This window comes from Proteocatella sp. QWL-06 (genome assembly GCF_058684135.1).
The window spans coordinates 461371-519041 of sequence record NZ_CM178755.1 but is presented as its reverse complement, the minus strand read 5'-3'; the positions used below and the strand labels follow the sequence as shown (position 1 = coordinate 519041).

At 41.6% G+C, this 57671-nt stretch carries 45 protein-coding genes (2 of these 45 only partly in view); 9 read left to right on the top strand and 36 right to left on the bottom strand.

What is annotated here, in order from left to right:
- The 13 genes from AC4PGZ_RS02550 to ltrA form a co-directional block, all read right to left on the bottom strand.
- Nucleotides 1-1656, bottom strand: the 5' portion of a protein-coding gene (locus AC4PGZ_RS02550; RefSeq protein WP_492159478.1) for a hypothetical protein. It extends 288 nt beyond the left edge of the window; the window shows 1656 of its 1944 coding nt (coding positions 1-1656); the start codon lies at nucleotides 1654-1656; its stop codon lies beyond the left edge, outside the window.
- Between the two features lie 203 nt (nucleotides 1657-1859).
- A complete protein-coding gene (locus AC4PGZ_RS02545; protein WP_492159477.1) occupies nucleotides 1860-3110 on the bottom strand; it encodes a hypothetical protein in 1251 nt (416 codons plus the stop codon).
- Between the two features lie 103 nt (nucleotides 3111-3213).
- Nucleotides 3214-5037: an ATP-binding protein gene (locus AC4PGZ_RS02540; protein WP_492159476.1), complete on the bottom strand. Its 1824-nt coding sequence runs from the start codon at nucleotides 5035-5037 to the stop codon at nucleotides 3214-3216.
- Nucleotides 5034-6179 (bottom strand): SIR2 family protein, encoded by a 1146-nt coding sequence (locus AC4PGZ_RS02535; protein WP_492159475.1) that lies wholly within the window; start codon nucleotides 6177-6179, stop codon nucleotides 5034-5036. Before AC4PGZ_RS02535 ends, AC4PGZ_RS02540 begins: the two co-directional genes overlap by 4 nt.
- Nucleotides 6180-6303: 124 nt before the next feature.
- Nucleotides 6304-7311, bottom strand: a complete 1008-nt coding sequence (locus AC4PGZ_RS02530; RefSeq protein WP_492159474.1) for a restriction endonuclease — start codon at nucleotides 7309-7311, stop codon at nucleotides 6304-6306.
- Nucleotides 7311-9449 carry a protease Lon-related BREX system protein BrxL gene (gene brxL, locus AC4PGZ_RS02525; protein ID WP_492159473.1) on the bottom strand — a complete coding sequence of 713 codons (2139 nt, stop codon included), beginning with the start codon at nucleotides 9447-9449 and terminating at the stop codon, nucleotides 7311-7313. The genes AC4PGZ_RS02530 and brxL overlap by 1 nt, the downstream gene beginning before the upstream one ends.
- Nucleotides 9450-9463: 14 nt before the next feature.
- Nucleotides 9464-11986: a BREX-1 system phosphatase PglZ type A gene (gene pglZ / locus AC4PGZ_RS02520; protein WP_492159472.1), complete on the bottom strand. Its 2523-nt coding sequence runs from the start codon at nucleotides 11984-11986 to the stop codon at nucleotides 9464-9466.
- 17 nt (nucleotides 11987-12003) lie between these two features.
- The gene (gene pglX, locus AC4PGZ_RS02515) at nucleotides 12004-15609 is read right to left on the bottom strand and encodes a BREX-1 system adenine-specific DNA-methyltransferase PglX (RefSeq protein WP_492159471.1); all 3606 of its coding nucleotides are present in this window, start codon (nucleotides 15607-15609) and stop codon (nucleotides 12004-12006) included.
- A gap of 11 nt (nucleotides 15610-15620) precedes the next feature.
- Complete coding sequence (gene brxC, locus AC4PGZ_RS02510) at nucleotides 15621-19199, bottom strand: BREX system P-loop protein BrxC (RefSeq protein WP_492159470.1); 3579 nt, start codon at nucleotides 19197-19199, stop codon at nucleotides 15621-15623.
- Nucleotides 19200-19209: 10 nt separating this feature from the next.
- A complete protein-coding gene (locus tag AC4PGZ_RS02505; RefSeq protein ID WP_492159469.1) occupies nucleotides 19210-19791 on the bottom strand; it encodes a DUF1788 domain-containing protein in 582 nt (193 codons plus the stop codon).
- Nucleotides 19788-20390 (bottom strand): DUF1819 family protein, encoded by a 603-nt coding sequence (locus tag AC4PGZ_RS02500; RefSeq protein WP_492159468.1) that lies wholly within the window; start codon nucleotides 20388-20390, stop codon nucleotides 19788-19790. The genes AC4PGZ_RS02505 and AC4PGZ_RS02500 overlap by 4 nt, the downstream gene beginning before the upstream one ends.
- A gap of 41 nt (nucleotides 20391-20431) precedes the next feature.
- On the bottom strand, nucleotides 20432-20641 hold the full coding sequence (locus AC4PGZ_RS02495; protein WP_089609001.1) for a helix-turn-helix domain-containing protein: 210 nt from the start codon (nucleotides 20639-20641) through the stop codon (nucleotides 20432-20434).
- A gap of 249 nt (nucleotides 20642-20890) precedes the next feature.
- Nucleotides 20891-22303, bottom strand: coding sequence for a group II intron reverse transcriptase/maturase (ltrA, locus tag AC4PGZ_RS02490; protein WP_492159467.1), 1413 nt, complete (start codon nucleotides 22301-22303; stop codon nucleotides 20891-20893).
- 395 nt (nucleotides 22304-22698) lie between these two features.
- Between ltrA and AC4PGZ_RS02485 the strand changes: the two genes are divergently transcribed.
- Nucleotides 22699-23997: an IS110 family RNA-guided transposase gene (locus AC4PGZ_RS02485; protein ID WP_492157849.1), complete on the top strand. Its 1299-nt coding sequence runs from the start codon at nucleotides 22699-22701 to the stop codon at nucleotides 23995-23997.
- 594 nt (nucleotides 23998-24591) lie between these two features.
- Here AC4PGZ_RS02485 and AC4PGZ_RS02480 read toward each other — a convergent pair.
- From AC4PGZ_RS02480 to AC4PGZ_RS02465, 4 genes are all read right to left on the bottom strand, one after another.
- The gene (locus AC4PGZ_RS02480) at nucleotides 24592-25665 is read right to left on the bottom strand and encodes a 2,3-butanediol dehydrogenase (protein ID WP_492159466.1); all 1074 of its coding nucleotides are present in this window, start codon (nucleotides 25663-25665) and stop codon (nucleotides 24592-24594) included.
- Between the two features lie 258 nt (nucleotides 25666-25923).
- The gene (locus tag AC4PGZ_RS02475) at nucleotides 25924-27819 is read right to left on the bottom strand and encodes a sigma-54-dependent Fis family transcriptional regulator (protein ID WP_492159465.1); all 1896 of its coding nucleotides are present in this window, start codon (nucleotides 27817-27819) and stop codon (nucleotides 25924-25926) included.
- A 114-nt stretch (nucleotides 27820-27933) separates the two neighbouring features.
- Complete coding sequence (locus AC4PGZ_RS02470; protein WP_492159464.1) at nucleotides 27934-28467, bottom strand: GerMN domain-containing protein; 534 nt, start codon at nucleotides 28465-28467, stop codon at nucleotides 27934-27936.
- Between the two features lie 119 nt (nucleotides 28468-28586).
- Nucleotides 28587-29378, bottom strand: a complete 792-nt coding sequence (locus tag AC4PGZ_RS02465) for a fasciclin domain-containing protein (protein WP_492159463.1) — start codon at nucleotides 29376-29378, stop codon at nucleotides 28587-28589.
- A 197-nt stretch (nucleotides 29379-29575) separates the two neighbouring features.
- Here AC4PGZ_RS02465 and AC4PGZ_RS02460 point away from each other — a divergent pair, with 197 nt between their 5' ends.
- A complete protein-coding gene (locus AC4PGZ_RS02460) occupies nucleotides 29576-30124 on the top strand; it encodes a cob(I)yrinic acid a,c-diamide adenosyltransferase (RefSeq protein WP_492159462.1) in 549 nt (182 codons plus the stop codon).
- Between the two features lie 82 nt (nucleotides 30125-30206).
- Here AC4PGZ_RS02460 and AC4PGZ_RS02455 read toward each other — a convergent pair whose 3' ends face one another.
- From AC4PGZ_RS02455 to AC4PGZ_RS02410, 10 genes are all read right to left on the bottom strand, one after another.
- A complete protein-coding gene (locus AC4PGZ_RS02455; protein WP_492159461.1) occupies nucleotides 30207-30707 on the bottom strand; it encodes a GAF domain-containing protein in 501 nt (166 codons plus the stop codon).
- Nucleotides 30708-30727: 20 nt separating this feature from the next.
- The gene (gene msrA, locus AC4PGZ_RS02450; RefSeq protein ID WP_492159460.1) at nucleotides 30728-31270 is read right to left on the bottom strand and encodes a peptide-methionine (S)-S-oxide reductase MsrA; all 543 of its coding nucleotides are present in this window, start codon (nucleotides 31268-31270) and stop codon (nucleotides 30728-30730) included.
- 86 nt (nucleotides 31271-31356) lie between these two features.
- The gene (locus AC4PGZ_RS02445) at nucleotides 31357-32583 is read right to left on the bottom strand and encodes a sodium ion-translocating decarboxylase subunit beta (RefSeq protein ID WP_492159459.1); all 1227 of its coding nucleotides are present in this window, start codon (nucleotides 32581-32583) and stop codon (nucleotides 31357-31359) included.
- Between the two features lie 20 nt (nucleotides 32584-32603).
- Nucleotides 32604-32993, bottom strand: coding sequence for a biotin/lipoyl-containing protein (locus AC4PGZ_RS02440; RefSeq protein WP_492159458.1), 390 nt, complete (start codon nucleotides 32991-32993; stop codon nucleotides 32604-32606).
- 20 nt (nucleotides 32994-33013) lie between these two features.
- Nucleotides 33014-33421 carry an OadG family transporter subunit gene (locus tag AC4PGZ_RS02435; protein ID WP_492159457.1) on the bottom strand — a complete coding sequence of 136 codons (408 nt, stop codon included), beginning with the start codon at nucleotides 33419-33421 and terminating at the stop codon, nucleotides 33014-33016.
- An 18-nt stretch (nucleotides 33422-33439) separates the two neighbouring features.
- Nucleotides 33440-34984 carry an acyl-CoA carboxylase subunit beta gene (locus AC4PGZ_RS02430; protein WP_492159456.1) on the bottom strand — a complete coding sequence of 515 codons (1545 nt, stop codon included), beginning with the start codon at nucleotides 34982-34984 and terminating at the stop codon, nucleotides 33440-33442.
- 12 nt (nucleotides 34985-34996) lie between these two features.
- Nucleotides 34997-35407, bottom strand: coding sequence for a methylmalonyl-CoA epimerase (gene mce, locus AC4PGZ_RS02425; protein ID WP_492159455.1), 411 nt, complete (start codon nucleotides 35405-35407; stop codon nucleotides 34997-34999).
- A 26-nt stretch (nucleotides 35408-35433) separates the two neighbouring features.
- The gene (gene meaB / locus AC4PGZ_RS02420; protein WP_492159454.1) at nucleotides 35434-36348 is read right to left on the bottom strand and encodes a methylmalonyl Co-A mutase-associated GTPase MeaB; all 915 of its coding nucleotides are present in this window, start codon (nucleotides 36346-36348) and stop codon (nucleotides 35434-35436) included.
- A 10-nt stretch (nucleotides 36349-36358) separates the two neighbouring features.
- A complete protein-coding gene (locus AC4PGZ_RS02415) occupies nucleotides 36359-36763 on the bottom strand; it encodes a cobalamin B12-binding domain-containing protein (RefSeq protein WP_492159453.1) in 405 nt (134 codons plus the stop codon).
- A gap of 25 nt (nucleotides 36764-36788) precedes the next feature.
- The gene (locus AC4PGZ_RS02410; protein WP_492159452.1) at nucleotides 36789-38468 is read right to left on the bottom strand and encodes an acyl-CoA mutase large subunit family protein; all 1680 of its coding nucleotides are present in this window, start codon (nucleotides 38466-38468) and stop codon (nucleotides 36789-36791) included.
- Nucleotides 38469-38791: 323 nt separating this feature from the next.
- On the opposite strand from AC4PGZ_RS02410, the gene AC4PGZ_RS02405 reads away from it, so the two are divergent.
- The 3 genes from AC4PGZ_RS02405 to AC4PGZ_RS02395 are packed head-to-tail and all read left to right on the top strand — an operon-like array spanning nucleotide 38792 to nucleotide 43755.
- Nucleotides 38792-39892 carry a substrate-binding domain-containing protein gene (locus AC4PGZ_RS02405; RefSeq protein WP_492159451.1) on the top strand — a complete coding sequence of 367 codons (1101 nt, stop codon included), beginning with the start codon at nucleotides 38792-38794 and terminating at the stop codon, nucleotides 39890-39892.
- Nucleotides 39893-39906: 14 nt separating this feature from the next.
- The gene (locus AC4PGZ_RS02400) at nucleotides 39907-41511 is read left to right on the top strand and encodes a DUF4127 family protein (protein ID WP_492159450.1); all 1605 of its coding nucleotides are present in this window, start codon (nucleotides 39907-39909) and stop codon (nucleotides 41509-41511) included.
- A 24-nt stretch (nucleotides 41512-41535) separates the two neighbouring features.
- Nucleotides 41536-43755, top strand: a complete 2220-nt coding sequence (locus AC4PGZ_RS02395) for a copper amine oxidase N-terminal domain-containing protein (protein WP_492159449.1) — start codon at nucleotides 41536-41538, stop codon at nucleotides 43753-43755.
- 64 nt (nucleotides 43756-43819) lie between these two features.
- Here AC4PGZ_RS02395 and uraA read toward each other — a convergent pair whose 3' ends face one another.
- A complete protein-coding gene (gene uraA, locus AC4PGZ_RS02390; RefSeq protein ID WP_492159448.1) occupies nucleotides 43820-45082 on the bottom strand; it encodes a uracil permease in 1263 nt (420 codons plus the stop codon).
- Between the two features lie 258 nt (nucleotides 45083-45340).
- Between uraA and AC4PGZ_RS02385 the strand changes: the two genes are divergently transcribed.
- From AC4PGZ_RS02385 to AC4PGZ_RS02375, 3 genes are read left to right on the top strand one after another with little or no spacing between them, the layout of a single operon-like run.
- Complete coding sequence (locus AC4PGZ_RS02385) at nucleotides 45341-45997, top strand: hypothetical protein (protein ID WP_492159447.1); 657 nt, start codon at nucleotides 45341-45343, stop codon at nucleotides 45995-45997.
- A 32-nt stretch (nucleotides 45998-46029) separates the two neighbouring features.
- The gene (gene clpB, locus AC4PGZ_RS02380; protein WP_492160240.1) at nucleotides 46030-48624 is read left to right on the top strand and encodes an ATP-dependent chaperone ClpB; all 2595 of its coding nucleotides are present in this window, start codon (nucleotides 46030-46032) and stop codon (nucleotides 48622-48624) included.
- Nucleotides 48625-48657: 33 nt separating this feature from the next.
- Nucleotides 48658-49167: a GNAT family N-acetyltransferase gene (locus AC4PGZ_RS02375; RefSeq protein ID WP_492159446.1), complete on the top strand. Its 510-nt coding sequence runs from the start codon at nucleotides 48658-48660 to the stop codon at nucleotides 49165-49167.
- Nucleotides 49168-49233: 66 nt separating this feature from the next.
- Here the strand turns inward: AC4PGZ_RS02375 and dsdA are convergent, their stop codons facing one another.
- The 6 genes from dsdA to AC4PGZ_RS02345 all read right to left on the bottom strand — a co-directional run bounded on the left by dsdA (nucleotide 49234) and on the right by AC4PGZ_RS02345 (nucleotide 54866).
- Nucleotides 49234-50574, bottom strand: coding sequence for a D-serine ammonia-lyase (gene dsdA / locus AC4PGZ_RS02370; RefSeq protein WP_492159445.1), 1341 nt, complete (start codon nucleotides 50572-50574; stop codon nucleotides 49234-49236).
- Between the two features lie 121 nt (nucleotides 50575-50695).
- A complete protein-coding gene (locus tag AC4PGZ_RS02365; RefSeq protein ID WP_492159444.1) occupies nucleotides 50696-51343 on the bottom strand; it encodes a 3-oxoacid CoA-transferase subunit B in 648 nt (215 codons plus the stop codon).
- A gap of 12 nt (nucleotides 51344-51355) precedes the next feature.
- On the bottom strand, nucleotides 51356-52006 hold the full coding sequence (atoD, locus tag AC4PGZ_RS02360; RefSeq protein WP_492159443.1) for an acetate CoA-transferase subunit alpha: 651 nt from the start codon (nucleotides 52004-52006) through the stop codon (nucleotides 51356-51358).
- 161 nt (nucleotides 52007-52167) lie between these two features.
- Complete coding sequence (gene wecB, locus AC4PGZ_RS02355; RefSeq protein ID WP_492159442.1) at nucleotides 52168-53289, bottom strand: non-hydrolyzing UDP-N-acetylglucosamine 2-epimerase; 1122 nt, start codon at nucleotides 53287-53289, stop codon at nucleotides 52168-52170.
- Complete coding sequence (locus AC4PGZ_RS02350; protein WP_492159441.1) at nucleotides 53276-54313, bottom strand: glycosyltransferase family 4 protein; 1038 nt, start codon at nucleotides 54311-54313, stop codon at nucleotides 53276-53278. The genes wecB and AC4PGZ_RS02350 overlap by 14 nt, the downstream gene beginning before the upstream one ends.
- Nucleotides 54314-54374: 61 nt before the next feature.
- A complete protein-coding gene (locus AC4PGZ_RS02345; protein ID WP_492159440.1) occupies nucleotides 54375-54866 on the bottom strand; it encodes a deoxycytidylate deaminase in 492 nt (163 codons plus the stop codon).
- 174 nt (nucleotides 54867-55040) lie between these two features.
- On the opposite strand from AC4PGZ_RS02345, the gene AC4PGZ_RS02340 reads away from it, so the two are divergent.
- Entirely contained in the window at nucleotides 55041-56432 is a 1392-nt protein-coding gene (locus tag AC4PGZ_RS02340) for a GTP pyrophosphokinase (RefSeq protein WP_492159439.1), read from the top strand.
- A 74-nt stretch (nucleotides 56433-56506) separates the two neighbouring features.
- Here the strand turns inward: AC4PGZ_RS02340 and AC4PGZ_RS02335 are convergent, their stop codons facing one another.
- Nucleotides 56507-57481 (bottom strand): PhzF family phenazine biosynthesis protein, encoded by a 975-nt coding sequence (locus tag AC4PGZ_RS02335; RefSeq protein WP_492159438.1) that lies wholly within the window; start codon nucleotides 57479-57481, stop codon nucleotides 56507-56509.
- A 73-nt stretch (nucleotides 57482-57554) separates the two neighbouring features.
- Nucleotides 57555-57671 carry the end of a M24 family metallopeptidase gene (locus AC4PGZ_RS02330; protein WP_492159437.1) on the bottom strand. The gene runs 960 nt beyond the window's last position, so only the last 117 of its 1077 coding nucleotides appear in the window; its start codon lies off the right edge, out of view — the gene reads right to left on this strand; the stop codon is at nucleotides 57555-57557.

Sequence of the window (57671 nt, the reverse complement as noted above, 5' to 3'; positions counted from 1 at the left end):
GTATTGAGAATACGAATTTGCAACATAGGTATTCATTGACTCTTTGAACTCGTCAAACATCGCTTCACGTTGTTCACTAAAGCGAGCCTGCAATTCTCTGAGTCTCTCACTATGTTGTGCTCCTAGCCTCCGCAATGCGTCAACCTTTGCGGTTTCCACGCTGGCTATACTGGCGTCAAGTTGCTCGTAAATGCTCCTAATTGCCTTTTTTCGAATATTGTACTCTTTTAGGTCGGAAATCAGGTTGTAGCAAGGTAGCAAGTCTTTAAACGACAAGCGGAATTCAGAAATGCTCGACATTGAGTCTGCAAAATAGTATAGCTTCTCACAGCCACAGAGTTCAATGTGAGTGTTAATTTCTGTGATGCATTCGTTAAAAGCTTTCTGCGCATCTTTATTTGCCGTTCCAATAATCGCACTTGCACCGTAACCGATAACAATTCCTCCGACCAGAGAACCGACAATTGTACCAACAGGACCCAATGCTGACCCTATAGTAGCTCCGGTAGCAGCTGCTGCCTTAACCGATGCAATACCCGCGATTTGAGCACCCACATATGCTCCTCCAAAACCAGCAAATGACGAGAAAGTATTGTTTACGGTGTTGCACAGTAAATCATCGGCATCTATAACTCCAGTTACGAAGCAACTGTAAAGGTCTTTAGCAAAATCCACAGCTGTATTTGCTGCGGCCATTACTGGAACCGCACCAAATGAGTTTGCCGCAATTTCTTTCCCTACGACCTTACCCAACAGTTGAACAGAACCCATTATCGCCCCGCCGCGGACACCGCCTTCCCCAGTCCCACAGAGAATATGCGTTACACTTAATATGAACTGGTCTTCCGATAAGTCATCTCGGTTTTTTATTACATCAACGATTTCCTTGATTGTTGTCAGGACAAAACCGGTAGCGGCACCAGCGGCAATCGCCCTGCCTAAGTTGATCCTATTAAGTTCGCCGTGTTTTTCTGTGGAATTATGATATTCTGGTGTTTCTTGGGCTTTCATTGAGTCGGCGAGATTTGTCGCTTCTTCTGGGGTGATTGCATCAGATGAAACAGGTTTTCCCCCAATATTAACACTGACCTTATCATTGACTCCTTGCCCTGACCCACCTACAAATTCGACATTTTCATATTGAGCATTAGCTATGTCTTTTGCATAATCCGATGGCTTGTTATGTATTTTGGATTGATAGTCAGCTGTCCGACTTGGTTTGCTCCACGGACGCTTTCGAGTCCAAATGGAAATGTCTGTTTCCATATCGATTCCAGAAAGATTTGAACCATCGGGAAGAGTTCCTTTAGTGACTACATCAAGTTTATAGTCTGGTATCCCTTTTGCGAGAGAATTAATTTTAAGAGTATGTTTGAAATACTCCTCGGCAGCGAATCCCTTATATTGAGCGGAAGAAGTTTTTACCGGCAAGCCAGTGGATTTAGCTATTGCTGCCTGGTTCATAGCTTGAGCGTAGCTGTCAATGGCGGATTGCAGACTGGCTGTTTGCAAACCAGCCTGGGTCGCATTCCCGACTGATGAGGCATTGCGAAGCGTATCTTCGATAGCATCAAAAGCACTATCGTCAATAGTGCTGAGTTCATCGAAATCGAAGTCGATGCTTGGATATTTGCTTTTCTTTAAGCTCTCGTCCATCAGAATGCTCCTAATCATTTCGTCTTGAATTATTTTGTCTCAGGTTTTCACATAGATGCGTCAATATTATTTCAAATAAATTGGCGGTATCGCATTCCTTACAAACCGGTACAGTGAATCATTTGTTCCATAAAATTCAAAGCTGTCAGCATTAGTTTATAATCCCACACATAAGCATGCCGGAAGAAAAATCTATGAGTGTTTTATTTGGTGCACAAATCATACAAGGCAACTGCCAATTGTACATCAACATTTTCTTCAACTCTATGAATTGTACATAAAAACACATTGCTATTTACTGCTTCAAATTTCTTAGCATTTTTTCTGATCCACATAGAAATACTGTCCCGAATTGAAGAGAAATCTTTGTTTTCCTTGTTAAAAATTATCAGCGAGGTCTTGATATCTTTCCAAGTTGAATATCCGAATAACTGCTCTATGGCTTCTTCAAACTTTTTAATGCCATGCCAAATTTTACATTCTCCAATAAATGCAGCCTTATTTTCAAATACAATATGAATATCTGTTTTCCCAATTTTTCTAAATGTCTCTCCTGTGACCATGTCAATATAATGAGTTCCTAATGTAGCAATAATGAAATCTCGCAATTCCTCTTCATTACTTTTTGAAAAAGTTCTTGTGGTAGCCTCCATTGAAGAGCAAGTGTTATGAATTATATGAATGATGTTCATGTAGTCTTGATCTGAAATGCTATATTCTTTGTCCAAAGCCCTTGATAGCGGCTTTGACACAGGCTTTCTTGTGATTCGCTTTAGAGGTATTGGAGCGATGTTTGGTGCACTGGCGCTTAAGTGTAAAGGTATTTCTAATGAACTGCGCACAATAGCAAAGTCGGAAGCCTTTTTCTTTCTTTCATCAAGAAACTTTAGAGCATAACTTTTTATATTGCTATTATAGATTGCGATTTCTTGGTTAACGTAACCAATCATTTTTCTGTATGATTCAAATTTCCCATCAAACTCTTTTTCAATATATTTTTTTAGATCTTCTTTATCTTTTAATTCCTGAGCAGTATATGAAAACCTTAATGACAAGCTGCCGCATGAATCACCATTTGGTGGATTCAATAATTCTATTTCAAATCGTGTCATGATGTATGTTGATGGACGCAATTTTAGTAATTCTGAATAACCATCAAATGGTATTTTATATATTATGCTATAACCAGGAATTTCATAATATTCATTCTCAGACGAGTGTCTTGATGCCCAGGGATTTCTCGTTTTTACATGAGTCTCGTCAATTGATTGTTCAATATTATTCTCGAACAGAACAATAGGATCAAATATATATTTTGATTCGAAATATTCTATCCATGAGTCAAATTCGCACGTCAAAATCTCATTATCCCTAAAACCGAATATTTCCTGCTTCAATTTGTCGATAGCTTCACCAACAAATATTCGCACTTCTTTACCAGTAAATAATTCCAAGTATCGTCACCTACCGTTACAATTTATTTATCTATGGATGGATTTGCCGATTGCAAATCTACGCAAGTGTATAAACACTTGCATTGCTTGCCAAATGTACATGTTAATCAGTAATCTCGTTTCCTGTCCAACGACTTGCTATTGTTGAAATCTGTTCTCTGCTCAGTAAATCATTCGACCAACCTTTAACAAAAGAGATGTCTGCAGAGTCAGGTAGCATATCCTTTTCAAGTTCTCTAATTTTTATTCTAGCGGGTAGAGCCGCAGCTTCACCAACAAAAACAGCCTCCCTTCTAGTCAGCGAAGATAAAATGCGTGTCAAACCTGCTAAGGTGTCAGGAAGAAAACGAGCTACATGCTCTTGATCGCTTGAATTGGTCAATCGTAATACAATCCAGGTGTTGCATTGGGACAAAACTGTACTTTCGACATCGGACGGTCTTTGAGAAACCAACATCAGCCCCAATCCGTACTTTCTTCCTTCTTTAGCTATCCTTCGAATAGATTCTTGAGCATCCTTGTATTGAGCCTCGCCATGATTTGGGACGTATCTATGCGCTTCTTCACATACCAGAAGAATCGGGTCGTTTTGTCGCTCTTCTGGTATTTGCCATACTTTGTATTGAAATAGGAGTCTTGATATTAATGCTGTGAGTGGTCCTGAAACCTCGTTTGGCAATCCGGAAATGTCAATGATTCTTAAATTTTTACCTGCGTGATTTTCGACAGCTCCAACAAATTGGGTTAATACATCTGTGAGGTCAGGCGAGTCATCATTGTATTCATCCATTAGAAATTTAAGCTGAGGATTAGCTCTTAGGACACGTATTTTTTTTAATATGGCTTCAATTTTCTGTCTGTCAGAATCTGATGGTGTTCTTGGATCTTTGGAACCCACTTTTCTCCCTTGAATTTCGTTAATGTGCTTTATAAACTCGTCCAATTTAAAAGGAGTAGGCTTATCACGATCAAACGAATTCCTGTCTTCTTCAGTTTTTCCGGCACAAAGTTCTGGAACCTGATTACCAGTTGGATTTTCGACCGATTCAATAATCTCAGCTTTTACCATTCGCGCATACGAAAGCGCTTCATATACAATATTGTTTTGAGATGTGGCCTCGAATTCAGTTTTCCCAATAATCAAAGAACGAAATTCATCACCAGACATTAACCAATATGGAAGTTTTAGCACCTCAGAATTTTCTCCACCGGTGGAAGCTTCTGAGTAAGCTCTATAGACAACAGCCTTATTTGTAAACGCCTTGGCGTATTCGCCATGGGGATCTATTAGAATTATTCGCGGAGACAAGTTCTTATCTCCTTCGCATTTATACTCAAGTATTGAATGAAGTAATGCTGCTACCGTTGCTGATTTTCCTGATCCAGTAGAACCCAATATTGCGGAATGGTTCCCAAATAATTTATCCATATTTGCGCGGCAAATTGCCGAACTGGCTCCGACATATGAACCAATATCAAGCATTGGTTGATTCCCCACCGAATTGGATTCTGCGCCCAAATAAATTGCTTCAAGTTCATCCTTTGTCGTCAAGTAGACATTTTGCAAGGGTAGAGGATATGTTTCTACTCCTCGGTTGAATTGAAGAGTCCCTTTAGATTCAATCCAATATCCTTCGCCAAACAAATCAGCTTCAAGAATTCTTGAATCGTCTGAAGGTGCAATTTTTTGTTCATTCAAAATTTCGACTTCTGAATTCATTCGCAACATTTTTACAAAAGCGAAGATCACCTTGCGTCCAAAGTGAATTTTAATAATGCTTGCCATTTGGCCAATTGAGTATACTCTACCATCTATAGTTCTGCTTAAATTTCCAAGAGAATCATCAAGCTTGACCTTGATATTTGTTCCATTAACTTCAATGATAGAGCCGATTTTTAAGTCATTACTCTCTTTAAATAATTTCATCGTACGTCTCCATCCTTTATAAAAGCTGTCATATCGTCAAATTTCCACCATGAAAGTTCAGACGCATGCAATGGCGGAACTAATGTATCATTACCGTGATAGACACCTCCTTTTGATGCAACGTAAACCTTGTTGCCTATTAACTCAGAGCTTAATAAACCCGACAGAAATTCATTGATATTTTCTACGAAAGCAATCAATGTTAATTTATTTCCTTTTTGATTAAGTGCCTGGAGAATTTCAGAATTGATATGGGCATCTCCGAAACTATATCCACACACAATTAATACGTTATCTTTATGATGACTGATTTTGCTTCTGAACTCACTGAATAAAGCCGCAAACGGATCTTTTTGGGTTTCAACGTATTTTGTGGCTTGAGGGTATATCAGGACCTCAGAACTGCTTAAATTGTAGTTAACACCATACCTGGTCCTAAGGAGCCCGTTCTGCTTATCGGATATCCAATCAACAGATCCATGTAGTTTAACTACGTTTACGCCTGTTGGCTTTTTATATGATATATCCGGCCGCCAAGATCCAATTGCAGCACCGATAAATCCATCATTTACCTCAACATTAATCAATGAAAATGCATCTTCAATTAATGTGTCATAGTTTGTTGTAAAAATAGATATTGCAGATCTTGAAAGTAAATTTGCATGTGTTTCTAGAAGCGTCTCAGCGAATTTCAGGTGGCTATCAATTTTAATTATTGGGGCATCTATTTTGCCTATTTGCTCTGGTTTCCCACATGCCACATTTGATTTGCAATAGCCATACCTTACAGTTTCACTAATGGCTCCAATAATTGCAGAATGTAATTCTCGTAACTTTGAAGCCTCATAATCCTTGCTATTGATTCCAGCCATGCCACGCTTTGATCGCTCAGCAATCGCTATATAATCACCTAATTGGCTCAACACATGTTCAATATGATAGTCCTTGGGTAAATCTTCTGTTATTCCTTCATATATTAATTTTGTTTCGCCACCTGGTAACATTGTTGCTACTCGTTCTGTCAAAGACATCATCAATGGGATATTCGCTCCACAACTTATCCCGGCACCCAATAGCCAGTTTTGATTAGCACATTCAAAATTTTTATTTATTTCTTCAACAATTTCTGTGAACTTATCCATTTATAACACCTACTTTCCAATTCGTTAGCCGCACTAGAAATATCAAATAAATATGCTCATCAGTCCAATTGTGTTAATTAGACCCTTATTTACAATTCTGCAGCTTATTATTTGCTGTTCATGCTTAATCCCTTGCCACTGGGATATAAACCATTTTCAGTGGAATCAACTTTTTATATTTCTCACTTAATTGATCATAGTATTTCAAAATCAAATCTACTAAATCGGGTCCGTTTATACCGCGGATTATTGGTGTGCTATCCAGGTATTTCTGGGCATTCTTTGTATAATTTGAAAGCGTGACAAACAAACCGTAATCGCCTTCACGCATTGCTCCTTTTAAGGATTGGATGGTGGCTTCTTTTATATCACCGTCAGCACTTTTTACTTGGACTAATATTCTTGGCGGCAACTCATCTTTATAGGCAGTAATATCTATGCCGCTATCACCGCCATGAGCCGAGACAGATGTTCTGTATCCCATAGCATTAAGGAGATCTGCGACAAACAATTCAAAGTCATAACCTTTTAAATGTTTACTAAGTTCTTTCAATATGAAATCTTTTGTTGTTTCTATGATGTCTTCAGCAGTTGCTGCGACGCTTTCATCTTCTTCATCAGATGAAACTGGCGTTTTTTTAAATCCTTTATCCAGTGCCGACAAGTATTCGTGAGCGAAGTTTTTTACTGAGAAGAATGACATTGCAGTTCCTATCTCATACAGGGCACCTTGCGAGAAGGAAGTCCTTGGGAGATGTTTCAACCATTTGACTTTTCGTTGCTGTACATACTCTGTTGCATCTGGATTAAATATATAGTCACTATCAATGATTCCAATATTAATTTGGCGATCAATCTTTGAAGGGAATACAACGTAATCTCCGATTTGAACTTCGTTTGCAAAGCGGTAAAGCATTCCTGCACCATTTGCAATAGAGCCTTTTTTGGCATCAGAATAAATCGTACTGTACTTTTCCTTAAATGCCTCTCTTGTGCTATCAATTTTGCTCAAATCGCCCATATCTTTCCATCCAATGGCGATAATTTGATCTTGAAGGAACAATTTATCATCCATTGTATGTATTCCCCAAACGCGTATATCTTCAGTGCTTTTTAAAATTATCGTCTCCATTATTCCACCCCCAAAGCTTTAAATACAGCATCCTCAGGAGACTGGTAAAATATCAAATTGAACTTGCCCATCAGTTCCGGGGGTACGGTAGCCATGTCAGCCGCCGAAGTAATCGGCAACAAGACCTTCTTGGCTCCGCTGTCGAGGCAGACTTGAAGAACATTAGCTAGTTCCTCAACCTTAATAATTGTTCCGCTGATGCTCAGGTTCCCAAGGACTGCTAGACTGCTAATCACTGGCTTGTGTAGCGCAGCTGAACACAATGCAATAAAGGCAGTCAAGGACAACTGATTTGTGATGCCGATACCATTTAAGTCCTGAAGGTGCATCAGGTAGTCTTTAGTGGAAGTGCTGATGGTACCACTTACATTCTTACTGTTGGCTTTCAAATACCGATATGCAGTGTCAATAGATTCTTTGGCTTCGCGGTCAGATCCAATACCAGTTCTTTCAAACTTACCGGAACCGGTAACCATTTCCGTTTCAAGCTTAAAGACACCCAGCATCCCAGATTTGCCGCGGGCGACCGTATATACCTGACCCGGTTTATGGAGACCCTCAGGAATGAGCTTACCGCCACCTTGCTCTGGTACCGGAACGAACTCCTCAGTAAAGTCTTCATTGTCAATGTAGGAGAAGTTCACATCATAAAATTCCATACCACCGATCTTCTTTAGCTGTTCTTTCACGCGGCGACGGCTTTCCAAAGCAAACCGAAGAATCTCTTCGACGTCTTTTTTCTCGAATTTACCATTGGGATAGATCAACTTTATCAAGCCTGATACCATTTTGCGAACGGCAATCACATCACGCTGATTCAAGTTATTACCCAGTTTATAGAACTGGTCCAGCGCATCAGCATAGGATGTCTTTCTAAGCTCTCTTAAAAACTCAGAGAGATAGTCGGTGATGAAGCCATATTCATTGGTGAAGAAGTCAGGTCTATATTTCGGGATCTCCCAGCCTGGCAGATAGCAGTGCATACGGTCAAAGAATGCACTGTCATAAGCCATGGCTTCCGGGAAAGGATCAAACAAATGCGATGTCTTTAGCAACACGTCAACACTTTGATTGATGTTGCCGACAAATACCATGGAAGCAGAAGCGTTCTTTTCTTCTTTTCCTCTGGAGAAGGAGCCCGATGCCATATAGTCTTTCATGATCTGGATACCGTCTTTATCCTTGAAGGTGATCCCAGCCACTTCATCGAAGGCGACGCAGTCCCACATTCCGACAAGACCGACTGTCTTATTGGACATGTTGTAGAAAAGATTTGCTACTGTGGTTTGTCCGCCGGAAACCAGAATACTGTTCGGTGAGATCTCTTTGTAGACATGAGATTTACCGGTGCCCCGGGGACCCAATTCGCAGAAGTTGAAGTTATTTTCCACAAGGGGAATCATTCTGGCGAGTAACAGCATCTTTACTCTTGGGGTAAATCTTGACGGTTCCATACCGATGGATCTTAGGATGACATCGATCCACTCATCCTTGGTGAACTGAGCTCTGCCACCTAACACTTCACTCATGTCCAGGTTCGGCATCTGAATCGGTGTCAGCTTGGAGATAATGAACGGGATTCTGCTCTTATCTGCTTCATCGTAAAAATACTCCAACTGCACTATGCACCAAATACCACCGCTGAGTAACCGTTCGAAGTCAGAAGGATATCTCTCTGAGATCGGCACATTCTTGATTCCCAGATTGGAAAACTCCGCTTCATAGATATCCTGGCGATAGTTGAGTTTGACTGCCACTTTATCGATGACAGTGTAACTGCCGCGTTCCCTTAACTTTGAGATGATTTTTTGAGCTTCATCTGGCCGGACAAAGTTCTCAGCCAGGATGCTTTTTACATTACGGACACCATCTGCTATGGCATCCTCTTCAGTCGTGGCGCAGTACATGCCAAGAAGATACTCTAGGACATAGACAGGAACATTGGCCCCTTCCTTGATTTTCTTGGTCAAATCTTTGCGGACAATCTTGCCTGCAAAGACTTCGTTAAGCTTATCGTTGAGATGGTTGTTGGAACTGACCACAGTCTCAACAACTGGCTCAATATCTTCCTGGATATCAAAATCATCCTCAAACTGTTCTATTTCAATTGCATCATGGTCTCTTTCAAGTTCGCTCACTGGTTCACACCCCCTTATAAACTGAAGCCAAAGTCATCCGCGAAGGCAATGTCCATTACGACGCCATGACGCAAGACTTCTATATCGTTTTTCTCATCATAGGCTACCAAATAGTACTGTTTTGATTTGTCATACTGTTTGTTTTTGAAGTTGAACTTCAGTCTAAAAATCCGCTTACTTGGATCATTATCCTTTTTGTCTGCAATATATATGCACTCATTGGAGATTTTTTCATTATCTTCGGAAATGAAGAACACTTTATAGCTGGTCTCTTTGATCACATCACTGACTGGCTCAGACTGGATGAAGTCCAGAGAAGAAATCAGGTTCGTGATCTTTTGGACCATACTGACCAAGACGATCTGTGCGGGTCTTGTATCGGCGTGGCCTTTTTCGACTTTGACATCAATGACCGGAACAAGCATCTCCTGAAGAGAAGAACCGCCATGAACAAAGTTCTGGCCACCACCTGTGACTTTGAATACATTAGAGCTCACAGGCACAGAAACCCACTTTGAGTCCTTGTTCCCAAGGATCTTGCCCATGGAGTAAGATGTGATCCCGTCATCTTCCAGCGCATCCTCAGCAACGATAAAGCGACGATTAATAAAGGCGTCTTTGTCCGCCATATGGATAATCTTGTCGGTTTCCTGAAGCTTGTCTCGCTTATAGATAAATCCATGATCTGAAGTAACGATAAAGTGCAGGGTATTGGCATTGGTTGAGATGCGCTTGATCATCGTAAAGACTTCATCAACGGCTTCGTAGCAGGCAGTGAACACCTCATTTTCTGTGCTCAGTTTATCCCCACGGGCATCAATCTGGTTGTGATAGACATAGACCACATCCATTCCTGTAAAGACTTCTCGCAGTTCCATCTTCTTCATCAGTTTCAGATCATCAAATTGGATGCACTTGCTGTTAGGGGTATAGGTAGTGAGTATTGATTCCCTCTGCTTGAGGGAATCACATGGCATTCCATCCACCAAGACCTTATTATCTTGCGTCAGTTCCAGGCTTCTGTGTGGCAGCAGAGCACCCATGCCAAGTCTTGTATAGGAAGGGAGAACGCTCATCATTGCTTCAAGCTTTGGTGTGCATTTCTCGTCATCTTCTAACTTGGCAAATAATGACTGGCCTACTTCATAGCGCATGGCATCAGAAATGATCACCACCACGCGATCCTTGCTGGATAGAATGTATTTGCTGTAAAAATTCCGCTGAAGAGACATGGAAGAGGAAATATCTGCTTTCTTGAGACCCATATTCCAGTTATATACACTTTTAGCCAGGAACTCATTGGTGTAGATATTCTCCACCAGATCCCGTATTTTTTCAAAATGGCTGTTCTCGTTCAGCTGATCGTAGTTATAGTAAAACTTCCGATACTGCTGATCGATTTGATAGTCATTAGTAGTGTATTGCTTGACGATGTCCTTTAGGTCATCTCGGCTTTGATAACTTGCTGCCGCTATGACATTAGAAGCGCTTTCAAGCATGTGGTATTCGGACCGATACCGATCTCCAAAATGTCTCTTGCGGCGCTCCTTGCATATCTCAGAGATGGATTTTCCTGAAAGCCTAGCTCCAAGATCTTCATTCAGAAGCCGCTCGGTGATCCATTTAATGAACACATGATCAATGACCTCAAAGGTATCGCATTGAATCAATGATTCTGGGTTGTAGGTCTCCAGCGTGGTCTTCACCTGAAGATTTCTGGCCACATAATCAGACAATTCATCATATCGTTCTCGGTATAAGACGTTGTTCATCAGGTTATCAAGAAATGCGATAATGTTGCCGGACTTGTAGGAAATAAAGCTTTTCCATGCAGGTGGAAGTTCGCCCTGAAGATATCTTTGTGTATAGGTTACAAACATGGTCAGCATAAGCTTTGCCAACGTTGGCTTTACATCTGTATAGCCAAACTGCTCTTCACAAAGGCGCCAGAAAGCATCCAGGAGGCCATACTTTTCAAATTCCTCCAGAAATTTATTCTCTTCAAGGTCTCCATCGGTCAGAACTACCCGGACAACCTCATCAAAGAATGCAATTCTCGTCTTGCAAAGAACGCTCATGAGAGCCACTTCGATGCTTTCCTTGGTAAAGTTCTCAAGTTCGAGATCATAGAACTTTTGAGTCCGATCCTTCGCACCGAAGAACTTGATATATTTCTGAATGACCGGCTTATATTTCTGGTCAATCCCAAGATCCACAGTCAGAAGTGACGCTCTATCGGCAAAAAATTGTCTAGAATAGAGGAGGATGTCTTCTAAATGGTTGTCCCTTACCTGAGGACGCGGAAAGGGTGCATAGATCAGGTAATTGTTTGTTCTATCAACGCGTTCCAAAAAGTGTTTGGTATAAAACTGATTGTCTTTTTCGAGATGATAAATCTTGGCGTTCGATAACTCCAATGAATCCACATCTTCTAAAAATTCAGCCTTGTCATCGTACCAGAAGACAAGCTTTCGAGTATTCCCAGCAAACTCATGATTGAGCTTATCTGTTATTTGTTTTAAATTCAGTTCCGCCATCCCAGACCCTCCTTTTTTCAGATTTTAGCCAATACATCATATTTCTTGCCATCTCGATCAGTTTGGACCTTTTCATAGTTAACTTTCACACCATCATCCAAATCAATCGAAGTACGTGCTAGAGCAAGATGAGCGATTTTCTCATCGTATTCTTTGGTTTCTTGAAGTTGCTTAATTAATTTTTCTTTGCGTTTCGTCGCAGCAGTCACTTCACGTGCATCATCACTGTTCTCTATGGCATCTTGCATCCGGCTAATTTCATTTTCATAAATCCTCTGTAACCTATGAAGATAATCGATTCTGAGGTTACCTATTGTGTTTTCATCAAATCGATGCATGTATACTAAAGCCTTAAAACCATTTTGCTTTCCACTGTCAAAGAGCCAATATATTGGTCTCTTTTGATAAACCTTACAGTGATCTTTAAAGAAGCTCTTCACAAAATAAGTACGGATTACTTCTCTTGAGCTATCACCCTTTTCGTTAAGTACGCGAGCAATAAAATTAAGATTTTCTTCAAGTTTGCTTTCACCATAAATTATTCGAATAAAACCCACTATTCGTTCTATAATATCATCTTGGAAATATTCCTCGTCTGTTATAGGAATTATGTTGTCTTTATCTGGGATATAACTTTTGTAATTTGAACTATCCCAATCTCCGCCAGCATAGGCAAGTCCTTCTACATCGAGCGAGTACCGCCCAAACATACAGCCCACGGCGAAACTTATTAGACTGCGGATCTCACGTCCCAAATCGGCACGGAGCACGGTCACGTCTTTATCCTCGACCTCTGGTGTGAGTTCGTCCTGCAAACCGTAGATGTCGATGAATATGCTGTTAAGTTCTTCCTCGTTGGCTTTAAGGGTGTCAAATCGCTCAGCAGCCTCACGTTCCCACTTAGCAAACGCTGCTTCGACCGTCCGCTCGATGCAAAGAAGTGGATGTCGTTTGAAATCCCACGAAGTTTCGAAAGAGTCCCAATCCTCTTTTGCAATTTTGATTGAGTCATTTACAATGCGTGGAATATCAGCATGTTCAGTGGTAATCACTGGGAAATTATTGAAATCTCCAATTTGTAAATTAATTGTCGGATTTAGCATTTTGAAAATATGATTTGCTATTTTAGTACTCATTAGCCCTAAAATATACATAAGCAGATTTCGATTATCAGAGAATGCTGACATTCCTGAGACATCATGAATACTCCCTGGCCTTCGATACCTAATGCTGAATCCATTACTGGCAATTAGAGACCAAGTTATTGCTTCACGGAAATAAAAATCAGTGTTTTTAACGACGAAATCTGGTGATGATAAATAAGTATATTTATTCATCACATTTTCTTTTATTTCTTTTCCGTTATTTGACCAGTCCACTACATAATCATAATTTCCATACCACTGACGGCGACTTCCTCCTTTATTATATGGAACCCATTTTATTTCAGTAATAGCTGCCTCAGATATGGATTTAATATCAAAATTGATTCGTTTTAGACTAACTTCATACCATAGCCTAAGAAATTTTTTATTATCAGTAGTTGCAAGTCCTTGTCTTGGCGAAATTAAAGAGTTCATCGGTCTGCCTTCTTTGAAATTCTTTAATATTGCCCTGCTTGCCCAGTAAACAATTGGTGAACCAGGAATAATTGCATAATCTATAAACTTTGAGTAATAACGATTTTTACCACTTAAAAAAAGATTCTGCTTTAGTGATTCGCTATTTTCATCTACTAACCTCAAATACGTACCATTATAGTTCTTTTGGGAATTATTTCTCATAGTAAACGCAGTGGTTTGAACAATCTCACCACTAATCTCATCAAATGCTCTTGTTCCTAAATGAGCCATATTTATTAGTATTTTCTCTCCAATTTCACTGCGCAATTTTGTATAGTCAGACAAAAACATCCATGAATGTTGCGTAATTAATGAATAGAAGCCATTAATTTTACACAGTTCTCCGCATTTTTTTATAAATACAGCAAATAAATCGGATTTAGCTGATGCAAAGTTATTTTTTACATATTTGAAAAGAGTATTACTCATCCCACTACTACTCATGTATGGAGGATTTGTTATAACTACATGGTACTTTTGACCCATAACTTGACCAATTTCAACTAAAAGACACAACTGCTCTCTTGTATGTTCAACTCCAATTGTATCCAAAGACATTTGTCCATCTTCATCAATGACTTTAGTAAACTTACGTAATAACTCCCAATTAAAGTCATCAACATTAAGGATTGATCCATATTCCTTCGCATCGATAAAGGTATCCAGCAAACCCTGTACCTGAAGAAATGCTGAATTTTTCTCCAGGTCACTCAAACCAGCACCAAAGTATTTCAACTGGTCTCTCTCTACGTCATTACTCTCTTGTATTGCATATAAATGGCAGATCGTTTCTCCATTTATAATTCTTCTATTATACTGTCGTGCTTTCATCATTACTGCAAAATAGGCTAACTGGTAGGCTCGATTATCAATATCTAAGCCATAAAGATTTTGCTCCACGATGCTCTTTGCAGCTTCACGCTGGCTGTATCCATAGCTTTCATATATTTGCATCAGAACATCAAATGCGTATACCAAAATATGACCACTACCCATTGCTGGATCAATAATCTTAATATCTTCCGGTTTGAAATTCTTGTATTCTTCTCTAATTTTATCTAACTGTTTTTGAACAATGTCTTCTTGTTCAGCTTCATCTAAATAATATTTCCAAATTGACTTAAGTTCATTATTGGGATGGCCTTCTATCCACAAACGTCCCAGGCTGTTCTCAACCATGTACCGGACAATCCAATCTGGCGTAAACAGCTGCGTTGCTGCAGGTATACGATCCTTGGTAATCTTGACATTTTTCTTAAGAAGAGCAAAGGTTTCATCCTTAGGTTCAGTATTGTAAAACTGATAAAGCCATCCAATGATTTCAACCTGACCTTCTTTAGAGACATTGAAATCATCTTCGGAAATATCATTAACTAAATGGTAAACCACACCTTCCTTGTCAGTAAAAGAAACATTTAGCAGAAGTTCAGTATAATCGCTTGTTTTTTCAAAGAGTTTAGGTAGATTAGCATTTAAAGCATTACACTGCTTAATGAAGAGCATGCGAAATAGTTCATCAAGTTTATTTTCATGTTTCAACAGTACAACTCTATCTCTCTCGTAATCTGAATAATCAAGATTGGCTTCCAGTGCATGGGTAACTAGATCAGGCTCCACCTTTCCGTTGCTTTCAGAGGAAAGGACACGAATACGCGTAGGTAGATAGTCATTCACTTCCATGAAACGTACTGCAATTAATCGGTTGAACCAAGTATATGCTACTTCCTCAATGACATTCTTGTAAGCAGTAGAGTAATCGCTTTGTTTGGCTTTTCTCTCTATCTCCTCAACTAACTTCTTACGTTGCTGGATTTCTAGGCCAGTAATAGAGCTCGGCTCCTTCGTACCTATATCAAAAAACTGAACCGTCTGGGTGGACTGCGAAAGCGGACTTTTAATTCCATTTTCTGTAATCCCCAAAAGACCTGCTTTATAGCTGATATCAGCTATGAGCTTATTTCTCGCCCATATCGCAAAATTTTTAATTGCTGTCTTATTCATGTGTATCCCCCTTAGAACTCAATGTTGATGATAGTGTCCTGATCAAGCTCTTTCATGATTTGTTCTCGTAGTTCGCTGATGTATTTATCAAGATCCTGAGCAGATTCTATCTGCCAAGATGATGTCAAGCTAACATTCTTGATGCTGATACTCCTCTGTTTTTTAACTGGTTTGGGATCATCACCATCATTACCATAAGGCGGCGTATCTTCAGCAATCTTTTCATCCTTCTTGGCCATTTCATTAAGCAGCCGCACTTTTAGCGCATCTGCTTCGATTTTGACATTTTGAAGCGTAGCCACATTATTGCAGGTGGTCGCTTTATCATGGATCTCTCTGAACAGTTTGAGATATCTGTCTTTCAGTTCATCTTTATACGGTTTGGAATTTAGAACCTCAAATACTCGATCTTTAGCATCCTCAATGGCTTTGAGTATTGGAGCCTCCATTTGAGTCAATACGGCCATGTAGGCATCTCTGAATTGACTTAGTAGATCGGGCAGTTTGGGGATATCGCTATAGGGCATTTCCTTTTTCAGAATTGCCTTGATTTCCCGGACTGTTTCCTCAACATTATCGTCTACAATGAATGTCTTGCTGTCATCGTAGATTTTCACCATCTTTAGGGCGTCTTCAAAGATTTTCTTTTGCTCACCCGCAAAGAATGCTTTGACTGGTTCGAAATCCTCAGCAAAATCCAAGAAGTCGTCACGGTCTGAATAAATCTTCTTGAAGAATTCAGATGGGGACTGGATCTGGATGATTGCTCTTAAAATTCCTTTGCCAGAAAGGACAGTTTTCTTCCCTGGGAAGCTATGGTTGTTGAACATGATCTCAATCTTCTCCAGCTCGGTTTCAAGACTGCTGCTGTAGCTTTGGAAAGACTGCATCATGGAATCATCATCGTCATTGATGCTGGAAACCCCGAAGAGCTCTTTCATGACTTCACGGACGGCCTTCTTTTCTTCGATGCCAGCTTGTTGACGTCTCTCTGTCAGAAGTTTTTCTACATATTCTTTCTTGGTGATGTAGCGGATGATTTCTTCTTCTGACCTGTTTAGAAGAGTAACCGCCGCACCATTGACAGTCAGTGCGATGTCTCCGTTTTTGAATAGCTTAGCTACAAGCCATTCCACATCATCTTCCACAAATCCGTAAGGTGCTTTCATGAACCTGTCCATAAGACTCTTCATGGAAGTCTTGGTATGCATGGATGAATTAGTGGCGATGAAACTTAATACATCATGGATCGCGTGAGCATTTGCTTCCTTGCCGCCTTCCAGGGCAAAAGACTGCTGATTGGATGTTTTGAAAAGCGCTCGAATATTAGCTTCGTTCATGGCAACATCAATGTATGAAAGCTTATGATAGACGGTGGAGACCAGTCGCCCCAATGCATCATTGATGCGGGAGGAGACCTCTTTCGCGCCAATTTGAGCCCGATCGCCGTTGACGTAGATCGCCGCATTCTTCATGGATTCCTGAAGGAATAACTTGGCATTTCCGTTTCTCTCTCGCATTTCAATCCGTTTAGCTTCTTTGATCTGCTCGAATTTAGCCAGCTTATTGGATGTTGTCAGTCTTAAGTACTTCTCGATCTTAAGAGCACTTCTTAGCTCATTGAGGAATGCGGAATCATTCGGAAGTACAACCAAAACTTCCTTGCCCTGACCGGACATCATTCGAAGTGTTACATCATCATCCCCATACTCAGAGCTTGGCGTCAGAATGCGAACTCCAATGTCATTGTTCTGGTTAGACTTATAAGGACGATCATCTACGATCTGATTAAAGGCAAAATTGTAGCGTCCGTTATGTTCCGGATACCGGTATTTCTTATCACTGAAGATATCTTCAAAAATAATTTCTGAAGCCTTGCTGATGACCTCAGCCATTTCAACGTTCTGGTTTTCGATTTCCCGATTGATTTCCTGCTCTTCGTCGGTCAGGAAGACATAGTTGTCCCCATTCTTCTGGACAAGCATTTGGCGAACCAGTATTTTCAACGCTTCTTCGACGCGCTTCTTCAAAGCAATACGATCTGTATCGATGTCGGAAATCATCAAGCTGGTAATGTTATCGACATTTGCGGTGATCTCTTTGACGTACTTGATCATAAACAGTGTCTTCAGAACATTGACATTGAAATTATCTGCTTCATTGTCTGGATTAATGTAGTTGTTATCAGCCGCTCTGGAAATAACACCTTTGTGGCTGTGGTCCAAAAATTGATGGAGCGCATCATAGAAGACATTAAAGGGGATCAGGGCACCATGCTCGCGATCCATGAGCTTCATGGCAGATTCCTTGAATAAAGCGATCATGGAACGTTCGCCTTCGGATAAGTGCTTGCCGGAAGCACCATGGGTACGGATGGAAGTCAACACGCTGGCTAATAAATTGAACTGATAAGGCACAAAGGGATATACCAAGGCAAAGTCGTGTTCATTGGCATACAGCTTTTTTTCCACGCCATCATTGAAAACGATCAGATTTTTGATGATAGTGGATTTTTGCTCGTAAAGCAGCCGCAGCGTCTGTTCAGCAGTGGTCGACTTGTCCAAGATTCTTTTCTTGATGACTTCATCTACATTGGCAGACGACAAGGAGAGACGTGTATCAAAACGTCCCTGAATCTTGGAGAAGTCATTTCCTTTTGTTTTGGTGATAGAGTCGATATCCTGCTGGCTGGTCACGATGATCCAAACCTTTCCGCGGCAAGCAGTCCCCAGATCCTCTGTGACGGTCTGGAGATTCAGCATCAACTTGGAATCGTCCCCTATATACTGACCAATCTCATCTACCAGGAAGACCAGGTGATGATTACGGCCTTTGTGATCTAGGTATTCTTTTACCAACTTGGCAAAGTTCTCGATGCTGATCTGATAAGGCTCAATGGCTTTTTCGCACCAGTTGCGGGCAGCCGACTCGCTCATGAAGCCCATATCTTCCAAAACATCCACAATGGTATCCTGGATGAAATCAAATTTATTTCTGGAATCAATCCAGGGCTTGCCAAACTCATCTTCAAATTTCTCTTTAAATTCGTCATAGCGATCTTGCTCGGTGAGCTGCCGTTCCAAATCCGCCAGGGCAGGAATCGATCCACAGAAGCCCTGCATCTCATTGAAGACTTTCAGAAATACGGAGACAATGGCATCCTTGGTCTGTTTACCGGCCATCTCGCTCTTGGAGTCAATATTAAAAAGAACCACATCCGTTGGTACACTCGCCGCCAGTTTCATGTCAGCTAACACCATTGGATCGATGATCTTCTTGTCATCTATGAAATATTCAATGGCTTTCTTGCCGTTGACTTCCTTGTTTTCAAGTAAGTAGGACAGGATCTTTAAGAAGTGAGATTTACCGCTTCCAAAGAAGCCGGAGATCCAGACACCCATTTTGTCAGTGTGTCCGTTGATTCCTTTCTTGTAACTGGCGAAGAAATCCGTGAAATGCTTTTGCAGCTCTCTGGTGACCACATATTCTTCCAGTTCTTGTTTGATATTCTCATCATCCGCCTGACCAACTTTGATGACCCCTTTGATATCACGGTCAATGGGTTTTGCAAACATATCTTTGATAAACATCTTCATCCCCCTAATCTACCAGCTTGAAAGCTCTATAGTAGTTATCGTCTTTTATTGTTGAGAAAAGGACCAGTTCCTGGCCATCGTATTTCCCCGGATAAAACAGCACCACTGGCACACGGTCTAATGTCTGGTGCAGGTTATTCAGCACCTTATGTGACCGCAGGATCGGATAGCACTTACCGATTCCCACAAGAAACACCACTGCATCCTCAGGTGTATGTTCCTGGATGTGTTTTACGATAAGGCTGTCCGCATCATTGATCTTCAAGAGGTTTCCAACAGATTTAATGATCCGGTCGAATCCCTTTTTCTTTTCAAACTTATAGACCTGCTCCAGGAAACCTTCCTTTTCCAGGATATCGATGATGATGTCGTAAAGGTCGAACACCACCAGCTCGAATCCATCCGTGCCCCGGGAGTTCTTGTTTTTCATATAAGCAACACGTTCTCTGACAATGAGTTCTTTTTCTGCCGGATAATCAAAGACGTAATAACCGACTTCGTTGCCTAAGCCCTTGTTTTGCCGGAAGCTTTCGCTTTTGATCAAGCGTTCGGCTATATCCAAACGTTCTTCCAAACTCGCCATCATCTCACCCCCGTCAACGCACGGAGTGTCATTTCCATGCCGCAGTCTTTGAGCTTTTGTTCCAGTGTACGATCGAGAATGGGCTTTAAGATTTTCTTTACCCCTAAAGACCTATCCAAGATACCTGACTCCATTAATACAGTCTTATAGCTTTTCCCAAGAGTTTTTAGGGTATGATCCGTCCACTTGGCAACACGCTCATTCTGGATCTGTTTGTCTTTAAAGAACACACTGATATCGCTATCTGAGATCTCATCAATCCCAATGATCAGTTTTTCACGGTAGACTTCATACATGAAGTCAAAAAACAGCGAGTCGCTTTCCATGACCGCAATCAGAGCAATCAGCTTCTGGTTTGAAACGTCACACTGCTCAAACAAATCATAGAAGCCTTGATCTAAGGCTTTAACACGCGTGGACACAGTATTGAAAATCTGTATGGCCCTAGCTTCTGTGGGGGCAGAGAATATATTCTCTTTTAGATTCAAGCTTTTGATTTCAGGTAAGGTTTTACCTGAATTCAAAAGGCTGATCATTTTTTTAAATTCTGAAAACCAAAATGGCAGTTTCACCATTCCGGCACTATATTCCTTTCTTGGCATTCATGCGCCTCCTGACAACTAAATTTAGGTAAAGTAATAGCCTACTTTTGGGTAGGCACAATTTCCATAATGTCCCCAAAATCACAATCAAGCACTCGGCAGATCTTAACGAGCACTTCCATGGAAACATATTCATTATTTGAAAGTTTAGTGAGGGTGTTAGGACTGATTCCTGTAGCAAGTCGAAGATCCGTTTTTTTCATGCTTTTATCGATCAGAAGTTTAAAGAGTTTGTTGTAGCTGACATCCATAAATTCACACCTCGTTTATAAGGATTACAATACATTGCCTATCTATTCGATTATATCACGATGAATTCCCAAATGGCAGAAAAATATATAGATATTTGCGAATTCCTCTTTGAAAATCGTTTTTTCTATATAGGATTAGGATTTTAGGTGTGAATATACCCTGACAAGGCATCGGGTAGGAGGTAGATAATTATTTTATCTACCGACCTCCCACACCACCGTGCATACCGTTCGGTACACGGCGGTTCTCTAGTTTTCACATACTTTCAGATAATAGTCAGTCATGGAAATGTTTCCAAGGCTGGCTATTACTTTGTTTGTAAGTACACTATTTAGCATAAGCGCAGCGCGCCATATTCCTTTACGGCAATTTGCCAGTTGGTGTACTTTACACTTAGGCACCCCGAATTTATTTATCATCCGGTATCTAGTTTTGGCTTTCTTCCATTGTTTCCAGTATATCGCTCTCAGCCTCCGGCGTAGCCATTCATCTGTAGTAATGAGCAGCTTCTTCATATCTGCCATCGCAAAGTAGTTCACCCATCCTCTAATGAACTGCGTCAATTTCATTGCTCTGTATTCATTCCCCCATCCATTATTTCTTGATGTGAGTTCTTTCAACTTTGCTTTCATTTTAGCTGCTGATTTAGAGTGTACTTTCAGTCTACATTTTCCTTTGTATCTGTAGAAACTGTATCCCAGATATTTCACTTTGCTGATGTGTGACACTTTGGTTTTCTCTCGGTTTACTTTAAGAAAGAGTTTCCCCTCTATATATGGCACGATATTATTCAAGGTCCTCACTGCACTTTTTCTGCTTTTGCAAAATATCATGCAGTCATCCGCATAGCGCACGAACCTGTGCCCTCTGCGTTTTAGTTCCTTATCCAGCTCATTGAACATGATATTGCTAAGAAGTGGGCTTAATGGTCCCCCCTGAGGCATACCAACATCTGTCTTTTCGAACATACCTTTGCTGATTATTCCCGCGTTGAGATATTTGTGAATGAGTGATATTAACCTGTTATCCTTGATGGTACGTGACAACAGTTCGATGAGCTTACTCTGACACACGGTATCAAAGAATTTCTCCAAATCCATATCAACCACATATACATATCCGTCGTTAACATTCTGCTGGCACTGTTTCAGTGCATCATGTGCACCTCGTTTTGGTCGAAAGCCATAACTGTTTCCGCTAAACTGTTCCTCATAGATTGGGGAGAGCACCTGCGTTATTGCCTGTTGAAATACGCGGTCAACGACAGTTGGTACTCCAAGCTTGCGAAATTCGCCTTTTGTTTCTTTTGGTATTTCTACCCTACGGGCTGGTTTGGGTTTATATTTCCCTTCCATTAACTTCTGGACAAGTTGCTTTTTGTTGTCTTTGAGAAACGTTAGAAGTTCATCCACGCTCATCCCATCAACACCGCCTGCGCCTTTGTTAGACTTTACCCTTTTGTATGCCTTGTTAAGGTTGTCCGGGTGTAATGTCTGTTCCATAAGTTTATCCGTCTGATAGCATGTGATGGTGTCGTTGTTTTCAGCAATCCTCGAATGATTGGACACTTCTGCATTTTCCTTCTGTTCCGCAGATACCCTTTGCAGATAGCCATCAATATGAAGTTGTCTGTCCTTAAATTCATTCTTAGTTACATTCATTTACTCACACCTCCTTGTATAATGTAGTTAGTAATTTATGGTTTTAATTCAACTAATAAAACCCGAACATTACGAACTACTAATTTTTTTGTATATATTTCAAATCCTGGCGGATTATTGAATATATTATATAAAATTTATTCCTTTTTGAAAATTCAACTTTGCCAAATGTAGTATAATCTTTATTGAATAGAGGATAGATGTACACCTCCTGGGAGGATCACAGTATCCCATACCCGCAAATTAGCGTATCATTCCATCAGTAAAAATTCTATGTTTAGCTGGTTGGATTTCCCGAAGGGAATTATCCGTGTCACAAACAAGGTTGTAGAGTTGCTGATAGAAGGTGGAATCTCTAATTCTATCTCAATATATTAAATAAGGAGATACTGGAAATGAACAAATATATTAATAGACCAGTTGTAGGAATCGATGTTGCCGCAGAATTTTCAATGGTTGCCATTTTGGCACCTGACGGTGAGGTATACAGGAAATCATTCAGGATAAATCATACTTTGGATGGATTTGAATATTTAGCTTCTGAAATAAAAAAAGTGGAAGAAAAATATGACATGAAGGTTGCCTCCTTCATGGAATCCACTGGCGTGTATCATATATCTCTTTTCCACTTTTTAAATGATAATAAGTTTGATGTGTTCACTATCAATCCTCTTATCACTAATTCTAACAAAAATTTCGATATTAGAAAAGTGAAAAATGATAAACAAGATGCACTTGCTATTGCTAAAATATGCAAATTCCAAAATATCAAGGTATCCAATAACTTTGATAAAGAGCTGTATACATTGAAATCACTTTGTCGTGAATATTACAAGCTTACCGATACCAAGTCTACATTCAAGAAAAAATTATCTAATGAATTAAGAATAATTTTCCCTGGCTATTTAAATATTTTTTCTGATACTACATCAAAATCATCTTTACAGATATTGAAGCAGTATCCAAGACCCGACGATATACTTTCAGCTGACAAAACTGAAATCATAAACCTTCTGTTGAAACTTTCCAGGAAAGGCATGAAATACGCTGAAAACAAATATGCTCTTCTGTTTGCTGCCGCAAAAGAATCCCTTATCACTGGAGTATCATCAGATAGTCTGTTTGTTAAGTTGAAAGCTAATATAAGCATTATAGAGAACTTTGAAACTCAAATAGATTTACTTCTCTGCGAAATCAAAAATCTGCTTTCAAGTGGCAGAATACCGACTGATATTCTTAAAAATATTGAGTTGCTTCAATCAATACCTGGTATAGGTGAAGTAACTGCTATAACAATTATAAGTGAAATTGGTGATTTTAAAAATTTTGCAAAATCAAAAAAGCTGGTTGCATTTTTCGGACTTGATCCTTCGGTAAATGAATCCGGAAAATTCAAAGGCTCCAATAATCATATTTCTAAAAGAGGAACACGCACGGGCCGAAGAGCTCTTTACGCTGTCGCTCTTGCTTCGGTTAGAAGCAAACGAAATGGTCTTGCAACAAACAGCGTACTTCTTAACTATTACAAAGAAAATATGAATGGTAAGAGCAAGAAGGTAGGCATTGTTGCTGTCATGAAAAAATTATTGGGTTATATATTTTCCATATTAAAGAATCAAAAGTCATATGAAATTCGTCACCCTGAGCTACACTGTAAGATGTATGTTGAAAATCAATATCTGCAAGTAGCCTAACGGCTGAATACGAACCATTTAAAAGTCAGGCCATTCAAAATTCGAATATTTTTTTGGCCTATTTGTAGTACCATAAAACCATAAATGAATTTTTATCAAAAATCATTGACAATTACTAGCTGGTCTAAAGTTCAGTCCTTCCCAATTCATTTGCAACTGAATTGGTACTATGACCTCTGCTGACTTCTCATGATAAATCTTGTTTCAACCATAACTACAAAATGTTCTATTGCCCCGTTATGTCCATGAGACCTCCCCAGGTAAGAACGCAATCTTCCTCTCCATATATCTGCCACATTTACTACAGTTAATCCCGGGTAGTTATTGGACTTTGACTTGTAATGCAGTCTTATCCTTAACTGTAGCCTGATGTGATTTCTGTTCGTCAGACCAGAGATTTGCCTACACCTTCCTTCAGATTCCACCTCGCGATGGACACCCTTGGTGTTCAGCTATGTCTTTCCCACTACCGGGGCAGACTTGGGACTTTAACCCTTGAGATTGCGCCCATGCTGGGCGCACATTGAAAAGGCCTTCCAGAAGTAAGACTTGTGGAAGGCCGGTTTTCAATTGGCAAAATTCAGTTGTTTATACTTATAAAAGAGACTTATCAGGCGTCACAAGTATCTTTACGTGATTTTTCTTATCCGGTCCTGTGAGCGATCCAAAGCCTTCTTTCACAATGTCATCCAGGCTTATTTTCTTTGTGATGTATCCTTCTGCCTTTATTCTTCCGTCATTCATAAGTGCCATAGTAGCCGGGAATTCATTTCTGTATGCGATTGTACCCACTATTGTTTTCTCTGAGAATATGAATGTGTTAGGATTTATGCTGACCTCATTTTCCCATATGCTTGTCACTACCATTGTTCCATTGTGTCTTATGCTCTCCATTCCTGCATCAAAGCCTGCTTTTGAGCCTGTAGTTTCAAACGATATGTCTGCTCCGACTCCTCCTGTGAGGAGCTTTACTTCTTCTGCCACATTTACTTCATTTGGATCTATTACTATATCTGCTCCGGCTCTGAGCGCATAATCCTGCCTTACTGACTTTCTCTGCATTACTATCACAAGGCTTGCTCCGGCAGCTTTGAGGGCTTCTATCGTTGCAAGTCCTATAGGGCCTGCTCCAAGCACAAGCGCGCTCTGACCTGTCATGAATTTTCCAGTTCTGAGTGAATGGACTGCTACTGCTATGGGCTCTATAAGCGCCGCCTTTTCATATGAAAGTCCATCAGGAATCTTGTGAACGAATTTTGCGGGGAATACCGTGTATTCTGCGAATCCTCCTCCGCCTCCGCATAGTCCATGAAAACCAAGGCTGCTGCAGAGATTATACTTTCCTTCCAGGCAGGCTGCACAGGTTCCGCATGCCACTATAGGTTCTACTGCAACTCTGTCTCCGATTTCAAGCCCTGCAACTCCCTCGCCCACTTCTGTTATCTCTCCTGAAAACTCATGGCCAAGCACCACAGGAGCCACGCATCCGCTTATAGGATGCGGGGTTCCCTGTGGTATGAATATCGGTCCTCCCAGATATTCATGAAGGTCTGAACCACATATTCCGCACCATTTCACTTTTATCTTCACGCTTCCGGCAGTTACCTCTGGCTCTTTGATATCCTCTAATCTTACATCTTCTCTTCCATACCATAATGCAGCTTTCATATTATTCCTCCATATCGTATTTGTTTATAAATTATCAACTCATCCAATATAAGAGCAAAATCCGTTCCAATGCTGTGCTGCTACATATGATTTTCTTAAAAACCGCCTTATAAGCCCTGAAATCTTTAGCTTCTGTATTTATCTTAATCTCCGGCCAGGCTACGGTAAAAGTTGGGTATATTCATATTTTCTCAAAAACGATACAAAAACAGTCTCAAGAATGAGATATTTCTCATGTTTGAGACTGTAGCTGATATATTATTCTCCATGCCTTTTTATTTCGTACTTTTTCATTCTTCTGTAAAGCGTTGCTCTGCTCATTCCGAATATTTCCGCTGCGCGCTGCACGTCCCAGTCGCACCTTGAAAGCACTGTTATGATGTTTTCTGCTTCGACCTGCTCAATATCTATGATCTCACGAATGGCGCTCTGCTGTTTTTCCGGTTCGCCTGCCTTAATGATGCTCTCGCCGCTGCTGACAGTCAGCTCATCGCTCTCGCAGAGATAATAATCTCTGAAAACCACATTCTGAAGCTCTCTTACATTTCCTTTCCAGCTTCTTGACTTGAGCGAATCTATATACCAGCTTGAAAGAGTTTTTTTCTTGTCTTGAGCCTCATTCAGCTTTTCTGTAAAATACCTTGCAAGGAGCTCTATGTCTTCTTTTCTGTCATCAAGCTTTATGATTTCTATGTTCATTACACTCAGCCTGTAATAGAGATCCAGCCTGAAGTTGTTTTTTGAGATTTCTTCCAGAAGGTCTCTGTTGGTAGCTGCTATTATCCTTACATCGACAGTTTTTTCATAACTGGCGCCTATTCTGTTTATCTTCTTGTTGTCAAGAAATCTGAGCAGCTTTGACTGCATTTCAAGTGGCATTTCACCTATCTCGTCCAGAAACACGGTTCCACCATCTGCTATCTCAAATTTTCCTGGCCTCCCGGATTTGTCTGCTCCTGTAAATGCTCCTTTTTCATATCCGAAAAGCTCGCTTTCGATTAGCTCTCCTGGAATGAGGGCACAGTTTATTGCAAGAAAAGGTTCTTCGGCGCGATAGCTGTGATTGTGTATCGCCTGTGCAAAAAGCTCCTTGCCGGTCCCACTCTCTCCTGTTATCATTACGCTGCAGTCTGTATCGGCTATCTTCCTTGCATAACTTATAGTTTCTTTCATTTTCCTGTCGTTTGTTACTATATCCCTGAATCTGTATACGGCTTTGTAGCCGGCCACCTTGTTTACTATCTTGTTTATCTGGCTTGACGGCTTGAAGGTTATGACCGTCCCCATGCTTTTCCCTGAGGATTTTACAGGTACGGCTTTTATTATGCACTTTATCATCTTAGCGTCTCTGGTGTATATGGCATAGTCCAGATTCTGATAATATTCATCTATTGCTGATATTTCGCTTTTGAGCTCTCTGTCCTTTGTAATAAGGTTCATGTCTTTTTTTGTAAGCTCTTGCGACGAATATCCCAGTATCTCGCATGCCTGTTCATTCAGCCTGCTTATCTTCATATTCTCATCAAGGATAATCATGCCGTCGTTTATGGAGCTGAAAGTAGCATTTATAAGCGTATTGGATCTGATTATCTCCATCTGGCTCTCGATTGAATATGCCGCTGTGATTACCATCCCCAAAGTGTGGATATGAGCTTTTCCTGATTCTCCAGACATATCTATGCAGCCTATGACATTTCCCTTTTCATCATGTATGGGCGCTGCAGAGCATGTCCACGAGTGCTGCGTCTTGCAGTAATGCTGCGTTCCTATGGTCTGAAGCGGCTGATCTATATGTATTGCAGTCCCTATTGCATTTGTTCCGACGGCTTCCTCTGTCCAGACTGCGCCTTTTAAAAAATTAAGCTCCTCTGCTTTTTTCATTATGTCTTCATCGCCTATGGTCTCAAGCACATAGCCATTCCCGTCTGTCAGCATTACGCTGAAGCCTGATCCCTTTACTACCTGATACATTTTATTCATGAGAGGTATGGCCACACTCATGAGACCTTCGTTCTTTTTAAATATTTCATCCATTTCAGGCTCTGATACTCTTTTTCCTTTCCCGTGCTCTCTGTCTACGCCAAAGGCTCTGCATCTTTCCCAGGATTCTTTTATTATTTCTGAAACGCTTTTATCAACTTTGTTTGATTCCATTACAGTCCCTTCTTTATATCAAATAATTATATGAGCTTTCCAAACATGTCAACTGAGCCTTAAAAAACACTCTCTGGGAAGTTATCCTGGAAAGTGTTTTTCACTGCCTTTTTATCAGCAGATATTCTGCTGTACTTCTGCGATATTGCTGTAGTCAGTTTCAAAGAAGTCACCTTCTTCAAGAAGTATATGCCCTGACTCGTATAGTTTTTCTTCTACAGTTATTATCACCTTGTCAGCTCCGTAATACTGTCCGAAAGTATTGGTAATGCTCTGAAGTATCATTCCCTCATACTGCGATCCTGCATTCATCTCATATCTGAATGCATCATTGAAGTCTATGTGAAGTATGCCCTCATCATCGAGACTTATATCTTTTATCTTTGTGTTCTCACTGAATACCGGTCCTGTGCCCTTGAGTACATTGGACTTGTAAAGCTCCGTTATATTATCCTTAACTTCCGCCTCGCTCTCTGCATCCAGAGTTGCAGCAATGAAATAGTATTTTTCATCATCAATATTCGGATAGTACAGATTGATATTCTGCTTTACCTCTGGTGTATCCTGAGCCTGATCATCCTGCGGTTTTGTGCATCCTGTCAGAGCTATCAGCATAACCATAAGCAAAGCCATTATTTTTTTAGTCATATATTCCACCTCCATGTTATAATGATACCCCTCTATGCATATTCTACCACATATCAAAGAAAAGTGCCTCTATAAAATAGAGGCACCATATATTAATAATTTATCAATTAATATTTTAGTTAAGGAAGCATAACAGCATCTATTACATGGATAACTCCGTTTGAAGCAACTATGTCTGTCATTGTAATGGTCGCTCCGTCAATATATGCCTTTCCGCCCTTAATATCAATATCAGCAAAATCACCATTTAGCATCTTTATCTTTTCCATCTTTACTACGTCAGACGCAAGCAGTCCTTCTCCCGCCACGTGATATGTCAGTATATCAACAAGTTCATCTTTATTTTCAGGTTTAAGAAGGTTTTCAACAGTTCCTTTCGGAAGTTTTGCAAATGCATTATCTGTAGGTGCGAATACTGTGAAAGGACCTTTTCCCTTAAGGGTATCTACAAGTCCTGCTGCCTTTACCGCCGCTACGAGAGTTCCAAAGTCACCTGCTGCAACCGCAGTATCAACTATGTTTTTTTCCACTACAATCTTCAGGTTTGCTCTTCCATCAACATATTCGATCTCAATGTTCCATATATCCTTAAGTGACGCTTCGCTGATGTATATTCTTCCGTTTTTGATATACACAGGATGATCCATCGTATAATTCTGATTATCTACTGATACCCATTTTTCGCCTGCCCTGAATTTTACTGTCTTTCCTTCGATTATCATAACTGCCGATTTATCATGCTGATTCCACTGCAGATTTGTTTTAAGAAGAGTTGCTACTGTTCTTACCGGAAACATCTTTACTCCGTTATGGCTTATGACCCCATCATGGTCAGCCGGAGTAGCTGCATAAGCGGTCAGGGTAGAAAACATGAGTATAAAGGCTACCAACAATCCAGATATTTTTTTCATGGTAATTCTCCTTTCATATCTCTAATAGTTCTACAGCATATCTACCCTTTAACATAGATTGGTAACAAAGAATTATTCGAAAATTAGTATTTAAAATATATAATTTGAAATTAGAATTTTCATTTTTGAGTTTATTTTTCTCAATAAGGGTATAATCCTAATAAGTATTTATTTTATATATTGCATTGGAGGATCATATGAAAATATACACAAAGACAGGCGACAGAGGCGAGACCTCTCTATATGATGGCACAAGAGTAAGAAAGGATTCCGTACGTGTGGAGGCTTATGGAACAGTTGATGAGCTGAATTCAACTATAGGCCATGCACGAAATTTCATAGAAGATCAGGATATAAGCGAGAGGCTTTTTAAGATCCAGAAGAAGCTGTTCTTTGTCGCTGGCGAGCTTGCTACCTCCCAGAACGGGGAATTCAAGCTTTCTGTTACGGAAGAAGATATAGCAGCGCTCGAGAGATGGATTGATGAAATCCTGGCAAAAATAGATAAGGTGAACGCCTTTATAATCCCTGGAAGCTCAAAGGCATCTTCTTCGCTTCATGTTGCTAGGACTGTATGCAGAAGGGCTGAAAGAAGGATTCTTGCTCTGGATGCTGAAACTGAGGTAAATCCGGTTCTGATCAAGTTCGTCAACAGGCTTTCCGATACGCTCTATGCATTTGCAAGATATCTTGAGAGCGAACTGGTGCTTGTAAATTTTGAAGAAATGGCAAAGGAAAAGCTTTAAAAAAAATCGCATAAAAAAGGATAATATAAAGCGAGGGCGGCTCATAACAGAGCCTGCCCTCGCTTCGTTTCATATCAAGATGTTATATATCCAGATCTGTTTTTTCAATGAAAAGCTCAAGGATCTTCTTGAGTCCCTTTTCATCTTCAGTATCAAATGTGGCTTTTTCAAAGCTGTCTATATCAAGCACTCCCAGTAGTTTCTCATCCTTAAATAGTGGAATTACGATCTCTGAGTTGCTCGCGCTGTCACAAGCGATATGCCCCGGGAACTGATGCACGTCCTCCACTATCTGAGTGATGTTCTCGGCGGCGGCAGTTCCGCATACGCCTCTTCCCATAGCGATCCTTGTACATGCAACTTTTCCATTGAAAGGCCCAAGCACGAGCTCATCATTCTTGTACAGATAGAATCCTGCCCAGTTTATGTTGCTGAGATTGAAATACAGCAGGGATGAAAGGTTTCCCATGTTTGCCAGCATGTCTCTTTCGTCGTAAAAAAGCCCTTCTGCCATCTGATAAAGCTGCTCATATATTTTTTCTTTCGGCTGATCCTTGAATATCTCTGAAAAATTAAAGCTCATAGTATTCTCCTTTTATATTGTTAGTCCTTAAGTGTATCAAAGCTTACATGGCAGTATCCCCCAGGGTTCTTGTCAAGGTATGCCTGATGATATTCTTCTGCCTCATAAAAGCACTTCAGCTTTTCAACTTCTGTCACTATAGGATTTTTGTAATTCTGGCGCTTGCTTTCAATCATTCTCTCTATAATCTCTTTTTCGCTTTCATCCAGATAATATATCCCGTTTCTGTACTGTGTACCTGTATCATGCGACTGCCTGTCCTTCTGAGTAGGGTCTACTATCATGAAGAACCTCTCGACTATATCTTCCAGGCTGAGTATGGTGCTGTCATATACTATCTTTACTGTCTCGGCATGACCGGTAGCGCCTGTGCATACTTCTTCATATGTCGGGTTTTCCTTTGTTCCGTTGGCATATCCGCTGATTGATTCCTTAACACCCAGAATCCTTGAATAATATGCCTGTACTCCCCAGAAGCATCCTCCTGCGATATATATCTCCTTTAGATTTTCTTCCCTGAATGCAATCCCTGTGTTGGGGTTCTGCGGTAATAATGATTTCATGTTTACCTCCTCATTCATAAATTTAAAGAAACCCGCAGCGGAGTGCTGCGAGTTAAGTATATTCTTTACATTTTTCAAAAAACTCCTTATCCAAAAAGAGTAAGCAGAACTCCGGCCGCTACCGCTGAGCCTATAACTCCGGCTACGTTTGGTCCCATTGCATGCATGAGCAGGAAGTTTGAAGGATTATATTCTCTTCCGACTTTGTTCGATACTCTTGCTGCCATAGGTACTGCTGAAACTCCTGCAGATCCGATGAGCGGATTTATAGGGTCATTTTTTGAAAGCTTGTTCATAAGCTTTGCAATTATAACTCCCGCTGCTGTACCAACTCCGAACGCAGTTACTCCAAGAACTACTATCTTTAGTGTCTCAGCCTTCAGGAAGGTTTCTGCATTTGCAGTCGCTCCTACCGATACCCCAAGAAGTATGGTTATTATGTTTATGAGCTCATTTGTTGCAGTTTTTGTAAGCCTTTCTGTAACTCCACATTCCTTGAACAGGTTTCCAAGCATAAGCATACCTACAAGTGTAGCTGCTGGAGGAAGTATTAGTGAAACTATTATAGTTACAGCTATCGGGAATATTATTTTTTCTCTTCTGCTTACAACGCGAAGCTGATTCATAGTAATCTTTCTTTCTTCTTCAGTCGTAAGAAGCCTCATTATAGGCGGCTGTATTACTGGCACGAGCGCCATATATGAATATGCGGCAACCGCTATAGGTCCGAGCAGATGCGGTGCGAGTTTTGATGTAAGTAGTATGGCGGTTGGCCCGTCGGCTCCACCGATTATTCCAATCGACGCTGCTTCCTGAGCTGTGAATCCAAGAAGTATGGCACCAAAGAAAGTGAAGAATATCCCAAACTGAGCCGCAGCTCCAAGAAGAAGGCTCTTCGGGTTTGCGATCAGTGGAGAGAAGTCTGTCATTGCTCCTACTCCGAGGAATATAAGCGGAGGGAAGATTCCGAGTTTTGCACCTAATGAAAGATAGTAAACCAGTCCTCCGGGTGTTTCTGTTTTCATGCTTGCAATCATTTTACCCTGCTCTGCCAGCTCCATCTGTTTTACGGCCTCATTCATGTTTTCAGGCTGATGAAGGGATAATATAGTATCAGGCAGTCCCATTACCTCCGCGAGTGGAAGATTTGCCAGAAGCATACCAAATGCAATTGGAATGAGCAGAAGCGGCTCAAATCCTTTTGCAATGGCAAGGTAAAGTAATACACAAGCCACGCCTATCATTATAGCTTCTCCACCCGTGATATTTGCAATACCAGTAGATGAAATAAAGTCTAATATCAACTGACTCATGTGTTCCTCCTATTTTCTATTTAGCCTATAACAACTAATACGTCTGCTGTATTAACTGATGCGCCTTTGGTAACGTTAACAGATTTTACTGTTCCATCGCATGGAGCAGGAAGTTCATTTTCCATCTTCATTGCTTCGAGGATAACGCATACCTGACCTGATTTGACTACATCTCCCTCTTTTACCATGATGTCAAGCACAGTCCCAGGCATCGGAGCTGAAACAGTTCCTGCCCCTGCAACAGCCACTGCCGGCGCTGCCTTTGGAGCTGCTGCCACTGGTGCTGCTGGTGCAGGCGCTGCTGCCGGTCTTTGAACTGCAGGTGCAACTGGCTGAACGCCATCTTTTATCTCTTCTACCTCAACTTCATATGAGTTTCCGTTTACCTTAACATTGAATTTCTTAATCATTATATGTCCCTCCGAATTATCTATAATCTACTGTTCAACTGTTCAAGCATTCCTGCATTTGCCCATGAGCTCATGCCGTTTCTCGCTATGTTCCTGATTACGATCCTGGTTTCCCCAGAAGCATAATGTGTGGCTATGGCAGCCATGACAGCAGCGATTTCTTCTTCATCATTTCCAGCACCAGCCTGAAATGTGTCTGATATCGGTGTCACTTTGTCTTCCTGAGCCACCTTGACTTCTTCTATTTTGATTTTCTTAGGCTTTTCCGAAAGTGATGATGTCATGATCTTTATTGCGTACATTATTATTACCAGAACGATGAACACTATCACCATGGAGAATAATGTCACAACAAGCCCTCCCAGCATTTTTTCTGCCAGGGACATCGAAGAAACATCAGCAGCCATTTGAGCTATCAATTCTTTCATTATTATAATCTCCTGTTCTTACAGTGGAATATTTCCATGTTTTTTAGAAGGTCTCTGTTCTCTCTTCGTGCTTAGCATTTCGAGTGCATCTATAAGCCTTACCCTTGAATGTGATGGCTCTATTACGTCATCTACATATCCTCTTTCAGCTGCCTTATATGGCGTTGCAAACTCGTCCTTGTAGTCCTGTATCATCTTCGCTCTTGTTTCTACAGGGTTTTCTGAGGCTTCAATCTCCTTACGGAATATTATGTTTGCTGCTCCATCCGGTCCCATTACTGCGATTTCAGCTGTAGGCCATGCAAATACCATGTCAGCTCCAAGCTCTTTTGAGCACATCGCTATATATGATCCGCCGTATGCCTTTCTTGTGATAAGCGTGATTTTTGGAACTGTAGCCTCGCTGTAAGCATAGAGCATTTTTGCTCCGTGTCTTATGATTCCGCCATATTCCTGTGATGTACCCGGAAGGAATCCTGGTACGTCTTCTATGTTTATTACCGGTATATTGTATGAATCGCAGGTTCTTATGAATCTTGCAGCCTTGTCTGAAGCGTTTATGTCAAGGGCTCCAGCCATTATTTTCGGCTGATTCGCTATTATTCCTACGGTCTGTCCGTTAAGTCTCGCATAACCTGTAACTATGTTCATAGCGTATAATTCCTGATATTCCATGAAGTCGCCGTTATCAACGATCTCTCTTATTATATTCTTCACATCATACGCCTTGTTCGGACTCTCTGGTATTATCTCGTTAAGTAGATCTGATACTCTGTTTGGATCATCAGTACAGTCATATACAGGTGATTTTTCAAGATTGTTGGAAGGAAGGAATGAAAGCAGTCTTCTTACTTCCATTATCGCTGCTTCATCATCTGATGACTTGTAATGCGCCACTCCTGATATGGAGTTATGTGTAAGTGCTCCGCCAAGTGCCTCTGAAGTTACTTCTTCTCCTGTTACCGCTTTTATTACCTGTGGTCCTGTTATGAACATCTGGCTCGTCTTCTCAACCATGAATATGAAATCTGTTATCGCCGGTGAATATACCGCTCCACCTGCACATGGTCCCATTATCACTGATATCTGAGGGATTACGCCTGATGATATTGTATTTCTGTAGAATATCGCGCCATAACCTTTGAGGGCATCTACAGCTTCCTGTATCCTTGCTCCTCCCGAGTCGTTCATTCCTACACATGGAGCTCCCATTTTCAGAGCAAGATCCATTACTTTACAGATTTTTCCTGCATGCATCTCGCCAAGAGATCCACCTACTACGGTAAAATCCTGTGCATATGCATATACAAGCCTGCCGTCAACTTTTCCGTATCCGGTAACTACACCTTCTGCAGGGGCATCTGTGTCTGCCATGTCGAAGTTTGTACATCTGTGCTTTACAAATGCATCCAGCTCTACAAATGTGTCTTTGTCAAACAGCATTGTGATTCTTTCTCTTGCCGTCATCTTTCCTGATGCATGCTGTTTTTCAACTCTTTTTTTCCCGCCTGCCTCTTCTATTTTTGCTCTTTTTTCTAACAACTGCGTTAATTTGTCAGCCATTTCTTCCTCCCGTTAAACTCTTTCACTCAGTTCAAGTAATATTCCGTCTGTCGATTTTGGATGACAGAATGCTATTTTTGCTCCGCCTGCACCATATCTCGGTGTTTCATCGATCATCTTACAGCCTTTGGCCTTCATCTCTTCGATGGCTTCTTCGATGTTGTCTACTCTCAGTGCTATATGCTGCACTCCGCCTCTTCCACCGTTCTTCTCGATGAATTTCGCTATTGGACCATCTTCATGTGTAGATTCCAGGAATTCAAGCTCTGTATCTCCAACCGGGAAAAAAGCCACTCTTACCTTTTGCTCTTCCACAACCTCTGTTCCTTCACATTTTATGTTCAGCACATCTTCATAAAACTTAATCGTCTCATCCAGATTGTTTACTGCTATACCTATGTGATCTACTCTGTTTACGTTCATCTTTTCTCCTTTCAGACAAATCAATTCTACTGTGCAAATATATTCTTATATAGCTGCTCTGCTTTTTCATAAGGATTTTCAAGATCTTCCCTGAGCATCCCTTTTTCAAACTCTCTGTCAAGTATCCTGTCCAGCCTGCCGTGTACAAGCTCTCTTATTAGGAGCTTTATTCTCTCATGTCTCTTTAAGGTTCTTGCATCTGTCTTTTCAAGGAATTCTCTGTGAAGAAGAAGGTTATCTACGAGCTCTTCGATGCCTTCACCCGTTTCTGCTACTGCCATCGAAACCGGAGGACGAAATTCCCAGTCTTTTCTGAAGTCAATCATTGAGTCTATTTCCCTGAAAGTCTTTTTTGCTCCGTCCTTATCAGCCTTGTTTATCACAAAGACATCCCCTATCTCCATGACCCCAGCCTTTATTGCCTGTATGTCGTCACCGAGACCTGGCACCATCACCATCAGGGTGGTGTCGGCGGTCTTTACTATATCTACCTCAGACTGGCCTACGCCTACTGTCTCTACGAATATATAGTCACATCCATATGCGTCAAGTACCGTAATGGCACTTGAGGTCGCCTTGGAAAGTCCTCCAAGCGAACCTCGAGTACCCATTGATCTAATGAATACATTGGGATTGACAGAAAGTTCATTCATTCTGATCCTGTCTCCCAGTATTGCGCCTTTTGTGAATGGGCTCGTAGGGTCGACCGCTATTATCCCCACCTTGTATCCTCTGTCCAGCATGTATTTTGCCAGCTTGTCGGTCAGTGTGGATTTTCCAGCTCCCGGAGGTCCTGTTATCCCTATTATATGCGCTCTGCCACCGTGACGGAAAAGCTCTGTCATTGCCTGCGCATGACCTGGCTTTTCATTTTCTACGAGTGTGATCATCCTGCTGCAGGCTACTTTGTCTCCGCTTAATAATCTGTCTACAAGCTCCATTTCAGTACTCCTATAATTCTCTTTTAAGATTTTCAGTTATGAATTCCACTGTAGTTCCAGTAGGCGTTCCCGGAGTGAAAACTTCGGCTATTCCGCTTTCCTTAAGCTCAGGAATGTCTTCCTGAGGTATAACCCCTCCTGCTATAACAAGTATCTCTTCGTATATTCCAGCCTGTTTCATAAGTTCTACGACTTTCGGAAGAAGGTAGCCGTGTGCTCCAGAAAGTATGCTCATGGAAACCACGTCTACATCCTCCTGTACTGCAGTTGCAACAATCTGCTCCGGAGTCTGTCTGAGTCCTGTATATATTACTTCCATACCTGCATCTCTGAGTGCCCTCGCTATTACTTTTGCTCCTCTGTCATGCCCGTCTAATCCTGGTTTTGCCACTAAAACACGAATTGGTCTGCTCATTTTTTGTTTCCTCCACACTTTTCTATTATAACATTACTGATTGCTTATATTCACCAAAAATATCTCTCATTACCTGGCTTATCTCTCCAAGTGTAGCATAGGCCTTTACAGCATCGATGATATATGGCATCAGGTTGTCGTCTCCCTGGCATGCTTTTCTAAGCGCTTCAAGTGTCTCAGATACTTTCTGGCTGTCTCTTTCCTCTTTGAGTGCGGAAATCTTGTTCTTCTGAAGTTCTCCAACGCTCATGTCGACTCTGAGCAGTCCTTTTGGAGCAGGCTCTTCTACCTGGAACTTGTTGACTCCTACTACTATCTCTTTTCCGTTTTCAATCTGCTTCTGGTATTCATACGCTGCATCCATTATCTCCTGCTGCATGAATCCCTTATCTATTGCACTTGGAGATCCTCCAAGGTCATCTATTCTTCTGATCAGGTCCATGGCCTGCTCTTCTATCTGAGAAGTAAGTGATTCTACATAGAATGAGCCTGCAAGCGGATCTATAGTGTCTGCAGCGCCTGATTCATATGCAACTATCTGCTGGGTCCTCAGTGCTGTTCTTACTGATTCTTCAGTAGGGAGCGCAAGAGCCTCATCCTTTGAGTTCGTATGGAGGGACTGTGTTCCGCCAAGCACTGCTGCAAGCGTCTGTATCGCAACTCTTACTATGTTGTTCTCAACCTGCTGAGCTGTAAGCGTAGATCCTCCGGTCTGTGTATGGAATTTGAGCATCATTGATTTCTCATTTTTTGCTCCAAATCTGTCTTTCATTATTCTTGCCCATATTCGTCTCGCCGCTCTGTATTTAGCAACTTCTTCAAAAAGATTGTTGTGCGCATTGAAGAAGAATGACAGTCTCGGTGCGAATGCATCTACATCAAGTCCTGCCTTTATTGCTGCTTCTACGTATGCTATTCCGTTTGCGAGAGTGAATGCGACTTCCTGCACGGCAGTAGAGCCTGCTTCTCTTATATGGTATCCGGAAATGCTTATTGTATTCCATAAAGGTACTTCCTTGGAGCAGTATTCAAATATGTTTGTTATAAGTCTCATTGATGGAGCAGTAGGGAAGATGTATGTTCCTCTTGCTACGTATTCCTTAAGTATATCATTCTGAATGGTACCTCTGAGCTTGTCTGCAGATACTCCCTGCTTTTCAGCTACAGCGATGTACATTGCAAGAAGAACTGATGCCGGCGCATTTATCGTCATTGATGTGGATACCTTGTCAAGTGGAATGCCGTCAAAGAGTATCTCCATGTCCTTAAGAGAGTCTATCGCAACTCCAACCTTTCCAACTTCTCCCTGTGATATCTCGTCGCTTGAGTCGTATCCCATCTGAGTAGGAAGGTCGAATGCCACAGAAAGTCCTGAAGATCCGTTCTCGATGAGGTATTTGTATCTTTTGTTTGATTCCTCTGCAGTTGAAAATCCTGCATACATCCTCATTGTCCAGAATTTTCCTCTGTACATAGTATCCTGCACGCCTCTTGTGAAAGGGTACTGTCCCGGCATACCAAGGTCTTCACAATAGTCAAGATCCTCTATGTCCGCCGGAGTGTACATTCTCTTTGTCTCAATTCCTGATGTAAATTCAAATCTTTCTTTTCTTTCCGGGAATCTTGCAACAGATTTTGCTACTTTTTCTTCTTCCCATTTTCTGGCAGCTTCTCTTACTTCATCAATCTTCGTTTTTTCAAACATGATTACTCCTCCATTTAGTAGACATTATATTTCTTATTTTTCAAAAGTCTATTATAAACTATATTTTATCAAATTATACTAAAAATTGCAACTTATCCGTCAAGAAAAATCGATTTTGCAAGTTTTTTTGTTCAACCCTTCAAATATCATAAAAATCAGCATTGCACAGCTACTCCATATACATCGCAAACCCGACTCATATTATATCATGAATAGCGTTTATATCAAAAGATTCTTTACAGTTGTGTTACTTATATTTAACTACCTGTCTTTCTCTGATATAATTGAACTTGAATGCAGACTAAATTGGAAAAGGTGAGAATATGCAAAAGAAAAAAGCTACAATCAAAGATGTTGCTCAGGCAGCAAACATTTCTATAGGAACTGTGGACAGAGTAATGCACAACCGTGGAGGAGTTTCCAAGAAAACTGAGGAGAAGATCAAGCGTATAGCAGCGGAGCTTAACTACACTCCAAGTACCATAGCTCAGGCGCTGGTTTCACAGAAGAACAACATAAAGATTGCCGTGATATATCCTGATGCAGAACCCCATTTCTGGAGTCAGGTTGAAAAAGGAATCAAGGATTTTGAAAAAGCATACTGCTTTTTCGGGGTCGAGCTCGTAGTTTACAAGACTTCCTGTTATGCAATCGATGAGCAGATAAAAATCCTTGAAGAGATAAAAAACAGCGACATAAAAGGCGTAGTTACAATACCATATAATTCATATAAGATAGACCCTGCAATAAATGAGCTCGTAAAAAAAGGTGTAGTCGTAAACACCTTTGTCAGTGACGCTCCCAACAGCAGGCGTTCATGCTATACCGGACTCGACGACATATCTGCAGGTGTGCTCTCCGCAAATCTCATGGGGCTTTTTCTAAAGGGTCAGGGAAAGATAGCGATAGTTGGCGTACACAGAGACGTACTGTGCATAGAAAACCGCATCCTTGGCTTTATATCTGCCATACACAAGGATTATCCTGGCATCGAGCTTCTCAGAATCTTCAACACTAGAATGCTCAGCGACGCCCATGAAAATCTTTATATAGAGGAAATGGTAGAGCTTACCAATCACGTACTCGACACGAATCCCATCCTTAATGGGATATATGTGACAAACAGCATGACAGAACATGTTGCAAAGATAGTCAAGGAGCGCAGAAAGGATTCTGATATAAAAATCGTAGGCCACGAGCTTTCAAACGACATAAACGCCCTTATTGCAGAGGGAGTAATAGATGCCTCAATATACCAGAATCAGAGAAAGGTAGTATATAACGCTCTCAAGACCACATATAAGCAGATCACAAGACAGCTTGAGGAATTTGAGCAGTACAACTATATCTTTCCTAATATCGTAACCAAGGATAATGTAAAATTCATAAAGGACATCTATAATCACAAGGATGAAATTGACTAGAGAAGGGAATCAAAATGAAAAGAAAAACAGCCTCAGTATTAATGGCACTGCTTATGCTGATAAATGCCTCGTCCATATCAGTATTTGCCGCTTCAAACAGCACATCAGCCTCTTCAAAGGCTGCAATTTCCAGCGGCCAGATCACGGAAAAGCAGGTCATATCGATAATCCCTCTGGATTCCAGGCCATGCAACACTCAGTATCCTCAGCTTACAGGAGGCATAATGAACCAGACGGTGCTGCTTCCTCCTTCTGAGATTCTTGACAATTATACTTCGGCTTCAGACTCTGAGGCTCTCTGGAAATGGATGCAGGATAAGGCATCTGTCAGTGATAACATGATCATATTCACCAATCAGCTCTTCAATGGAGGCCTCATATCTTCAAGGAGCTATGTCAATTCTGACTCTATAGAATATGACGTAAATCGCCTGAGCAAGTTCATACGCGAAAACCCTCAGCTAAAAGTAACTGTGGTTTCAATACTTCCAAGGCTGCTTCCAAGCCAGTTTGACATGTACTTTCAAAAATACCAGAGATCACTCGCCGCATGGGGAAAGCAGCTTGACCTGAACTATACGCTTCAGAAGCCGGAACCTCCATTCCCTGCTGATGTGCCTTCTGAAATAGCACAGAGATACAGGGATCTGTATACTTACCACGCCAAGCTTGCAACCAGTATTTCCGAGCTTGCCAGTCAGGGCCTCATAAAGAAATATTATATAGGTCAGGATGACGGCGAACAGTTTGCACCTTCAAACATAATCTACAGAAGCCTTCTCTCAAAGGCACATGAAAATGTCGTCGTACAGAAAGGTGCAGATGAGCTGACGATGATGATATGCGCGCAGGAAAATCCTTCCCCTCACGAAATAAAGCTTATATATACCAACCCCGACCTCATGAAGGAATATCTTCCTTATGAGTCCGCACCACTTGACGAAATAGTCAGCGAAAAGCTTGCAATACTTGGAATAACCGTAAATCCCGAGGCAAATGACACTCTCATAATCCATAACGATGCCAGCAATCCTTCAAAGGTATCAGAGCTGCTCCCTGAGATAAAGACTGGTTATATCGCAGTTGCCGATGTGGCCTACACAAACAGAGGCGACGTAAACCTTAAGGATATGCTTTTCCAGAAAAGCTCAATCAGTACAATTGATGCATATTCAGGCTGGAATACGGCCGCCAACACTGTCGGAACAGTACTTTCCCAGTATATGGCCACTGAATATCTTTCGCTCAACTATGACAGGCTGACTCCGCAGGCCGCAAAGGAATCAATTGATTCTCTTATGAAATTCAAGTATGTGAGGCTTGCAGAGGATATAATATATCAGGGCCTTATGATAAACAACATGAGAAGCATATTCACTGCGCGAGGCATGAGAATGTCAAACGGAGACCTATATACAGACAGGAAATATGAAGCAGAGCAGCTGCTTAATGAATATGGTTTTAAATATGTGATCGAACTGAATAAATTATTCCGTGGAACCAACTATATCCACCTTGGCGAAAGAACCGTTGAGACAAACTACAGCCTCGTTAACTCAACCTTCACATATCCATGGCACAGAACATTCGAAGTCCTTGTCAGTACAGTATTTTCATAGCAATCAGATTTGAAAGGAACAGAAATGAAAAAAAGTGTAATAATTTTAATGGTCGTCTCAATGATAATGTCATCCAGCTCCTTTGCATATGCAAATGATGCTCTTTTTGATGTACCTGAAACAGACGTGAAAACAGAAATAACAGAAGAAATAACAGAAGACCCACAGACAGAACCAGAAAATAACGAAGCTGAAGCTTCCGACACCAAGGAAGATCTGGCTGATGATTCCAAAGATGCTGATGGAGCCTCTGCTGGAGACTCTGCAGATCCTTCCTCTTCCGTAATAAAGCAGAAGGTAGTAAGGCTCATACTGGGCAGCGACAGCGCATATGTAAACGGCGTGAAAATCAAGCTTGATACCCCTGCTGAATCCATAGATGGAAGGACATTTCTTCCGCTAAGGTTCATATCAGAAAACCTGCTCGAAGTAAATCCGGTATTCGACAGTGCAACTAAGACCCTTAAGATAGTAAACAAGGAAAAAACAGTTTCTCTTACCATAGGAAGCAAGGAAGCCATCGTGAACTCTGAAAAGGTTCAGCTCGATGGAGCCCCGGTCGTTAAAAACGGCTCAACGCTTCTTCCTCTAAGATTCTTTGTAGACAACTATGACATGACCATAAGCTATGACCCTGCAAAAAAAGAAGTCACAATCAAGAAAACCACAGGAATAAACAATCTTCCATCGGCTGATTTCGAATTTGCAAGGCCGAGCTATATAGCCGGTCAGAAGATAGAATACACCGACAAAAGCTCGGATCCTGACAATGATTCCATAGTGGCGCACGAATTTATGACAAGCCTGGATTCCGTAAAGAAATCAGCTGACATTAACCAGCTCCTTTCAAAGGCCCCTGCAGGAGAATATGAGGTAAGATACCGCGTTCAGGACTCTCAGCTCGACTGGAGTGAATGGATATCAAAAACACTTGTAATAGAAAAAAACGAGCCTCCTGTTATTGAATCCGTAAGCATGTCAAAATCTGCACCGGGACGCGGAGAGAGCTTTGACATGACTTTTGAATATTCAAACGAAGACTGGGAAAAAATCATAAAGGAAGAGTGGTCATACAGACATGAAAGTCAGGGCCCATCTCAGGCAAGAAAAGAAAAGCCTTCGAGGATATTCACTACAGGAGATTATGTAGTTACTCTGAAGCTTACAGATGCATACGGAAATGTAAGCGAGGCATACGAAAAGACAGTAAAGATATCTGACAGGATAGTCCAGACTCAGTTTGAATACCTCTCAGCGTCAGACCCAGTAAATTCAGAGCTTGAAAACTATGACAACAAAGACTACAACAAGCTATTCCAGACAATGTCAGAACTCAAGTTCATCGACATAGAAGGAACTCTCATCATGAGTGACTCTCCTGAAAATGTTTATGACTACGGAATCCTCTATGAGGAAACTACTGATCTTGACGGAAGAATACTGCTTTATCATGTAAACAAGATCCCATCTCCTCGAAACTCCGGAGCCGGTCTGCTCATAACAGTTGAAAACACTGATGACAAGCCTGTAAGATTCAGTCTCGAGAAGACAGGAATGAAAGGTCCGTCTACCGATCCGCTCGCAGTGGGAACAAAGGTCCTTGAGGCTCATTTCTCACCGGGAAACACATATGGCGCCTATGACATAAAGCCAGGAGAAAAGGTCTCAGTCTGCGATTCGAGAGGAAACATAAACTGGAAGCCAGACCACCTGGTATCCATGCTCAGCGAATACAAGACTACAGGAAAAGTAAAGATCACTATCTACAGCGTAGGCCCGAACACAGGCATGGATCACCTCGGCCTTCTCACATATCTTCCAAAGGATCAGCATCCAAGAGGTACCTTCAACATAACTCACCGAAACCTTGCCGTAAATGTCCCAGCCGAGATACCTACATCAATAGTGCTCGGTGGAAAAGAGACGGAGTGGATAACCGGGGATGATGGAATTACCGGAGAAACAGTTACCAACAGAGGAAATTACGGTGTTGAATACAGAGTAAGCATGACTCCTGAAGAAGACACACTGGTTTTCCTTAACGCACGCGGAGGCCCTTTCAAGGGCATCGTAGGCTGGATTGACGGAAATCCAAGGTACGTCAACTCATATTACATGAGCTCAGCATCATATGTCGGCAAGATACCTGCCGGAAAGACATCCACTATGCGCTACATGCTTCCTAACGGTTCTTCAGCCCCTGTGATAATAGGGTTTGTGCCCGAAGCTCAGTGGAATGCATAAACAAAAAAACTTCAGCCTGGGCTGAAGTTTTTTTATGCCTTTTTATATTGTTATCAATCCATTCCTAATGATTCATCAGTCCGGCTTTCTCAATGATGTAGAAGCAAAGGCTTATGAATACCGCGATCACGCTTGCCAGAACCATACCCTTGAGCTGTACAGTAGCAAGGTTTATAGTAAGGCCGCTGAGTCCTGATGTAAATACTACTGAGGAAAGTATGAGATTCTTTGACTGGCTGTAATCAACCTTTGAGTCAACCAGAAGTCTTATACCTGATGCTCCTATCATTCCGTAAAGCAGGAAGGTAACTCCCCCTATTACGTTTCCAGGTATAGTCTGTATAAGAGCCGCAAGCGGTCCTATGAATGCCATGCATATTGAAATCACAGCTGCTCCTGCTATTACAGATACGCTGTAAACTCCGGTAACAGCCATAACCCCTATATTTTCACCGTATGTCGTAGTTGGAACCCCTCCGATTAATCCAGAGAGCATAGTAGAGAAATTGTCTGCAAATATGCTTCTGTGCAGTCCTGGATCCTTGAGCAGGTCTCTTCCTATGATGTTGCTTGTCACAACCTGATGGCTTATGTGCTCGGAAGTTATTACAAGAAGCACCGGCAGCATAGTCATAGCAGCCTGAAGGCTGAATTTTGGAAGCTGAAACAGCGGCATAGTAAATAAAGCAGCTTCTTTTACAGGAGTAAAATCTATCATTCCAAATGCCATAGCCGTAACATAGCCGGCAACTATCGAAATCAGTATAGGTATTATTGCAAAGAACTTCTTGAACATTACAGATCCAAATACCGCTACTCCCAGAGTCACGAGAAACACTGTCATGTCCTGCGTAGTCGAATTCTCGACCATTATGTTTGCGCCAATCGCACCTCCCGCAACGGTAAGTCCTGCAAGCTCAAGACCAATGAGCGCAACTACAGGGCCCATGGCAGCAGGCGGAAGAACGATGTCTATCCATTTAATGCCAAACCTGTAGATTATATATGCTAGAATACATCCAAGCAGACCTGTCGTAACGAATGCCCCCTGTGCATATTGGAATCCCTGGCCTGCAATTATTATGCTTGCCGGGCCTATGAATGCAAAGCTTGACCCCAGATATGCGGGAGCCTTTCCCTTGGTTATGAATATGAACAGCAGCGTACCTATACCATTCATAAGCAGTACTGTTCCAGGATTTATCCCAAACAGTATCGGAACAAGCACAGATGCCCCAAACATAGCAAAAGTATGCTGCAGACTTAACGGTACGAGCATACTGAACGGCACTTTCTCTTCAACTTGAATTATTCTTTTAGTTGACATATTTTCCTCCTTATAATTTATCTCAGACTATTTTATCGGAAATCTGAACTAAATACAATACCAAATGGCAAATTTTACCATTTTTTGCATATTTTTCCGAACGTTTGTATATGGATTTGTCTGTATTTATTCGATTTCATTCATCATTCCTCACAGCAGCATAATTTGTATAAAATAATACATAAATATTTGTATAAAATAATACATAAATATATTGACAATTTATATAAATTCTATTACGATATTTTCAGAGGTGATATGATGAAAAAAACAATGTACAGTCTTATGCTTTCAAAGAACATTATAGATGAAATCGACAGGCTTGCCTGCATAAACAATACAAACAGATCCAATCTTATAAATCACATACTTGCAGCCCATCTCTCCCTTTCTACTCCAGAGATGCACATAAGGGAGGTCTTCGATCTCATAACGGAAGATATGAGAAAGAAAAACAGCTTCATGATTCAGCAGATCTCATCCGATTCCATGCTCTTCATAAAAAGCACGCTCGACTATAAATACAAGCCTACCGTACGATATACTCTCGAGCTTTACAAGAATATGGATAAATGCATGGGATCTCTCAAGATACAGTTCCGGACTCAGAGCGACGCCCTGACCAGGCAGCTGGATGCGTTTTTCAGGCTGTGGAGAGAGCTTGAAATAAAGCATGTTCATCCAAGACTCGCAAAAGGCGTCATATCCTACAGAATAGATACAAACAGGTTTGAAAGAGATCTGGCAATGCCAGAGGATCACTGCGAAAACAAAACGGTAAGCAGGGCTATAAGCTATTACATCGGCATGTATGACCATATTCTCAAGCTGTATATAAGACATCCGGAAATCACGTTCGTTCAGCTTGAATCAGAATATCTGGAAAAACTTAAGCATTCTGTCCTTTTTATTTAGAGAAACACGTAATTAATTATGGAGGGAAAATGATGAATACACAAAAATTCACTCAAAAATCAATGCAGGCCATAATGTCTGCGCAAAACGAGGCCATCGAAAGAAATAACATGCAGGTAGAGGCAGAGCATCTTCTATATGCGCTTCTCGTCCAGGAAAGCGGGCTCATACCAAGACTTGTAGAAAAAATGGGACTTGATCTTGACTTTACGATAAAGACTGTGGAGGGCTATCTGTCTAAGATACCTTCAGTTTCCGGTCCGGGGAGAGAGCAGGGAAAGGTATATGTCTCTCAGACAGTTGAGAAAATACTGCTTGAAGCCGAAAAGCAGTCAGGCATATTCAAGGATGAATACGTCTCCGTAGAGCATATAATGCTGGCCTTCTTTGAGATAAGCAGCCAGCATATAAGAGAAATCCTTGAAAAAACCGGCATAGAGAAGCTCAGGTTTCTTGAGGCGCTCAAAGCAGTAAGAAGCAGCAGCAAGGTAGTCAGCGATAACCCGGAGGAAACCTACGAAGCTCTTTCAAAGTATGGATATGATCTTGTCGAAAGAGCAAGGATGCAGAAGCTGGATCCAGTAATCGGAAGGGACAGCGAAATCAGAAATGTAATCCGCATACTCTCAAGAAAGACAAAGAACAATCCAGTCCTTATCGGCGAGCCGGGGGTAGGAAAAACCGCCATAGTCGAAGGGCTTGCCATAAGGATACTGAAAGGCGATGTTCCGGAAGGTCTCCGGGATAAGACAATATTCTCACTTGACATGGGCTCACTTATCGCAGGCGCGAAATTCAGAGGTGAATTCGAAGAAAGGCTCAAAGCCGTTCTAAACGAGGTCAGAGAGAGCGAAGGCCGCATCATACTCTTCATCGATGAGCTCCACAATATAGTGGGAGCCGGAAAGACAGACGGCGCAATGGATGCAGGAAATCTTCTCAAACCTATGCTGGCAAGAGGCGAGCTCCACTGTATAGGTGCGACCACCCTGGATGAATACAGAAAATATATAGAAAAAGACGCGGCCCTCGAACGAAGGTTCCAGCCCGTAATGGCTGATGAGCCAAGCGTAGAAGACACCATAACCATCCTGAGAGGCCTAAAGGAAAGATATGAGGTGTTTCATGGCGTATCGATTGCAGACAGCGCGCTCATAAGTGCGGCGACCCTGTCTCACCGGTATATAAGCGACAGATTCCTTCCAGACAAGGCCATAGACCTTGTAGACGAAGCCTGCGCAATGATAAGGACAGAAATAGATTCGATGCCTACTGAGCTCGATGAGATTTCCAGAAAGATCATGCAGCTTGAGATAGAAGAAGCCGCGCTCAGGAAAGAGTCTGACAAACTCTCAGCAGAGCGCCTTGAGCATACACGCAAGGAGCTTGCCGAGCTAAGAGAAGACTTTAATGCCATGAAGGCAAGATGGGAAAACGAAAAAGAAAGCATCCAGTCAGTGCAGAGGCTGAAAGAAGAAATCGGAAGCATAAACGCACAGATCGAAGCTGCCGAGAGAGCCTATGATCTGGAAAAACTTGCAGAGCTTAAATACGGAAAACTCCCTCAGGCAATAAATGAGCTTGAAAAGGCAGAAAAGGAAAGCAGCGACTCCAAAAAGAACACGCTCCTCAGAGACAGAGTCACAGAAGATGAAATCGCCAAGATAATCGCACGATGGACAGGGATCCCAGTGACCAAGCTGCTTGAAGGCGAGAGAGAGAAGATACTTCACCTTGATGAAATACTCCACAGACGTATAATAGGTCAGGATCAGGCCGTAGAAAAAGTATGTGAGGCCATCATAAGATCAAGAGCCGGCATATCCGATCCAGGCAGGCCAACAGGCTCCTTCCTTTTCCTTGGACCTACCGGTGTCGGAAAGACAGAGCTTGCCAAGGCGCTTGCTGAAAACCTGTTTGATGATGAGCAGAACATGGTAAGAATAGATATGTCCGAATATATGGAGAAGCACTCCGTTTCAAGGCTTATCGGCGCGCCTCCGGGATACGTGGGCTACGAAGAAGGCGGTCAGCTCACCGAAGCCGTAAGAAGAAAGCCTTACAGCGTAATACTTTTTGACGAAATCGAAAAAGCGCACAGCGATGTATTCAACATCCTGCTTCAGGTGCTCGATGACGGACGCATCACGGATTCTCAGGGAAGAACCGTGGATTTCAAGAATACCATCATAATAATGACCTCAAATCTTGGTTCAGAGTATCTTCTGAGCGGAATAGACTCAGAAGGAAACATTACAGAGGAAGCTCAAAATCATGTAACTGCGTTGCTGAAGAGATCCTTCCGTCCAGAGTTCCTCAACAGGCTCGATGAGATTGTATTCTTCAAGCCGCTGACCAGGCAGGAAACTGTAAAGATCGTAGACCTGCTAATAGCAAAAATTCAGGAAAGGCTCTCAGACCAGCAGCTCTCTCTTATCGTAACAGAGTCTGCAAGAAAATTTATAGCCGATAACGGATATGATCCCGTATACGGCGCAAGACCTCTTAAGCGATTTATACAGAGCCGCCTTGAAACCCTTGTAGCAAGACGCATAATCGAAGGAAACATATCTGCAGACGGAGTCATTACAGTAGATACAGACGCAAATCAGCTTATAGTACGCTGATGTTGATATTATGATTGCCAGGGAGGTGTCAGCTTGAACGTAAGAATAAGACCCATACACAGAAACGATGCGGTGTACCTCAATCAGATGAGGACCATGCCGGGGGTTTTTGAAAACATCCTTGGATATCCGTCAGAAAGACTCGAAAAAAGCGAAAGCTTCGCCTCCGCAGTGAATGATTCCTCTCATCAGTTTGCAGCAGTTGTAAAGGATGATTCCGGAGCGGAAATAGTCATCGGAACCGCCGGCTTTCATATAGCCTCAAACCCCCGAATGAAACACTGCGCTACGCTCGGCATAATGATTCACAGAGACTTTCAGGGAAAGGGAATAGGCGATATGCTTATGAAAGCCCTTACAGACCTCGCTGACAACTGGCTCATGCTTGTAAGGCTCGAGCTTACAGTATTTGTCGACAACGAAAAAGCAATCCACCTTTATGAGAAACACGGATTCGAAATCGAAGGAAGAATAAGAAAGAGCGGAATCCGAAACGGTGAATATGTCGATTCATATATGATGTCACGAATCAGGAACTGCTGATCCCTGCTGAGTATAAAAATATCAAAGGCTTCTGCTCTCAATTGAGCAGAAGCCTTTTTTCTGTATCTAAATAAGTTTCTTTCCTGTTTCGCAGTACTGCTTCATTATATCCTGAGGAACCATGCTTCCGCCAGTAGCCCATGCAACATGTATTATTGAATCTTCCCTGCCCTCTAAATCTGATGATCTGAGATAAGTTTTGCCTTCTTCAGAGCTGAACATCCTGTATATCCCAGCCACCCCTGCAAGTGCCGAAGGCTCCAGATATATATGCTCATTTTCAGCCATCATGTACAGCAGCCTGAACATGTTTTCATCAGTTACCGTGTAACATCCGCTCACCAGATTTTCGAGCGTCTTTCCTACAAAGCCTGATGCTCTTCCTACTGCAAGTCCGTCTGCGCTTGTTATGTTGTCTATTCCAAAGTCCTGGACACTGAATCTGTCATGAGTTCCCGTCATGCACCCCATAGTCATGCAAGGCGAGTGGGTCGGCTCAGCAAAAAAGAAATGCACATTTTCCATGAATATAGTCTTGAGACCAAATGCAACGCCGCCAGGGCCTCCGCCTACTCCGCATGGAAGATATACAAAAAGCGGATTTTGAGAGTCTATGCTTATCCCTTTTTCCTTAAGCTGCTTTTCCAGCCTTAGCGCTGCAACGGCATATCCCATGAACAGATTAACTGAATTTTCGTCATCCACGAAATAACTCATAGGATCGAGATCCGAAAGTCTTCGACCTTCTTCCACTGCCTTGCTGTAATCGGATTCATATTCCACGACTTCAACGCCCTTGCTCCTGAGCATGTCTTTCTTCCACTGCTTTGCATCGGCTGACATATGGACAGTTACTCTGAATCCAAGTTTTGCGCTCATTATTCCTATGCTGAGTCCGAGGTTTCCTGTAGATCCTACCGCCACCGCATACCTTGAGAAGAACTCTCTCATACTTTCATCTGCAAGCTTTTCGTAATTGTCATCGTAGCTGAGCATATTGTTTTCAATTGCCAGATCCTCTGCATGCTTGAGGATCTCATATATTCCACCCCTGGCCTTTATAGAGCCCGATATCTTGAGCTCATTATCGCATTTAAGCATGACTCTGCCTTTTATGTCGGCAGAGAAATAATCGCTCATAATTTTTTTCATAGACGGTATATCCCTAAGCGGCGATTCGATTATTCCTCCTTCGGCTGCCGTCTCCGGAAATACCTTTGCAAGGTATGGAGCAAATCTCTGTAGCCTCTCAGAAGCCTTTCTGATGTCGTCCTTTGACACCTTTAGACGTCCTGATTCCTCATCAAATTTCTTCATATGGTCATTTGTCCAGAATATCTCCCTGAGATCCTGCATATCCTTCATTTTCGGATATCTCCCAAGAATCTCTTTCATCTCATCGTTCATATAAGTACCTCTTTCTAAGAATTATATATACTATTCTACCCCATATCAAATGAATTGTATCAAAAAAATGCAGGAGATGATTTCATCTCCTGCCTGGTAAACATATTCTCAGTATCTGTTTTTATACTTCCATAGTCTTAAGGTTAGCTGAAACTATAAGAGTAGCCTCAGTAGCAGCCTGAACCTCTTCTACAGTGAGTCCTTCTGCTATCTCTACAAGCTCAAGGCCTTTTGCTGTAACTTCCATAACTCCCATTTCAGTTATTATAGTGTTAACCTGGTGGCTTGCTGTAAGAGGAAGACTGCATTTCTTAAGGATTTTCGGTGCTCCCTTTGCAGTGTGCTCCATAGCAACTATAACCCTTTTTGCACCTACTACAAGGTCCATCGCTCCGCCCATTCCCGGAACCATCTTTCCTGGTATCATCCAGTTTGCAAGATTGCCCTCTTCATCTACCTGAAGCGCTCCAAGTACTGTAACGTCAACGTGTCCGCCTCTGATTATAGCAAATGATGTAGCCGAGTCAAAGAACATTCCGCCTGATTTTATCGTAACAGGCTGTGCTCCTGCATTTACTATATATTCGTCCTCGCATCCAGCTTCCGGAGCAGGTCCAAGTCCAAGAAATCCGTTTTCAGACTGGAATGTAACGTCCATGTCTTCAGGAATATAGTTTGCAACAAGCGTTGGCATACCTATTCCAAGGTTTACTACGTCTCCATCTTTCAATTCTCTTGCAACTCTCTTTACAATAAGTTCTCTAGACATTATATACTCTCCTTATCCCTGTACTATATAATCTATGCATACGCCTGGTGTCATTACCATGTTCGGATCAAGCTCTCCAACTTCAACTATCTTGTTTGCCTGAACAACTACAGTGTCCGCTGCCATCGCCATCAGCATATTGAAGTTTCTTGTTGATTTTTCGTACACTATGTTTCCTTTTTTGTCCACTATGCTTCCGAATATCAGTGCAAGGTCTGCTCTGAGTGCAGTCTCAAGAAGATATTCAGTTCCATTTACAGTGATCTTCTGCTTTCCTTCTTCTACTATAGTCCCCAATCCTGTTGGAGTAAGTATTCCACCAAGTCCTGATCCGCCGGCTCTGACCTGCTCTGCAAGGGTTCCCTGTGGTACGAGCGTAACCTTCATCTCGCCTGAATTCATCTGATTTCCAGTCTCTTTGTTGGTTCCTACGTGTGATGCTATAACATGGCTTACCTGCTTGTTAACTACCCATTTTCCTACGCCTTTGTCAACAAATCCTGTATCATTACAGATAAGAGTTATGTCTTTTACTCCCTTTTCAACTATAGCGTCCACAAGTTTTTCAGGAGTTCCACATGCAAGGAATCCTCCTACCATTATGGTCATTCCATCTTTTACAAGATCCATTACTTGACTGATTTCTACAACCTTTTGTTTCATAAGTTCTTCCTCCATTTTTATGCTTTTACCGTGTTAACGTTAACGTTATTTTTATAACTATATGATAACATTTATATCGCGGCTTGTCTACACAAAAAGAGCAAGTTTTAAAATAAAAAAAATTCAGCCTCTGACCGGTAAAATCAGCTGCTGAACTCTTTCTATCTGAATGTCTTTATTATATTCTCCACTATCCTCTGTGATGCCCTGCCGTCTCCATAAGGGTTGTTGGCCTTTGACATCGCCTCATATTCTTTTTTGCTGTCCATGAGAGCGCTGACCATTTCTACTATTGTATCAGTATCCGTGCCTGCCACCTTAACCGTGCCTGCCTCTACAGCCTCCGGTCTCTCCGTCTCAGTCCTTAGTACTATTACGGGCTTGCCAAGTCCCGGGGCCTCTTCCTGTATTCCTCCAGAATCTGTAAGTATCAGATATGATCTGCTCATGAGCTTTGCAAATGGCTGATATTCAAGAGGCTCTGTAAGAACTACGTTTGGAGATTCTCCCATTATCCTTCTTGCTGTATCTCTTACAAGGGGGTTCTTGTGCATTGGGAATATGATTTTTGAATCCGGGTATTTTTCTGCAATGATTCTCACTGCAGTGAATATATTCTCCATCGGCTCTCCCCAGTTTTCTCTTCTGTGGCATGTAAGGAGGATTACCCTTTCATTTTCAAAATCTATTTTTCTGAGTTCTTCCGATTCGAATTCATATTCCTTTTCTGTGACATAATAGAGCGCGTCTATTACGGTATTGCCTGTGACTATTATATTATCATCGCTTACATTCTCGGCAAGCAGATTCTTTCTGTTCAGCTCCGTAGGTGCGTAATGCCATGATGCCAGCCTGCCTGTAAGCATTCTGTTCATCTCTTCAGGATAAGGTGAATATATATTTCCAGTCCTCAGTCCAGCTTCGACGTGACCTACAGCCACTTTCTGGTAGAACGCGGCGAGCGCTGCGGAGAATGTAGTGGTGGTATCTCCGTGTACGAGTACGATATCCGGCCTGTATTCGCCCAGGACCTCTTCTACACCCTTTAGGACTCCGCTGGTTATGTCAGTTATAGTCTGGCCATGCTTCATCAGATTCAGGTCATAATCCGGCTTTATTTCGAATATGTCAAGCACCTGATCGAGCATCTCTCTGTGCTGTGCTGTTATTAAAACTTTGCTTTCGATTACATCGCTGTGCTTTTCAAGCTCTTTTACAAGAGGAGCCATCTTTATTGCTTCCGGCCTGGTGCCGAATATGCTTACTACTTTAATTTTTTTCATTTGTCTTAACTTCCTCCAGTATCTTCAATTTCTTTACACCAAAAAGTATCAGAAGCGCATCTGCGATTATTACAAGCGCTGCTGCGAGATAATCCGATCTCAGTATAAGAAGCGAGCTCGCCCCAAGAACGGCTGCGATTGCATAAAGGAACACCACGGTTTTCTTCTGGCTAAGTCCTTTTGCAAGCAGCCTGTGGTGAAGGTGTCCCTTGTCTGCCTCCATTATAGGCTTTCCTGCCAGATATCTCCTTATTATTGCAAAGGTTGTATCAAGTATTGGGATTGCAAGCGCAAATAAAGGTATTACAACCGCTACTACAGTAGCTCCCTTTATCGTTCCCTCCACTGCGGCTACCGAGAGTATGAATCCGAGAAAAAGCGAACCTGTATCTCCCATGAAAATCTTTGCCGGATTGAAGTTGTGCGGAAGAAATCCTACCGCTCCGCCTGCGACGCACATAAGAAGCGTTGCCGTAGCATACTGCTTTGAAAACAGCGCAACTGCAGTCAGCGTAAGCGCTGCTATGGCTGATATGCCTGCCGCAAGGCCGTCAAGGCCGTCGATGAGATTTACCGTATTTGTTATGCCGACTATCCAGAATATAGTAACTGGAATGCTGAGCATTTTAAGCACTACCAGAGTCTCTGCCCTGAAAGGGTTTGTAAAGAAGTTGATCCTTACGCCTGCCCAGGTAACTATCGCTGCACAGAGTATCTGTATGAACAGTTTTGTCTTTGCCTTCAGCGGGGTCGTGTCGTCAACTATTCCCATGCATACCATTATCAGGCTCGAAAGCATTATTGCCAGAAGCTCCTGTGTAGGCTGAATGAAAATCATCGCAGAAATTCCGAATCCAGTGAATATGGCAAGTCCGCCAAGCCTTGGAACCGGCTTTTTGTGCACGCGCCTGTTGTCTTTAGGTACATCAATCGCTCCTATCCTGTAAGCAAGGTTTATAACGAGTGGCGTTATAAAATAGCACACAAGTGCGCTTACTATAAAAGCTAAAATTGGTTTTGTCATTTTACACCTCAATAATTTGTCATATTACTTCTTTTATTTTTATATTTTAATTAATTTTGAATTAATATCCAGCATTTATATCCTCGATAAGGCTGTCATCATTGTCTATCCAGTCGCTTACCGGTATTATCCTGTAGTCATCTTTCGTGTCTCTTATGTACACTTTTTCAATCCCGGCATTTATTATGAGCCTTTTGCATATAGAGCAGGAATTGGCATTTTCCACTATGCTTCCGTCTGCATAATTTTTTCCTACCATATAGAGGCTTGCTCCGATCATGTCTTTTCTTGGCGCAGAAATTATCGCATTCATTTCAGAATGTACCGATCTGCATTTTTCATACATCTGTCCTCTTGGAATCTGAAGAGATTCTCTGTAGCAGTAGTTAAGATCAGTGCAGTTCTTTCTTCCTCTTGGAGCTCCAGAATATCCGGTTGAAATTATCTCATCATTCTTAACGATTATACACCCATAGTTTCTTCTGAGACAGGTTCCTCTGCTTGCTGCTGCCTCCGCTATGTCGAGATAGTAATTGTTTTTTTCTCTTCTCATATCATCCCTCCAAATACTTATTTTACATCAATTTTACATTTAAAGCTACTGTTTATATCAAAAGAGTTGTTAAATTCTTATGTAAGTCTTATTTTATCCATATCTGTGGAACATTTTTATATTTTGTTATATAATGATTTTATAGGTTTAGAATATAATCAAAGGGAGGTTTCCATGAAACTATCGTTTTTTGAAACTATTGACAGAACAGTTAACATTCTCGAAGAGATGTCGCCCCATTATGAATCTGTATCTGATAAGTTATCTGCGTTTTTCGAAGCGCTCATGCATGAAAATATCCAGCCCATCGTGAGTGTCAACAGGAGGGTAAAATCATCCAAAAGCCTGAGAGAGAAGATTCTGAGAAACAAGCTTTATCAGAAGCATGAGACTTCAGAGGATATCCTGGACAATCTTCCTGATCTTATAGGAGTAATGATCTTCTGCCGTTTTGTTCATGAGGAAAATGATATTTTTGAGATAATTAAAAAGTTTTTCTCATCAACCGATGTCGACGGCTGGTACTACAACCCTGAGCTTAAGAATATGCCGATATACCTTAATCTTGCTGAGCCTCAGCCTCAGAAGCAGAAGAACGGATTCTCGATTTACAGGGTCGACGGACATTACTATTCATACGGTGAAAAAATCAATTTCGAGCTTCAGATAAAGTCTCTTGTCCATTCATTCTGGTCTGATATAGAGCATGAAATAATATATAAGAACAACAGATACCTCCTGATTGACAGCTTCATGAGAGATATGCTCAGTTCTATCCATCAGAATCTCGAGTCCATAGACAGGCAGATTGCGCTCATCTACAACCAGATGAATACAGTCTCAAACTCTCAGAAAAATCCGGACAAGGTCCTAAACGAAGAGTTTTCGAAGCTTATACTTGCCAAATCCATAAACGACATATTCATCGAAAAGATGCATGAGAATATAGGGTTCACCATAGACTTTAAAAAAGCATGTGACATCCTTAGCCAGTATATATTCGTAAAAAACGAAATCGTATACCAGAACCTTTCCAGCCAGACCATGCTGGAGCTCCTCACAAGGATAAACTTCATATCCAAGAGGTTCATTGATTTCGAGACGCCTATATATTTCGAGCACAAGTTCAAGCCAAAGAGCAGGTTTGGAGAAATCCTGGGAAGCAAGCTGCTTGAGATGATCAATATAGATTTTGAATGGAACGTGTTCTTCAAGATTCTTTTTGAGATAGAGCCGGGCAGCAACATAGATGACTTTGAGCGTTTTCTTTCAATAATAAAAGCCAGATATGCCGATGCGGACCTCTATCAGCCTATATTTGACAAATTCAGCTCCTCAGACGCGTCCTATATAAAGGATGATGTACTTACTGCCATCGCAAGCGCGCTTGCAGATGTGGGGACAATCAAGATCATCTATGAGGATAATTTCCTTTCCGTATGTGCAAAGATCGCAAATTTTGTGCTCTCAATAGCGGAGTCATGTTCTTCCATAGAAGAATGGGAGGATTTCAAGAATATTGAGCTCCCTCAGTTTGAGGCAATCGTGTCTCAGTCCATATCTTAAAATCTAAAAACCTGTGTCAGAATCTCAGGAAGGGAATGCCCCTTATACTGAAGATTTGCTGCACAGGTTTTTTCTTACAATTCAACTGTAATTTCTTCAAGATCCATCGCTCTTCCTCCGACTCTTACGGCCTCTACAGCAGTTTCACCGGCTCTGACCCTTAAATCCAGGCTCGTACTTATAAGGGATTTTCTGCCCATAGTGTATCCCTGCTCAAATTTCATGTTTATCGTTCCATTGAGCCTTATTCTTGACTTGAGATTGTTTTCATAAAGATATCCTGCCAAAGCTCCGCTTGAAGTTCCGGTAGCAGACTCTTCGTCTATTCCAAACAGTGGGGCAAAATTTCTGCACTGAGCTGTATTGTTCTCATCTTCGGTTTCAAGTGTGAATACATGGTATCCCGTTATGTCGTACTTCCTGCTGAGCTCTGTTATGAGTTCATAGTCCGGCTTTATGGATCTGAGGCTCTCCAAGCTTTCTACGGGTATGATCAGGTCTCTGAGCCCTGTCGATACTACCTGCATCCTCTGCATTATGTTAGGCCCTTCTACATATTTCATGGTCATTGAATTTCCTTCGATATCTGCCACATAGTTCTTGATTCCCGTGCATTCTGAGCTTATTCCAAGCGATCTGCATACTTTGTCATAATCCTGATTTCCTGGCTCAATTGACTCTGAAAGCTCAGGCTGGTTCTGCGCCATCATTATGGTGCCATCATCCCTTATCTCAACAGAAAGTATACCCGCAAGAGTTTCCTGAGAGTATCTTCCAGGCTTTATTATGCCTTTTTCGTACATGGCATGGAATGCTCCTATGGTTGCATGCCCGCACAGATCAACTTCCGCTTCAGGCGTAAAAAATCTTACTCTGAAATCGCTCTTGTCTGACTCCATCACAAAAGCAGTTTCCGAAAAACCAACTTTTCTTGCGATTTCAAGCATCTGGGCCTCTGCAAGCCCTGACGAATCAAGGACTACCCCTGCCGGATTTCCGCCTCCGCTTTCCAGTGCAAAAGAATTCAGCGTGATTACTTTTACATTCATATTATGCTCCCTCTGTTTAAAAAAATCCAGGATGCATTTTCTGCATCCCAGATTCCTGTTATTTATATGCAATCTATTTTATTATTAAAAGATCTTTTGGATATTTATTAAGTACTTCACATCCGTCTGCCGTAACAAGCACAAGGTCTTCTATTCTTACTCCAACTTCGCCTGGAAGGTATATTCCCGG

Excerpts from the sequence above, each read along its gene's own strand:
- AC4PGZ_RS02410 (WP_492159452.1), bottom strand. The coding sequence starts at position 38,468 with ATGTTTGAAAAAACGAAGATTGATGAAGTAAGAGAAGCTGCCAGAAAA.
- AC4PGZ_RS02415 (WP_492159453.1), bottom strand. The coding sequence starts at position 36,763 with ATGAGCAGACCAATTCGTGTTTTAGTGGCAAAACCAGGATTAGACGGG.
- AC4PGZ_RS02405 (WP_492159451.1), top strand. The coding sequence starts at position 38,792 with ATGCAAAAGAAAAAAGCTACAATCAAAGATGTTGCTCAGGCAGCAAAC.
- AC4PGZ_RS02440 (WP_492159458.1), bottom strand. The coding sequence starts at position 32,993 with ATGATTAAGAAATTCAATGTTAAGGTAAACGGAAACTCATATGAAGTT.
- AC4PGZ_RS02445 (WP_492159459.1), bottom strand. The coding sequence starts at position 32,583 with ATGAGTCAGTTGATATTAGACTTTATTTCATCTACTGGTATTGCAAAT.
- ltrA (WP_492159467.1), bottom strand. The coding sequence starts at position 22,303 with ATGAATGTAACTAAGAATGAATTTAAGGACAGACAACTTCATATTGAT.
- brxC (WP_492159470.1), bottom strand. The coding sequence starts at position 19,199 with ATGTTTATCAAAGATATGTTTGCAAAACCCATTGACCGTGATATCAAA.
- AC4PGZ_RS02540 (WP_492159476.1), bottom strand. The coding sequence starts at position 5,037 with ATGAAATTATTTAAAGAGAGTAATGACTTAAAAATCGGCTCTATCATT.
- AC4PGZ_RS02385 (WP_492159447.1), top strand. The coding sequence starts at position 45,341 with ATGATGAAAAAAACAATGTACAGTCTTATGCTTTCAAAGAACATTATA.
- AC4PGZ_RS02455 (WP_492159461.1), bottom strand. The coding sequence starts at position 30,707 with ATGAGCTTTAATTTTTCAGAGATATTCAAGGATCAGCCGAAAGAAAAA.
- AC4PGZ_RS02535 (WP_492159475.1), bottom strand. The coding sequence starts at position 6,179 with ATGGATAAGTTCACAGAAATTGTTGAAGAAATAAATAAAAATTTTGAA.
- AC4PGZ_RS02495 (WP_089609001.1), bottom strand. The coding sequence starts at position 20,641 with ATGGATGTCAGCTACAACAAACTCTTTAAACTTCTGATCGATAAAAGC.
- AC4PGZ_RS02365 (WP_492159444.1), bottom strand. The coding sequence starts at position 51,343 with ATGTCTAGAGAACTTATTGTAAAGAGAGTTGCAAGAGAATTGAAAGAT.
- AC4PGZ_RS02500 (WP_492159468.1), bottom strand. The coding sequence starts at position 20,390 with ATGCCAAGAAAGGAATATAGTGCCGGAATGGTGAAACTGCCATTTTGG.
- uraA (WP_492159448.1), bottom strand. The coding sequence starts at position 45,082 with ATGTCAACTAAAAGAATAATTCAAGTTGAAGAGAAAGTGCCGTTCAGT.
- AC4PGZ_RS02400 (WP_492159450.1), top strand. The coding sequence starts at position 39,907 with ATGAAAAGAAAAACAGCCTCAGTATTAATGGCACTGCTTATGCTGATA.
- AC4PGZ_RS02460 (WP_492159462.1), top strand. The coding sequence starts at position 29,576 with ATGAAAATATACACAAAGACAGGCGACAGAGGCGAGACCTCTCTATAT.
- atoD (WP_492159443.1), bottom strand. The coding sequence starts at position 52,006 with ATGAAACAAAAGGTTGTAGAAATCAGTCAAGTAATGGATCTTGTAAAA.
- mce (WP_492159455.1), bottom strand. The coding sequence starts at position 35,407 with ATGAACGTAAACAGAGTAGATCACATAGGTATAGCAGTAAACAATCTG.
- msrA (WP_492159460.1), bottom strand. The coding sequence starts at position 31,270 with ATGAAATCATTATTACCGCAGAACCCCAACACAGGGATTGCATTCAGG.
- AC4PGZ_RS02395 (WP_492159449.1), top strand. The coding sequence starts at position 41,536 with ATGAAAAAAAGTGTAATAATTTTAATGGTCGTCTCAATGATAATGTCA.
- AC4PGZ_RS02350 (WP_492159441.1), bottom strand. The coding sequence starts at position 54,313 with ATGACAAAACCAATTTTAGCTTTTATAGTAAGCGCACTTGTGTGCTAT.
- AC4PGZ_RS02340 (WP_492159439.1), top strand. The coding sequence starts at position 55,041 with ATGAAACTATCGTTTTTTGAAACTATTGACAGAACAGTTAACATTCTC.
- AC4PGZ_RS02480 (WP_492159466.1), bottom strand. The coding sequence starts at position 25,665 with ATGAAAGCTGCATTATGGTATGGAAGAGAAGATGTAAGATTAGAGGAT.
- wecB (WP_492159442.1), bottom strand. The coding sequence starts at position 53,289 with ATGAAAAAAATTAAAGTAGTAAGCATATTCGGCACCAGGCCGGAAGCA.
- AC4PGZ_RS02335 (WP_492159438.1), bottom strand. The coding sequence starts at position 57,481 with ATGAATGTAAAAGTAATCACGCTGAATTCTTTTGCACTGGAAAGCGGA.
- dsdA (WP_492159445.1), bottom strand. The coding sequence starts at position 50,574 with ATGAACGATGAGATGAAAGAGATTCTTGGGAGATATCCGAAAATGAAG.
- AC4PGZ_RS02430 (WP_492159456.1), bottom strand. The coding sequence starts at position 34,984 with ATGGCTGACAAATTAACGCAGTTGTTAGAAAAAAGAGCAAAAATAGAA.
- pglZ (WP_492159472.1), bottom strand. The coding sequence starts at position 11,986 with ATGGCGGAACTGAATTTAAAACAAATAACAGATAAGCTCAATCATGAG.
- AC4PGZ_RS02470 (WP_492159464.1), bottom strand. The coding sequence starts at position 28,467 with ATGACTAAAAAAATAATGGCTTTGCTTATGGTTATGCTGATAGCTCTG.
- AC4PGZ_RS02505 (WP_492159469.1), bottom strand. The coding sequence starts at position 19,791 with ATGATGGCGAGTTTGGAAGAACGTTTGGATATAGCCGAACGCTTGATC.
- AC4PGZ_RS02530 (WP_492159474.1), bottom strand. The coding sequence starts at position 7,311 with ATGGAGACGATAATTTTAAAAAGCACTGAAGATATACGCGTTTGGGGA.
- pglX (WP_492159471.1), bottom strand. The coding sequence starts at position 15,609 with ATGAATAAGACAGCAATTAAAAATTTTGCGATATGGGCGAGAAATAAG.
- AC4PGZ_RS02435 (WP_492159457.1), bottom strand. The coding sequence starts at position 33,421 with ATGAAAGAATTGATAGCTCAAATGGCTGCTGATGTTTCTTCGATGTCC.
- meaB (WP_492159454.1), bottom strand. The coding sequence starts at position 36,348 with ATGGAGCTTGTAGACAGATTATTAAGCGGAGACAAAGTAGCCTGCAGC.
- AC4PGZ_RS02345 (WP_492159440.1), bottom strand. The coding sequence starts at position 54,866 with ATGAGAAGAGAAAAAAACAATTACTATCTCGACATAGCGGAGGCAGCA.
- AC4PGZ_RS02485 (WP_492157849.1), top strand. The coding sequence starts at position 22,699 with ATGAACAAATATATTAATAGACCAGTTGTAGGAATCGATGTTGCCGCA.
- AC4PGZ_RS02465 (WP_492159463.1), bottom strand. The coding sequence starts at position 29,378 with ATGAAAAAAATATCTGGATTGTTGGTAGCCTTTATACTCATGTTTTCT.
- AC4PGZ_RS02475 (WP_492159465.1), bottom strand. The coding sequence starts at position 27,819 with ATGGAATCAAACAAAGTTGATAAAAGCGTTTCAGAAATAATAAAAGAA.
- clpB (WP_492160240.1), top strand. The coding sequence starts at position 46,030 with ATGAATACACAAAAATTCACTCAAAAATCAATGCAGGCCATAATGTCT.